Genomic DNA, 42678 nt, shown 5'->3' on the forward strand with positions numbered 1-42678 from the left:
GCCTGGATCAGGTGCAGGAACGAGCGCAGGATGCGGTCCTGGTCGAGGCTGGTCACCTGGTCGAGATCGGCGTTGATGGCCGCGACCAGCTCCTTGGACTGCACCGAGCGGGTCACCTCGGACAGCTGCAGCCGCGGGTCGAACCGGGCGGCGAAGAGGGCCACGAGCTTCGAGGCGATCGCGGGGTACGCCAGGAGCGTGGTCTCCATGTAGTCCTGGGAGAACACCGTGCCGGCCTGGCGCAGGTACTTGGCGTAGGCGCGCAGCACGACGACCTCGCGCCAGGTCAGCCCGGCCATGAGCACCAGCGTGTTGAAGTTGTCGACCTCGGCCTCGCCGCGCCAGGTGGCGGAGAACGCGTTCTCCAGGTGCGGGCGGACGTCGACCATGGCCCGCGAGCCGGGCGGCAGCTGCAGTCCGAAGTCGTACAGGTAGATCGTGCCGTCGGAGCGCACCACCTCGTAGGGGCGCTCGTCGGTCACCTGCACGCCGAGGGAGTGCAGCACCGGAAGGACCGCCGAGAGGAGCATCGGCTCGCCGTACCGGAACACCTTGAACCGCACGTCGGACTCGTCCTGCCGGCGGCGGTACACGTGCATGACCAGCTGCCCGGGCTCGTCGAGCAGCTCGAGCTTGGCGACGTCCTTGACCGCCTCGTAGGGCGTGTGCTCGTCCTTGTACGTGTCGGAGATCGCCTGGCCGTAGCGCTGGTACAGCACCTTGGCCTGCTGCTCGTCGTTGAGCTTGCGCTCCAGCACCAGGCGGAAGTCGTCGTCCCACAGGCGGGTCGCCTCGGAGAGGCGCTCGGTGAGGTCGTCGAGCTCGATCTCACCCGGCGGGTTGCCCGGCTCGGTGCGGACGATGAAGTGCACGCGGGCGAACTTCGACTCGCTCACCCGGGTGGTGTAGTCGACCCCGATGCCATTGAGCTCGGCCAGCAGGATCTGCTGGATGCGCAGCCGGTTCGCGGTGGTGAACCGGTCCCGGGGCAGGTAGACCAGGCACGAGATGAACCGGCCGTAGGCGTCGCGGCGCAGGAACACGCGCAGCTGGCGGCGGCCGGCCAGGCGCAGCACGCCCATGACCGCCTTGTACAGCTCCTCGGTGCCGATCTGGAACAGCTCGTCGCGCGGGTAGGTCTCCAGCGTCTCCATCAGGTCCTTGCCGGAGTGGGAGCGCGGGGACAGCCCGGAGCGCTCGACCACCTCGGCCACCTTGCGCTTGACCACCGGCAGGTCGCGCACGCTGGTCCGGTACGCCGCCGAGGAGAACAGCCCGAGGAAGCGCTTCTCGCCGATCACGTTGCCGTCGACATCGAACTGCTTGAAGCCGATGTAGTCGAGGTACGCCGAGCGGTGCACCGTGGCCCGTGAGTTGGCCTTGGTGATGATGAGCAGCCGCTTCTCCTTGGCCTTGGCGTACGCCTCCGCCGTCATGGAGGACAGCACCCGCGGCCGCACCTGGTCGACCCGCAGGATGCCCAGGCCGGAGCCGAGGACCGCCTGCAGCAGCTCCTCGCCGTTCTCGTCCTTGACCAGCTTGTACTGCCGGAAGCCCAGGAAGGTGAAGTGGTCGTCGACGAGCCAGCGCAGAAGCTCGACGGAGTCCGTGATGTCCTTGTCCGGCACGGGCAGCTGGGCGCTGCCGAGCTCGTCGGCGAGGGTCAGGGCCTGGGTGCGCATCTTGTGCCAGTCCTCGACCGCCTCGCGCACGTCGTTGAGCACGCGGGACAGGTCGTTGCGCAGCTCCTCGAGCTCACCCTCGTCCCGGATGCGGTCGACCTCGATGCGGATCCAGCTCTCGACCATGTCGCCGGGGCCGGCGTCCTCGGGCTCGAGCCCGACGAGCACCTCCTCCAGCGCCCCCAGCGGCGCCCGGCGCAACACCACGAGCGGGTGCACCAGCAGGTTGACGTCGATGTTGCGCGACGACAGCGCGCTGGTCACCGAGTCGACCAGGAACGGCATGTCGTCGGTCACGATCTCCAGCGCGGTGCCGCCGGTGACGCTCAGGCCGAGCCGCAGCTTCAGCTCGCCCGGCAGGCGCTGCTGCGCCAGCTCCGCGTGCGAGCGGGTGGCCTCGACCATCCTGGCCACATTGCAGGCGGCCAGCTCCTCGTCGGGGACCAGGCGCCAGTAGGCTGCGACCAGTTCAGGATCGCCATCCTGCGCGGCGGCCAGCACGACCGCCTCCGCCACCAGGTGCTCCGCGTTGGGCACTGACTGCTCCAGCTCGTCGTCTTCGACTGCGTCGGGGGTCCGCGCTGCGCGTAAGCCTCGTGCGTCGTCCTGCACCGGGGTTGCCCCAGGCCGATTCATCGGTTGTTCTCCCCTCACCCACGTCGTTGTGGGTTGTCCTCGCTCAGCCTAAGACCTGCCCGCAGGGCCTCAAGTGTTCGGGGATCGCGGTCGTCAGCCCAGGAACACCCGTCTTCGGTTCACGATCGTCGAATACCAGATCAAGCGCCATTCGACGTACTGAATTGTCCTACTTGTTCGATCTTGGGGCGTGCAGAACCGTGCTTTCATGGCGCAGAATCGCCCACATGGCCGTTTCGATCCGTCGCGTCATCGCTCTCGCCGCCGCCGTGGCGCTGCTCGGCACGCTACCCGCGTGCTCCAGCAAGCCGCCGGACGACTCGCTCACGACATTCCTCGGCGCGTGGGAGAAGGGCAACCTCTCCGGCTTGAAGTTCGTGGGTCCGGACGGTAAAGCCCTCACCGGCGACGCGGCGCAGAAGCTGTGGACCACGGTCGCGGGCGACCTCGCGGCCCAGCCGCCGAAGCTCACCCTCAAGGGCGCCCCGACGGTCAAGGACGACAACGCCAGCGCCGCCGTGCACGTGGCCTGGCCCGTCGCCGACTCGACGTGGGAGTACGACACCACGGTCGACGCCAAGCGGGTCGACAAGGAGTGGCAGGTCGTCTTCGACGCGAAGACCATCAACCCGCAGCTGGAGGCCACCGACAAGCTCGCGATCCGCAAGACCGCAGGGACCCGGGGCAGCATCGTCGACGGCGCCGGCCAGCCGATCGTGAGCGCGAAGCCGGTCGTGATCATCGGCGTGGAGCCGCGGTCGGTCACCGACATCAACATCGTGGTCAAGAATCTGACAGACGCCTTCAAGCAGGCCAACGTCACGGTCGACATCTCGGGCCTGCCCGACCAGGTGAAGAAGGCCGCCCCCGACGCCTTCGTGCAGATCATCACGCTGCGCAAAGAGATCTTCGACACAATCGCCAACAAGCTGAACTCGACGCCGGGCGTGGTCACCCGCAACTCGACCCAGGCGCTGGCCCCCTCCGCGCAGTTCGCCCGGGCCCTGCTGGGCTCCACCGGCGAGGTGACGAAGGAGATCATGGACAAGAACCCGGGCAAGTACAAGATCGGCGACGTCGTCGGCCTGTCCGGGCTCCAGCAGAAGTACGACTCGGCTCTGCAGGGCAAGCCGGGCGTCAAGGTCGTCGTGCCGATGCCGACCGGCACCCCGGACAAGCAGCTCTTCGCCACCGACCCGACGGCCGGCACGGCGGTCAAGCTGACCCTCGACGTCAACCTGCAGAACGCCGCCGAGGCCGCCCTGGCCGGCGACACCCGGCGCTCGGCCCTCGTCGCGATCCGCATCAGCGACAACTCGATCGTCGCGGTGGCCAACGGCCCGGGCGCCGCGGTGAACAACTTCGCCCTGGTCGGCCAGACCCCGCCCGGCTCGATGCTCAAGACCGTCACCGCCCTGGCCGTGCTCGACAAGGGCATGACCGGCGAGAGCGTGGTCAACTGCCCGAAGAACCTCACCGTCGACGGCCGCACCTTCAAGAACTCCCACGACGAGGAGCTCGGCGCCGTGCCGCTGCGTGTCGACTTCGCCAAGTCGTGCAACACGGCCTTCGCCTCGCTCGCCCCCAGCATCGCCCCCGACGGCCTCGGCAAGACCGCCGCCAGCCTGGGCATCGGCATCCCGTGGGACCTCGGCGCCGACGTCTTCACCGGCAAGGTCTCGGTCAACGGCTCGAAGGCCGAGCAGGCCGCGGCCGCCTTCGGCCAGGGCACCAACCTCGTCTCCCCGGTCATCATGGCCGGGGCCGCGGCGGCGGTCGCCCGGGGCCAGTGGAAGCAGCCCCAGCTGGTCCTGGAGCCGGCCCCGAAGAGCCCGGCACCGGACGGCCCGGCCCTGAACCCGGCCTCGCTGGACGCCCTTCGCACGATGATGCGCCAGGTGGTCACCGACGGCACGGCCAACCAGCTGAAGGACCTGCCGGGTGACCTGCGGGGCAAGACCGGCACCGCGGAGTACGACAACAACCCCGCCCACACCCACTCGTGGTTCATGGGCTACCGCGGCGACATCGCCTTCTGCGTGTTCGTCGAGAACGGCGGCGCCTCGACCGCCGCCGCCGTCCCGATCGCCGGCAAGTTCTTCCAGACGATCGGCTAGTTTCCGGCGTACCTCACCCGGCCGGCCTGCGGTCCTCCGCGGGCCGGCCGTGGCGTCTCAGCCGGCGGTCTCGTCCTCCTCGACGGGGGTGCGGGCCGCCGGGACCACGTCCGTCAGCGGCGACTCCGGGGCGTCCCCCGCGTCGCGGCGGACGGCCTGGGCGGGCACGAACGGCCGCAGGCCGCCGGGGCCCATGGAGTCGCGCGGCAGCGAGTCGAGCGATAGTTCCGCGACCCGGTTCACCTGCGGCCTCACCGGCACGACCTGCTCGTACAACTCGTCCTCACCCTCGTCATCCGCAATGTCGTCGTCCGCGCCCTGGTCGGCGTCGGCGTCACCCGCGACCGCATCGGCCTCGGGGTCGATCTCGTGCTCCTCAACGTGAGGCCCGTCCGCGCCGAGCACGTCCGCGCCGAGCCCATCTTCGTCGAGTCCATCTTCGTCGAGCGCATCACCCTCCGCGATATCCGACATTTCCGAAATGTCGGATATGCCCCAGCCGGGCGCCGGGTCCGGCAGGGCCGCCCCAGCCGGAGAGGGAAGCGACGACACGTCGTGCGGGATGAGGCGCGGCCCGGGACGCGACTCCGCCGGGGCCGGCGGCGCCGGGATGCGCAGCGAGGGCGGCGCCGACACCGGCGGGGCCGAGACCGGGGGCGCGAACGGCGGCGCCGAGATCACGGGGTCGGGCGAGGCCGCGACCAGGGCCGACGAGGTGATCAGCGGCTCCAGCCCGGCGACGAGGACGTCGGTCACCTCGGCCGCGTACTGCCCGTCGGGGTCGTAGTCGGGGTCGAAGACCGTCACCTGGGCGCCCACGCAGCGCGGGTCCGAGATCAGCCCGCTGAGCAGGATCTCCAGCTCCCGATAGGCGATCCCGCCCACGTCCGGCGCGTCCACGGCGGGCATCACGGCCGGGTCGAGCACGTCGACGTCCACGTGGACCCAGAAGCCGGCGCAATCGCGCAGCTGGTCGCGGGCCCACTGGGCCGAGCGGGCGGCGCCGTCCGAGCGCAGCTCCGGCACGGCCCGGGCGACGATGCCGGCGGCCTGCAGGTCCAGCCGGTACTCGTCGTGCGTGCGGATGCCCAGCAGCGCGACGTCGACGTCGCGGAAGTACGGCCGGCGCTGCTCGATGGAGGCGAGGTTGGCCTGGCCCCGGCCGGTCGCCAGCGCGAGGGCCTCGCCGGCCGCGGCGCCCACGTAGGAGGCGTTGCCCTCGTGCCGGAAGTCGGAGTGCCCGTCGACGTAGATCAGCCCGATCCGCCCGCCGGCCTCGGTCTGGTAGCGGCGCATGGCCAGGCCGGCGCCGAGCAGGATGGAGCAGTCGCCGCCGAGCACGAGCGGGAAGTCCCCGGCCGCGAGGATGCTGCCGATCCGGTCGGCCAGGCGGCGCACGAACACCGCGATCTCCGCGGCCTGGGCCACGCCGTCCCCCGGCTGCCACCCCGCCGGGTCGTACCGCGGCGGGGTGATGCAGCCGGCGTCGCGCGCCCCGAGGCGGGTCAGCAGGTTGTGGTCGCGCAGCGCGCCGGGCGCCTTGGCGCAGCCGGGCACCGAGGATGCGGTCGGTGGCCGCAGCCCCAGGTTGCTCGGCGCGTCGACGACGGCGATCCGGCGCAATGCGGGCGCCGTCAGAAGAGCGCGCTCGCCAGTGCCCGGCGGGCCTTGGCGACCGCGGGGTCGTCGGGGCCGGCGACGGCGAACAGCGAGACGAGGTGCTTGCGCACGGTCTCCCGCTCGTCGCCCGGCGTGCGGCGGATGAGGTCGACCAGCCTCGTGTACGCCTTGTCGGCCTCGCCGGTGAGCACCTCGACGTCGGCGGCGAGCAGCTGGGCCGGGACGTCGGCCGGGGCGGCCTGGGCCGCGCTCAGCGCGCCGGCGAAGTCCACGCCGTCGACCCGGCGCAGCAGGCCTACCTGGGCCAGCCCGGACTCGGCGACGGCGTCGGCCGGGGTCTCGTCGAGGATCTTGCGGTACGCCGCCTCGGCCGCGTCGAGGTCGCCGTCGGCCATGGCGTCGTCGGCGGCCAGCAGCCGCGGGTCCTCGGGCTGCTCGACCTCCACGCCGGCCGCCTTGAGCACGGCGTCGATCCACTGCCGCAGCTGCGGCTCGGGCAGCATCTGGTTGAACGCGTCGACCGGCTGGCCGCCGACGACGGCCACCACGAACGGGATGTTCTGGATGCGGAACATCTGCGCCAGCCGCGGGTTGGCCTCGATGTCGACCCGGGCGAGGGCCCACGCGCCGCCGCCCTCCGCCGCCAGCTGCGCCAGCAGCGGGGAGAACTGTTGGTGCGGCGCGCTCATCTCGACGTAGAAGTCCAGGACCACCGGCATCGTCAGCGACCGCTGGATGACGTCGTCCTGGAACGACGCCTCCGTGACGTCGAACACGTTGGCGCCGGCGGCCGCGGCGGGGGCAGGCGTGGTGGCCCGCTGCGCGGCGGCCGCGTTGCTGCGGGCCAGGGCGCCGAGGTCCACCGCCCCGCGGGTGAAGATCGACTGAGACTGGCGTGGGTCGGTCATGGCCCTAGTTTTGCACGTGCCCCAGGTGGTCTGCCGCAAGTGACCGGTCGGATCCACCCGCCACCAGCGTCACCTGCCCGTCGATGTGCTCGACGGTGAAGAGCGTGCCCGGCGGGAAGTCGCCGAGGACCTCCGGCGGCAGCTGCACGGTGCCGTCGCCGGCCACCACGGCGAAGTCCTGGCCGTCGCGTCCCTCGGCACCCACCCGGCCGTCGCGGATGGTCACGGCCCGGCCGAGCCGGGTGCCGACCTCACCGTCGTGGGTGACGACGACGATGGTCGTGTTGCGCTCGCGGTTGACCGTCTCGAGGGCCTCGAGCACCTCGTCCCGGCCGTGGGTGTCGAGCTGGCTGGTCGGCTCGTCCACCAGGAGCAGCCCGGGGCCGGCGGCGATGCCGACGGCCAGCGCGGCCCGCTGCCGGGCGCCCGGGGCGAGCTCGTCGATGCGCGCCCGGCCCAGCCCCGGCAGGCCCACCAGGTCCAGGATGCGGTCGGGGTCGTCGAGCTTGATGCCCTCGGTCCGCGCGGCCCGCCGCTGGGCCAGCCAGATGTTGCGGTGCAGCGACGCGTACGGCAGCAGGTTGCGCGCCGCGCCCTGCAGCACCACGCCGATCTCGGTCCCGCGCAGCCGGGCGATCTCCCCGTCGGAGAGCTTGCCCATGTCGTACGTCCCGATGTTCACCCGCCCCGCGGACGGCCGCATGAGGCCGGCCAGCAGCGCGATGAGCGTCGACTTGCCCGAGCCCGACGGCCCGACGAGGGCCAGCGTCTCCCCCGGCCCGATCGAAAGGTCGACGCCGGCCAGCGCCACGACGTCGCCGGCCTCCGCCCGGTAGATGTGCACGACCCGCCGGCAGGCGACCGCCAGTCCGTTCATCGCGTCCCCGTCCCCATCCCGATCATCGAACCAGTCGAATTGTCGAACATCGTCCTTATCGCCTCCGCTGCTCCGACGCGGCGCGCATCCGGGCGCCGGCGACCACGGCCGACGCGGCCAGCACGAGCGCGGCCGCGCCCCACGCGATCGCCACCGGCTCCGGCGAGGGCCAGATCGACGCCTCGAAGCCGTCCGCGTCGTCGGAGAACACCGGAAGATACTCCCGCACCAGCAGCCAGCTGGCCAGGGCCGCGAACGGGGCGATGAGCGCCGCCGTGCCGACCAGGGCCAGGTAGCCGTTCGCGCCGGCGTCGCGGCGGGTCACGCCCTGTGCCCGCAGCGACCGCAGCTCGCCGGCCCGCCGCAGCCGGTCCAGGCTCGCCACCAGCCACAGCGCGCCGGCCCCGAGCAGCACCGCGAGACCGGCGGCGAGCTGGTGGAAGCGCAGCGCGACGGCCGGACCCTGCTCGTCCATCGCGGCGCGCAGCGGGCCGAGCGAGCGGTCGCTCATGATCCGCAGGCCCTGGGCCTGCAGCTGCTCGATCACGTCGGCCGGGGCCTGCGGGCCGAGGAAGATCTGCGGGTACAGCGCGTCGCCCCCGTCGGCCGCCAGCCGCTCGGCGTACTCGAGGTCGACCAGCCCGCCGTGGTAGCCGAGCTTCGGCACCGTCTCCACCTCACCGGCGATGGCGATGGACTGCCGGTTCTCGTCCAGGCCGGTCATGTGGTCGCCGATGCCGGCCGTGCGGGCCATGATCACCGGCAGCGGCGAGGGGGCGTCGGTCGGCAGGATCTTGACCGAGGTGTCGGCGCCCTTGTAGTTGGTGAGCTCGGCCCGCAGGCCGTCCTTGGCGGCGGTGAGCGTCGGCACGAGCAGCCGCGGCCCGGGCGACTCCGGCGTGCGCCAGCCGTCGGGGTTGGCGAAGGCCGCCTCGTCGATGACCTTCTTGTCGTGCTGGCTGAGGCTGTGGAGCGTCATCGTCACGTCGAAGCCGCGGTTCTCGGGCTGCTGCAGCTCCAGCCCGGCCAGGCGGCACCCGTTGACGCACATGGGCAGGTTGCGCACGTAGGTGTGCCGGCCGGTCTGCACCAGGCCGAGGTCGACACGCCCGACGCCGGAGCCGTCGTACGGCACCACCACGGCGACCCAGTGCACCCGGTAGGCGTCGACGAGCGAGTCGATGGTCGCGTCCAGCGACACGTCCTTGTTGTCGACCTCGATGCTCCGCTGCGACGTGGGCGGCTTGAGCAGCTCGCTCGCCTTCTGCGCGGACAGCGCCTTGTCCTCCCACAGCGCGACGGCGGGCAGCGCCTCGCTGTCGACCGCCAGCATCGGCGGCACCCCGGTGTCGTCGCCGACCGGCAGCATCGCGGTCGCCATCGCGAACTTGTGGTCCTTGTCGACCGCCCGGACCTTCGACAGCAGCGAGGCCCGGCTCAGCGGCTCGACGGACAGCACCCGGGGCGCGCCGAGCTCGACCCGGTTGCGCCGGTCGCGGGCGTCGGCGGAGGCATCGGCCGCGGTGGCGGCGAAGACCATGAGCCCGAGCGCGACCACGAAGAGGGCGAGGATGCGCTGGGTGCCGGGGCGGCGGGTGAGCGCGTAGGCGGCCAGGGTCGGGCCGAGCCGACCGCGGCGCAGGGCCCGCCGGCCGACCGCCTCGGCGATGGGCAGCACCGCGCGGGCGGCGAGCAGGGCCACCGCGATCACGACCGCCGACGGGGCGACCAGCGCGAAGCCGGTGAGCCCCTCGCCGCCGCGGCGCAGCTGCACCACGGAGACGGCGGCGAGCACCACGACGAGCACCTCGAAGACCGGTGCGCCCCAGCGCGAGGCCCGGCTGGGCACGTTGCGCAGCAGGTCGGAGGTGCGCTTGACCAGCTCGGCCCGCTGCGCGAGCACCGCCGCGACCAGCGCGCCGACCAGCGCGGCCAGCGACCACAGGGTGAGCCCGGCCGACAGCGGCACGTCGCCGGCGCTGCTGAGCAGCAGCTGGGCGGCCAGCCGGACCAGGTAGTGCCCGAGCACGAAGCCGGAGGCGGCACCGGCCAGAATGGCCACGATGCTCTCCCCGGCCGCGAGCCACCAGCGCCGCGGGGTGCTCACCCCGCGCAGGGACAGCAGGCCCAGCTCCAGCCGCCGCTCCTGGGTGGCCGCGGCGACGGCGATGAACAGCACGAACCAGCAGAGGAGCACCAGTGGTACCGCTGCGACCGGAACCACCTGGGCCACGAGATCCCGGTCGGCGTTGATCCGCTTGGCCAGGGCGGGCAGCTTGGTCTCCACGACCACGTGGCCGGGCAGCCCCGTCAGCTGGGCCTCGCCGTGCTTCACCGCGGCGTTGATGCTGTCCAGCGACTCCCGGTCGATCCTCGACCAGTCGATGACGAAGTCGAAGATCTGCCGCTCGGGGCCGTGCTCCATCGCCTCCATGGTCAGCCGGTTGACGAAGGCGGGCTCGGTGGTCATCCGCGCGGTCTGGCGGGGGTTGAAGTAGTCGGCGTCGGACCAGTACAGGTCGGCGGGGTTGATCGGGTCGTAGACGCCGACCAGGGTGAACCTGACCCGCGGGCCGGCCTCGACGAAGTCGCCGCCCTCCGGGTCCACCGTGGCGTAGCTGATCTCGAAGGTATCGCCGAGGTGCAGGTCGAGCTGCTTGACCTGAGCGGTGCTCAGCACGACCTCGGACTCGCTGACGAAGCAGCGCCCGGCGCTGAAGCGCAGGTGCGCGCAGGTGTCGTCGCGGTACACGAGCCGAGGCGCGATCGGCTGGTACTTGACGACGTCGGCCGGGAAGATCATCGTGTCGTACTCGGTGCTGTACACGCTCGTGAACTGCGCGCCGTCGAACACCTCCGGGACCAGGTCCTCGAAGTCGTGGTCGCCCGACTTCGGCTGGGTGCGCCGGGCCTGCAGCACCCGCTCGGCCACCGGCGCGGCCGCCACCTCGCTGCGCACCACGGCGCGGTCGGCGGTGGCCGAGTACACCGGCGCGCTGACCGCCGCCGCCATGGCGAACATGGCCAGGAGGAACGCGGTGAGGGCCTGCCCGGCCCGAGCCCGCACCATGGACAGGACCAGGCCGATCACGCCAGCACCTCCGCAAGCTCCGCCGACCTGTGCTCCTGGTGAGCGACCCCGCCGCTGCGCTCCGGATCGCTCACGGCGCCCTCCAACCATCGGCGAAGTACGGCAGGACGTCGCCGATATAGGCGCGGATCAGGACCGCGAGTATCAGCCCGAACAGCAGCGAGACGCCGGCGAGCACGAGGTACCCCTCGATGCTCACCCGCCGCACCAGCCGCGACGGCGCGCCCTGGCTGCGCAGCGCGCCGAGCTCGCGGGAGCGGGGCCGGCGCTCGACGGCGGCGACCACGGACGCCGAGCCGACCGCCAGGGCCAGCCCGACGATGGCCGAGAGCAGCATGAACTGCAGGGTGAGCGGCGGGCCGAAGGACGCGTACCGGTCGGCCACGCCGTCGGCCGTCTCCTCGCCGAGCACGATCAGGCCCTGCGCCCGGAGCCGGTCCTTGATGTCGCGCGGGGCGCTGTCGTTGAGCCAGACCTGCAGCGACTCGCCCGCGCCGAAGTCGGCGCCGAGGCGGTCGGCGTACTCCAGGTCGACCATCACCCCGGTGTCCCCCAGCCTCGGCAGCCGCAGGGCGGTCCCCCCGATCGCCTCGGAGATCGACGTCGAGCCGTAGGTGACCCGCTGGTCGCCGACCAGGCGCGGCTGGCGCCTGGTGGCCCGCACGCTGGTCAGCGGGGCCGGGGTGTCCAGCACGTACACGCCGGGGTCGGAGGTGCCGGTGCGTACCGGGGCGACGGTGAGCTTCAGGCCGTCCGGGACCGGGCCGACGATGAGGTTGGGCGGGTTGCCGTTGACCCCGAGCCGCCATTTGGTGCGGTCGGTGAGCATCTCCTTGCTCAGCACCGCCTGGCCGCCGCTCTGCGTGATGCCGTGGACGGTGACCTCGACGCCCGGCCGGGAGGAGAAGAAGATCTTCTGCTCCTGGGTGGACTGCATGATCTGCAACGAGCTGAGCCGGCAGCCGGGCGCGGTCGCGCAGGCCGGCACCGGCATGGTGACCGTCTTGCGGCCCTCGGCGAGCGGGCCGACGTGGGCGGCGAGCCGGACCCCCTTGGGGTCGGCGAGCACCACGTCGAGGAACACCACGCGGCTGGAGTCGCTGCCGTCGACGTGGCTGGTGTAGTCGACGGTCAGCTCCGAGCCGGTGACCATGACCGGCTTCGGGGCGTCGGGGTGCAGCAGGGCGGCGGTCTGCGCGGCGCTGGAACCGTACTCCGGGCGCCAGGTCGCCACCTTGGCCAGCCGCGGGCTGTCCACCAGCAGTGCCCGGTCGTAGCCGGAGATCAGCGACTCCACCACCGCCATCGCGTGCTCGCCGCCCGGGTCGGCCGCGCGCACCGCCTCGAGCAGGGCGAGCCGGTTCTCGGCCCGCACGGTCAGCACCCGGTCGGCGCCGACCTCCAGCTCGGCCCGGGCGCGGCCCTCGGAGCGCCCGGCGCCCCAGGTCAGCGCCGAGGTGGTCAGCAGCGCGACGGTGACGATCATCAGCGCGGCGAGGCGGTGCACGCCGGGCCGGCGGGCCAGGTAGATCGCGGTCAGCGCGCGGGCGGCCCGGCCGTGGCGCAGCGCGCCCTCGACCAGCCGCCCCGCGGTGAACGTGATGAGCCGGGCCGCGACCAGCGCGAAGGCCAGGGCGGCCAGGCCCGGGGCGAGCAGCGCGAGGCCGGCCGCGTCGCCTGAGGCGCGGTGCTTGACCTGGTAGACGGCGGCCACCGCGAGCGCGACGAGGATCAGGTCGAACAGCTCGCGCCAGAGGCGGATGCGCACCGTGCCCTGCCGCAGCAGCTCGGAGACGCTGGAGGACAGCGCCCGGCGCTCGGCCAGCAGCGCGGCGAGCAGGGCGCCGAGCACGGCCACCACGACCGCGCCGGCGGACAGGGCGGCAGCCTGCTCGTTGACCGTGGCGTCGCGGATTCGCCCGGTGACGGCGGTGGCGGCGACGTACCCGATGGGCAGCCCCAGCACCGCGCCGGCCAGCATCGGCAGGGCACTCTGCCCGCTCACCAGCGCCCAGGTGCGCCCGCGGGTGGCGCCGCGCAGCTTCACCAGCCCGATGTCGGGGCGCCGCTCCTCGCCGGTGTACTTCACCGCGAGATACAGCGCGAACCAGCACAGCACGAGCAGCTGGAAGGCGCCGACCGGGACGCCGAGGGAGACGAGCCGGCGGTCCCGCTGGACCTTGGAGATGGTCGCCGGCAGCTCGGTGTTGAGCGTCAGCCGGTTGTTGCCGGCCTCGACGGTGGCCGCGCCGAGGCGCGCGCGGACGTCCTCCGGCGTGTTGTCCACCAGCAGCTGCGGCTGGGCGACCAGGTCGACGACGGTGCGCACCGGCAGCGTCGCGAGGGTCTTGTCGAACGTGGCCGGCCCGGTCAGCATCGCGTCGTCGACCGGCTCGGTCATGTCCGGCGGCGCGCCGGTCGGCAGGTTGGGCGCCAGCAGCTGGTCGTTGCTGCTCCAGAACGGGTCGTTGGGGTCGTCCGGGCGGTACACGCCGACAACCTTGAGCGGCAGCGGGTGCGGCAGGCCGGAGTTGGCGAACATGACCTGGTCGCCGGGCTTGACCTGCATGTAGCGGGCGGTGCGGTAGCTGAGCATCACCTCGCCCGCGGCGGCCGGGCAGGCCCCTTCGATCGCGGCGTGCGCGCAGGCGTCCGGGCGCAGCATCACCGGCGAGTTGGTGCTGCGGTCGCCGCCGCCGGCCGCCGCGCCGCCGGCCGGCTTCGCCCCGCCCGCCGGGACGGTGCCCGGGGACGTCTGGCCGGACACGTAGGCACCGGTGTAGGAGGTGAAGCCGGTGAGCCCCACGATCCGCCGCGTCTGGTCGGCCGACGCGGCCAGCTGGGCCTCGATCGAGCCGCCCTCGACGGGACCCTCGCCGATGGTCTCCAGCGAGCGTTCGTGGATCGGCGCGCTCTCGACGTGCCGGGTCGCGACGCGTTCCGTCGAGGACAGCACGTACCACGGTGCGGCCGCCGCAGCGGCCGCCGCCAGGGTGCTGAGCAGCAACAACGTCAGCGCTTGGGCGCGCCGGGCTCGCAGCGCCGCGAGCACGAGTGCCAGCAAGGCCCCTCCCCCGTCTCAGGTCGTCGTAGATAGACCAGCGGGGGGAGGTGCCGGTTGCGCGCCTGTATTGCGGTTAGGTAACGGGAGCGTGGCTCAGAATCGGGCGGGTTCGCGGTAGATGCCCCACTCGTCCTTGAGGGCCCCGCAGATCTCGCCCAGCGTGGCCTCGGCCCGGGCCGCGTCCAGCATCGAGGGGATCATGTTCTCGCCGGCGCGGCCCGCCGCGATCATGCGCTCCAGGCGCTCCTTGACCGCGACGTTGTCCCGCCCGGCCCGGCGGGTGGCCAGCAGCGTCTTCTGCTCGACCTCGACCTCGTGGGAGACCCGCAGGATGTCCAGGTCGCGGGTGACCGAGCCGGTGTGCGCGTTGACCCCGACGACGCGCTTCTCGCCCTTCTCCAGCGCCTGCTGGTACGCGAAGGCGCTGTCGGCGATCTCGGACATGAACCAGCCGTCCTCGATGCCGCGCAGGATGCCGCTGGTGATCGTGCCGTCGCCGCCCATCTCGCGGATCCGGGCGAAGATCGCCTCGGCCTCGGCCTCGATGCGGTCGGTGAGCGCCTCGACGAACCACGCGCCGCCCAGCGGGTCGGCGACGTTGGTCACGCCGGTCTCCTCCATGAGCACCTGCTGGGTGCGCAGCGCGATCTCGGCGGCCTGGTCGGTGGGCAGCGCGAGGGTCTCGTCCAGCGCGTTGGTGTGCAGGGAGTTGGTCCCGCCGAGCACCGCCGCGAGCGCCTCGACCGCGGTGCGGACCACGTTGTTGTACGGCTGCTGCGCGGTCAGCGACACCCCGGCCGTCTGCGTGTGGAAGCGCAGCCAGAGCGCCTTCTCGCTGGTGGCGCCGTAGACCTCGCGCAGCCAGCGGGCCCAGATGCGCCGCGCCGCGCGGAACTTGGCGATCTCCTCGAAGAAGTCGATGTGCGCGTCGAAGAAGAAGCTCAGCCCGGGCGCGAACGCGTTGACGTCCAGGCCGCGGGACTTGCCGAGCTCGACGTAGCCGAAGCCGTCGGCCAGCGTGAACGCGAGCTCCTGGGCGGCGGTCGCGCCGGCCTCCCGGATGTGGTACCCCGACACGGACAGCGGCTTGTAACGGGGGATGTGCCGGCCGGTGTACTCCATGAGGTCGCCGATCAGGCGGAGGTGCGGCTCCGGCGGGAACAGCCACTCCTTCTGCGCGATGTACTCCTTGAAGATGTCGGTCTGCAGCGTGCCGTCGAGCCGCCCGAGGTCGGCGCCCTGGCGCTCGGCGGCCACGAGGTACATGCAGAACACCGGCACCGCGGGCCCCGAGATCGTCATGCTCGTGGTCACGTCGGCCAGCGGGATGCCCTCGAAGAGCACGTCCATGTCGGCCGCGGAGTCGATGGCGACGCCGCAGTGCCCGACCTCGCCCAGCGACTGCGGGTCGTCGGAGTCGCGCCCCATCAGGGTGGGCATGTCGAAGGCGACCGAGAGCCCGCCGCCGCCCGCGCCGAGCAGCATCTTGTACCGCGCGTTGGTCTGCCGCGCGTTGCCGAACCCGGAGAACTGGCGGATGGTCCAGGCGCGGCCGCGGTACCCTGTGGGGTGCAGCCCTCGGGTGTAGGGGTACTCGCCCGGCCAGCCGATCCGCTCGAACCCGGGGACGTCGGCCCCCTCGGGCGGCCCGTACACGGGTTCGACCCGCGAGCCGGACAGCGTGGTGAAGTCGGCGTCGCGCTTGCGGGCCTCGTCGAAGCGGCGCTGCCAGCGCGCGCGCCCCTCGGCGATCTCGTGGGCGTCCATGGGTGTCGGCGCTCCTCGGGTGCGGCGGGTGGGTCCGTCACACTCGATGCTAACCGCCACCTGAACGATCGCTAAGCCCGCGTCCCTCAAGTGTGGGGACGCGGGCCGCGGATCAGGGGTTACGCGTAGTCGGCGGCGCGGGCCTCGTCGTTGCCCACCCGCTGGGTGTCCTTCTCGTCCACGTGCACGTCGTCGACCACGATGTCCACCGCGGTCACCTCCAGCCCGAGCAGGTTCTCCACCGAGCTGATCACCTTGGTCCGGACCTTCTCGGCCACCGAGTACACGACGTACCCGTACTCGATCACCAGCGTCACCCGGACCGTGGCGTTGCGTCCCTCCAGCCGCACGTGGACGCCCCGGTTGGACGACTCCCCCTCGGACTCGCCCAGCCCGATGCGGTCGCGCACGGCCGCGAACACCCGGGCCACGTCGCCGCCCAGGTCGTAGACGCCCGGCACCTCGCGCGCGGCGATGCCGGCGATCTTCTCGACCACCTCGTCGGCGATCGTGGTGGTGCCCCGCTCGGCCGCCAGCTCCGCGTTGTTGCGCAGCCGGTCGACCACCTGCGAGGCGATCCGGCCCGACGCCGCCGCGGTGTTCGAGGCGAACTCGCCCACCTTGTCGGCCGCGCCCGCCGCGAAGGTGGAGACCTTCTCGGCGGCGTCATCGAACCTTGAGTGCTGCTCCTGCTCGGGCGCGGCCGCCTGGGCCGGTACTACGGTCCCCGTGACCGGCTCGCCGGAGGCCGGCTCCACGGTGGCCAGGGCGTCGCCGGTCAGGTCCGGGTCGACGGCTTCGCTCATCGTCGTTACTCCCCACTCGTCCCCAGGTCTCGAAACGCCCGCAGCGTACTCGCGCGGCGCCAGGGCGGGGCACCCTCCGTTCAGGCGCCGTAGGTCGCCTGGGTCACCGCGAACACGTTGCGGTGCCCGACCGTCTCCTGCAGTGACCAGAGCAGGTCCGGGTTGGCGTCGTCCTCCCAGTAGCTGATGCTCTCGCCGCCGCCCACCCAGGCGTACGTGTGCGAGCCGTCGGCGGGCGTCCAGTAGTACAGCTGCTTGGCGCCGGACGAGTTGAACCACCACCGCCCGTTGTGCGAGGCCACCCCGTTGAGCTTGTACCAGGGCAGCTGCAGCGCCTGCGAGGCCGTCGTCGCGGCGGCGAAGGTCGTGGCGCCCGACGCGAACGGGAACCGCACGGCCCGCGGGGCGCGGTTGGGGTAGTCCGTGCAGCCGGAGGAGCAGGTGTACTCCGTCATGACGATCGACTTGCTGACCCGGTCGAGCGAGATGGTGGACCAGGCCAGCGCCGCGCTCGACGTGGTGGCCGCGGTGAGCGTGCCGATCTGCGGCAGCACGTATGCGTAGTTGTGCGCGTACCACGTGTTGCCGACCGCGCCGATCTGGTCCGCCGTGCCGCCCGTGTTCGTCTTCAGGATCTTGCGCATGTCGAACACCCGCATCCCGCGGCCCGTGTCGGCGACGTAGAGGTAGTCGCCGTACCAGACCACCCCGCCGGCGTGCACCTTCACGTCCTTGAAGCTCGGCGCGGCCGCGGTCCCGGTCGGCTCGACCAGCAGGATCTTGCGGTACGTGTTCGCGTACGTGGCGTCCCAGTCGACCAGCGTGATCCGGCTGCGGCTCTGCGCGCCGTCGCAGCCGTCCTTGGTGTACCAGCTCACGAGCACCAGCTGGTGCCCGTCGTAGTTGCCGCTGTTCGCCGTCCCGACCGCGTCCCGGCTGGTGGTGATCCCCTGCGGGTAGTTCGCGCAGTCCGAGTTGTCCCCGTCGTCGAACCGGAACCCGGTCTGGTACCCCGCGATCCCGAGCGAGTCGGTGATGCCCGTCCGGTTGTGGTTGGCGTTGTCCATGACGGTGTGCACGGCCGCGGTGCCGAGCTTGGCCACCAGGGCGGTGTTGAGCGCGTCGTACTGGTTGTAGTTCGCGGCCAGCGTGAACTGGCTCGCCGCCAGCGCGACGGGCGCGGCCGCGGCGAACGCCGGGGGTGCCCCCAGGGCGGCACCGAGCGCGGCGACGGCGACCCCGCCGACCAGCAGACGACTGCGTAGTTTCATGGCTTTCCCTCCGCTTTGTGCACCAATCGACAAACCACGATAGGTCTGCGGGGTGGTGTCGCGGAGGGCGGCGAGATCGCGAGCAGATAACGGCCTTTGGAACGATAAGTCGGGCGCTGGCGCGCCGCGACTTATCGGACTTATACCCCGACAGGCCTTAGGTCCGATTTGGCACCCAAGGCGAGTGTCGCAACCTGTCCGATTTATCCGCTGTCAGGGTATAAATGCGACATGTCGTGGCGCGCCAGCGCCCGACATGTCGGAAAACCGGCGATCCCCGTCCGGGCCGGCGCAGCCGCGCACCGACCCGGACCAGGGAGAACGTCAGCCGCGGACCAGCTGCGCCGCGCCGTCGGAGAGGTGCAGCTCGCGGTCGCAGGCCGCGGCCGCCTCCGGGTCGTGCGTGGCGAACACGACCGCCGCGCCCCGCCGCGCCTCCTCCTGCAGCAGCTCCATGACCTTCTGCCGGTTGGTGGCGTCCAGCTCGCTGGTCACCTCGTCGGCCAGGACCACGGCGCCGTGCAGGGCCAGCCCCCGCGCGATCGCCGTGCGCTGCTGCTGGCCGCCGGACAGCTCCTCCACCAGCTGGTCGGCCTGCCCGGCCAGCCCCAGCCGCTCCAGCGAGGAGACCGTCGCGCGGCGGGCGTCGGCGGGTGCGGCGCCGCCGGCGATCATCGCGACCTGGATGTTCTCCTGGGCGGTCAGGATCGCGGCCAGGCCGTTGTCCTGCGGAATGAGCACGACCTTCTCGGCCACCGCGTGGTCGCGGTCGCGCAGCGGCGCGCCGTCGACCGCGACGACGCCCGCGGCCGGGCGCAGCAGGCCGGCCATCGCCCACAGCAGGGTCGTCTTGCCGGCACCGGACGGGCCGGTGACGGCCAGGATCTGGCCCGGGGAGACCAGGACCGACACGTCGCGCAGGACCGGGCGGTCGCGCTCGTACGCCACCGTCACCCCATCGACCGTCAGCGTCTTCACTGCACACCCTCCACGTTCGCTCGAGCCGGCACCAGGAGCACGGTCCCGTCGGGCTGGGGCTCGACGCCCACAAGGGTGCCCGGCGGCAGCATGCGCAGGACGTCCTGCGGCAGGTGCACCGTACCGTCGCGACCCACCACCGCGTAGTCCTCCCCGCGCCGCCCCTCCGCGCCGACCCGGCCGTCGCGGATGGTCACGGTGCGGCCCATGTGCCGGCCGACATCCGGGTCGTGGGTCACGACCACGACGGTCGTGCCCGCGCCGCGCACCGCGTCGAGGGCGTGCAGCACCTCGTCGCGGGCCCGGGTGTCGAGCTGGCTGGTCGGCTCGTCCGCGAGCAGCAGGCCCGGCCGTCCGGCCAGCCCTACGGCGAGCGCCAACCGCTGGCGCTCACCAGGAGAGAGTCGCTGCGGGCGCTGCCGGTTGCGTCCGCGCCCGGACAACCCGACCATCGCGAGGACCTCGCGGGGCTCGGGCAGGTCGCGGCGCCGTTCGGCGGGGACGCCGCGCTGGGCGAAGCGCACGTTCTGCTCCGCGGTGAGGTACGGCAGGAGATTGCGCGAAGCCCCCTGCAGCACCACGCCGACGTCGGACGCGCGCAGGTTCTGCAGCTCCGCCGGGGTGGCCCGGACGAGGTCGTGCTCGCCGACGCTCAGCCGGCCGGCCGACGGCGGCAGGAGCCCGGCCAGCAGGGACAACAGCGTCGACTTGCCCGACCCGGACGGCCCGAGCAGCGCGACCGACTCGCCGGCCGAGATGTCCAGGTCGACCCCGGACAGCGCGACGACGTCGTAGCCCTCGAGCCGGTAGATGTACACCAGACCGCGGCACATCACCGCAAGACCGCTCATTGCAGACCGTCCTTGAGGCGCATCGGCGTCGCCCGGCCCAGCAGCCGCAGGACCACGATCACGGTCAGCAGCAGGCCGAGCACCGTCAGGCCCAGCGCGATGGGCAGCGCGCCGAGCGACGGCTCGTAGGAGAACGATCCGGCCGGCTCCCCCACCGTCACCAGCGGCACGCCCGGCAGCATCACCAGCGCGCCGAGCACGCCCGCGGCCAGGCCGACCACGAGCGGCAGGCCGAGCAGGGCGCGGTACTCCCGCAGCACCGCCCGGCGCAGCTGACCGGCCCGCACCCCGGCCACCCGCAGCGCGGCCAGCTCGTAGAGGCGGGCCCGGACGCCGACGTAGGCGCTGAGCAGCACCACGCCGAGCGCGAGCAGGATGGCCGCGGCGCCGGCCAGCAGGTACAGCCACAGCCCGAGCGCCGGCGCGCGGCGGCCGAGCTGGTCGGTGTACCCCTGGATCGACTCCGTCCCGAGCACCTGGACGCCGAGGCCGCCCAGCCGCGCGGCGAGGTCCGCGGGCGCGCCGCCGGTCGCCCAGACCTCGTAGCGCAGGTTCGCGTTGTCGGCCAGGCTGCCGCTGCGCTCCGCCATGCGGGTGGCGTAGTCCAGGTCGAACATGACCGCGCGCCGACCGGCCCGGGGCAGGCTGTCCGTGCGCCCCACGACGGTGAACGGCTGCGGCTGCTCGGAGAAGCCCGGCAGCTTGAACGACGCCGACTGCGCGTCGTCGGTGGGCGCGCCGCCGGCCAGCACGGCCGGGAGGGCGTCGGGGGTGTCGACGTGCTCGACGACCGCGTCGGCCGGGTCGCTGCCGGACACGTCGATGCCCAGCGCCGCGCCCGCGCGCACGGTGACCGTCGCGCCGCCCGCCGCGCTCTCGCGGGGCTGCCAGCGCCCGGCGAGGTCGAAGCCGGGGCTGAGCGGGCCGCCGTCGGTGGTCAGGCCGCGCACGGCGACGGTGACCGCGTAGGGGTCCGTGCCGCCCGCCGCCCGCCCGACCGCGAGGCCGACCAGCCGGCACTCGGCGGTGCAGCCGGTGAGCGTCGCGTGGTACGTGTGGGTGCCCTTGGTCAGCGCGCCGAGCGCGACCGTGCGCGGCGGCTGCCCCGGGTTGGCCACGATCGCGGCCAGGCGCAGCGCCGGCTTGGCCGGCAGGACGTCGACGGTCACCTCGGCGCCGAGGTCCTTGCCCAGGCGCAGCGGGTCGGCCGCCGCCGGGTGCAGCCGGCCCGCGACCGCGCCCAGCTGCTCGCCGGAGTGCCCGCGCCAGACGGCCACGCCGGCCAGCCGGCCGGACTGCACGCCGAGCAGCTCGACGGGGGCGTTGTCGAAGCGCTGGCTCGCCCGTACCACGGCCATCGAGTGGCCGCCGGGATCGGCCTTGGCCACGGCCGACTCGAGCGCGTCGGGATAGGCGGCGTTGACCGTGTAGACCCGCTGGGCACCGAGCGCGTCCTCGGCGGTGTCCTGCCGCGCCCGCGCGGCGACGTCCCAGGCGGTGGCGGCGAAGGCGAGCAGCGCCACGGCCACGGTGACCACCACGACGAGGCGCTGTCCGCCCGGGCGCCGGGACAGCTGCGCCGCCGACAGCAGCGGCACGATCCGGCCGCGGCGGCGCGCGACGCGCAGCCGGGCGCCAGACCACAGGCCGAGCAGGCGGGCCGCGCCGATGCCGAGCACCAGCGCGAGCAGCGGCGGGGCGAGCAGGGCCAGCGGCGAGGTGCGGTCGGCGACGGCGGCCACGATGCTGGCCGCGGCGAGCGCGACGACCACGCCCTCGGTGACGCCGGCCTTCCAGCCGCCGCGCTCGGGCACGCGGCGCAGCAGGCCGAGCACCGGGCGGCCGAGCGTCTGCCGGGCGGCGAGCACGGCGGCGAGGACGCCGGCGGCGAAGGCGATCCCGGCCGCGGCGAAAACCGGCCAGCGCAGCTGCGCGCCCACGCCCGGGGCGAGCAGCGCGGAGGCGGCGACCTGGACCAGCCCCAGCCCCACGGCCAGGCCGACGGGCACCGCGGCCGCGGTGAGCAGCACGACCTCGCCGAGGCCGAAGCGGGCCGCCCGCCCGGACGGGTATCCGCGTAGCTTGGCCAGCGCGATCTCGGGGGCGCGCTCCTCGGTGAGGGACGCCACGAGCAGGAAGAGCACGAACCAGCAGAGCAGCAGCAACGGTACGGCGATGATCGGCGCCGCCCGCGCGATGTCCTTCTGGTCGACCTCGATGTCGTGCAGCACCGCCGGCAGGGTGGTGCTCACCTCGAGCTCCTGCCCCCGCACCCGGTCGCCGAGGGTCTGCAGGCTCTCGCGCAGCCGGGCGACGTCGTCGAGGCGGATGCGCTCGGTGCGCAGCGGGTACTCCAGCCGGGTCGACAGCGTCGCCGCCGGCTCGGCCCGCAGGTCCTCCTCGGTGAGGCTGAACAGCGCGTCCGCGCGCTCGCCCTCGCCGTCCGCGCCCGCGCTGAAGTACGCGGTGCGACCCCAGTACGCGGCGTTGGCGTCCTTCGGGGAGTACAACCCGGTGATCTTGAAGCTCTTGTCCCGGCCGGCCCCGGCCGGTCCGAGGTGGACGGTGAGCTGGTCGCCGGCCTGGAGCTGGTGCGCGGCGGCCGTGCGCTTGCTGACCGCGACCTCGCCCGGGTTGTCCGGGCACGCGCCCTCGAGCTCGAGCTGGGCGCAGACGTCCTGGCGGAACGCGAGCCGCCCGGCCGCGCCCGCGTACGCGGCCTCGGTGTCGATGGCCGCGACCGGGCGGTCGAGGCGCTCGTCGAGAAACTTGTCCTTGTCGAGGGCCGTATTCATGGCCAGCCGGATCTCGGCGAGGTCCATGAAGGCGGCGCTGTCTTTGGTGCCCTTGGACCCGACGGTCATCCCGGTCGCGTCGGTGGACGCGGCGGACAGGCCGTCGGTGAGCACGGACTGCTGCGCGGCCCGGCTGTACGCGGGCGCGAGGACGGCCGCCGTGGTCGCCGTGACGGCGAGGAGAAAGACCACGAACGACCGGCCGGCCCGGTACCTGATGCCACGCAACATGACGGTCCAGGCCGTCACGTGAGCCCCCTGTGCTGGTCTAGCTGAAGGTTGACCCGCAGACCTTAGCCGGTAAGGGCCGCCAGGGCGTCGGCCACTTCTCACCCGCGAAATCACCCCCTGGCGGGGGGTGAGCCCGCCGGGCGCCGGGGAGCGTCAGGCCAGTTCGGCCAGGAGGGCCCCGGCGGCCGCGTACGGGTCGGTGGCGCCGGACGCGACGTCCCGGGCCAGCTTCCCCAGCCGGGTTCCGCTGCGCAGGTCCTGCATCCGGGCGCGCAGCACGCCCAGCGCGATCGCCTCGATCTCCGCCTCCGCGCGCCGCTGCCGCCGCGCCTGCAGCTCGCCGGAGTCGTGCAGGTACTCCCGGTGCGCGTCGAGCGCCTCGACCAGCTCGTCGATCCCCTCGCCGCGGGAGGCGACGCAGCGCACCACGCGCGGGCGCCACTCGCCGGGGGCGCGGTCGCCGAGGCCGATCATGCCCTGGATGTCGCGGTACGTCGCGTCGGCGCCATCGCGGTCGGCCTTGTTCACGACGAAGACGTCGGCGATCTCGAGCACGCCGGCCTTGGCCGCCTGCACGGCGTCGCCCATGCCGGGCGCGACGAGCACCAGGGTGGTGTCGGCCAGCCCGGCGATCTCCACCTCGGCCTGGCCGACCCCGACGGTCTCCACGACCACGGGGTCGCAGCCGGCCCCCTCCAGCACCCGGGCCGCCTGGGGCGTGGCGGCGGACAGCCCGCCGAGGTGGCCGCGGCTGGACATGGAGCGGATGTAGACGCCGGGGTCGGTGGCGTGGTCCTGCATCCGCACCCGGTCGCCGAGGATGGCCCCGCCGGTGAACGGGCTGGACGGGTCCACGGCGAGCACGCCGACCCGCCGGCCGGCCTTGCGAAACGCCCGGACCAGCTCGTTGGTGGTGGTGGACTTGCCCACGCCGGGCGAGCCGGTGAGGCCGATCACCGCGGCCTCACCGGTGTGCGGGGCGAGCGCCGCCGCGATCCGCGGCAGCGCCTCGTCACCGTCCTCGACCAGGCTGATCAGCCGGGCGACGGCCCGCGGGTCTCCCTCCCGGGCCGCGCCCACGAGCGCGGGCACGTCCCGGGAGCGGCGCAGCGTCACTGCTTGGGCACGCGCAGCAGGAGGGCGTCGCCCTGGCCGCCGCCGCCGCACAGGCCCGCCGCGCCCAGGCCGCCGCCGCGGCGGCGCAGCTCGAGCGCGAGGGTGAGGGCGAGGCGGGCACCACTCATGCCGATCGGGTGACCCAGGGCGATCGCGCCGCCGTTGACGTTGACGATCGCCGGGTCGATGCCCAGGTCGGCGGTGGACTGCACGCCGACCGCGGCGAAGGCCTCGTTGATCTCGACCAGGTCCAGGTCGGCCGGGGTCAGGCCGGCCTTGGCCAGCGCGTGGCGGATCGCGTTGGACGGCTGGCTGGTCAGCGAGTTGTCCGGGCCGGCCACGTTGCCGTGCGCGCCGATCTCGGCCAGCCACGACAGGCCCAGCTCCTCGGCCTTGGCCTTGCTGGCCACCACGACCGCGCAGGCGCCGTCGGAGATCGGCGAGGAGGTGGCGGCGGTGATGGTGCCGTCCGCGCTGAACGCCGGGCGCAGCTTGGCCAGGCTCTCCGCCGTGGTCTCGGGCCGGATCTGCTCGTCGTCGGCGACGACGAGCGGCTCGCCCTTGCGCTGCTGGATCTCCACGGGAACGATCTCCTCCGCGAAGCGCCCCTCCTTCTGGGCGGCGGCGGCCTTCTGGTGGCTGGCCGCGCCGAAGGCGTCCTGCGCGGCGCGGCTGATGCCGAGGCGGGCCACGTGCCGCTCCGTCGACTCGCCCATGGATACCTGGTCGTAGGCGTCGGTGAGGCCGTCGTGGGCCATGTGGTCGCGGATCACCACGTCGCCGTACTTGTACCCCTGCCGCTGCCCGGAGAGCAGGTGCGGGGCGTTGGTCATCGACTCCATCCCGCCGGCCACCACGAGGTCGAACTCCCCCGCCCGGATGAGCTGGTCGGCCAGCGCGATGGCGTCCAGGCCGGACAGGCACACCTTGTTGATCGTCAGCGCCGGCACGTGCATCGGGATCCCGGCTCCCACCGCGGCCTGGCGGGCCGGCATCTGCCCGGCGCCGGCCTGCAGGACCTGCCCCATGATGACGTACTGCACCTGCCCGGGCGCCACGCCGGAGCGCTCGAGCGCGGCCCGGATGGCGATCTCGCCCAGTTTGGTGGCCGGGAAGTCCTTGAGGGCGCCGAGCAGGCGGCCCATCGGCGTGCGGGCGCCGTTGAGGATCACCGACTGAGTCATGACTGAGGCCTCCGAGAGAAGGTTCACACCGCGTCGTCGCGACCTGAACGTTGGATCAGTTCAGACTATCGCCATGGACACCTCGGCCTCGAAGTTGGAAATATCACCCATCGGTCTCCAGCGGATCGACCACATAGGCATCGCCGTCGCGGACCTCGACGAGGCGATCGCGTTCTACGCCCGCGTCTTCGGGATGCGCTGCGTACACGTCGAGGTCAACGAGGAGCAGGGGGTGCGCGAGGCGATGCTGTCGGTCGGCCCGACGCCCGCCGGCGGATGCCTGCAGCTGCTCGCCCCGCTCTCCCCGGACTCGACGATCGCCAAGTTCCTGGACCGCAACGGGCCGGGCGTGCAGCAGGTCGCCTACACGGTGACCGACGTGGACGCCACGTGCGCCGCGCTGCGCGAGCGGGGGGTGCGGCTGCTGTACGACGAGCCCCGGCGCGGTACCGCCGGATCCCGGATCAATTTCGTGCACCCGAAGGACGCCGGGGGCGTGCTGGTCGAGCTCGTGCAGCCCGCCTGAGCGCGGCCGGGGCCGGCCAGTGCAGTTCTTCACAGGCCGGTTCCTGATTTAGCTACCGTTCAGTAACGTCCGGCTCGGGGCATCGAGATGTGTTGCCGATCCCCATGGTCGCCCGCCCGTGTCTGCGGCGACGCTGCCTCCCAGAACCGTCCCGGACGTTAGGAGCCGTAGGTGCAGCACATCCTCGACGCGATCATGCAGGCGGAAGGGGCCGCCGACCCCGCGGCCGAACTGCGCGCCGTGGCCGGCCTGCCGGTGCCCGACAGCTACCGGGGCGTGGTGGTGCGGGCCGAGGAGGCCGGCATGTTCGACGGGCTGGCCACGCGCGACAAGGACCCGCGCAAGTCCCTGCACGTACAGGAGGTGCCCACCCCCGAGGTGGGGCCCGGCGAGGCGCTCATCGCCGTGATGGGCAGCGCGGTCAACTACAACACCGTCTGGACCTCGATCTTCGAGCCGGTTTCGACGTTCGGGTTCCTGCAGCGGTACGGCAGGTTGAACTCCCTCAGCAGGCGCCACGACCTGCCGTACCACGTCGTCGGCTCGGACGCGGCGGGCGTGGTGCTGCGGGTCGGGCCCGGCGTCAGCAAGTGGAAGCCGGGCGACGAGGTCGTCGCGCACTGCCTCAGCGTCGAGCTCGAGGACGCGGCCGGGCACGACGACACGATGCTGGACCCGCAGCAGCGCATCTGGGGCTTCGAGACCAACTACGGCGGCCTGGCCGAGCTGGCCCTGGTCAAGGCCAACCAGCTGATGCCCAAGCCCGCCCACCTGTCGTGGGAGGAGGCGGCCTGCCCCGGCCTGGTCAACTCGACCGCCTACCGGCAGCTCGTCTCCCACCACGGCGCGCAGATGAAGCAGGGCGACACGGTGCTCATCTGGGGCGCCTCCGGCGGCCTGGGCTCCTACGCCGTGCAGTTCGCGCTCAACGGCGGCGCGACGCCGGTCTGCGTGGTCTCCAGCCCGCAGAAGGCGCAGCTGTGCCGGGACATGGGGGCCGAGCTCGTGATCGACCGCTCGGGCTACCGGTTCTGGAAGGACGAGCAGACCCAGGACACCGCGGAGTGGCGCCGTTTCGGGGCCGAGATCCGGGCGCTCACCGGCGGCGAGGACCCCGACATCGTGTTCGAGCACCCGGGGCGCGAGACCTTCGGCGTCAGCGTTTTCGTGGCCAAGCGCGGCGGCACGATCGTCACGTGTGCCTCGACATCGGGGTTCATGCATCAGTACGACAACCGGTATCTCTGGATGAACCTCAAGCGCATCGTCGGTAGTCACTTCGCCAACTACAGAGAGGCGTGGGAGGCGAACCGGTTGATCGCGCGGGGGCGCATCCACCCGACGCTGTCGCGGGCGTACCCGCTCGAGCAGACGGGGCAGGCGGCGTACGACGTCCATCGCAACGCCCATCAGGGCAAGGTCGGCGTCCTGTGCCTGGCCCAGGACGAGGGCCTCGGGGTCCGCGACCACGAGCTGCGCGCCCGCCACGAGACCGCGATCAACCGCTTCCGCAACCGATAAGCCCAGATGATCTGGCCCGGCGGGGGTGGTTGGGATGAGGTGACCACCCCCGTCGCGGCAATTTCACCTCGTACGTACGGCTAGGCGACACGCCCATAAAGCGGTACAAAAACATGGCGTGTCCTGCCAGGCAAAAGTTGACCTTGCCAGCCCTGCGGAAGATACCCCTCGCACCCTTGCGAAAGCCCCCGGGTGGTCTGCGAGTATGTGCCAATGCCCCAGCAGCAGTCCTCGGTTGACTTCTTCCAGAACGGCTCGGATCACGAAGAGCTGAGCGTGGTCCTGCGCGGTTACGACCGTCAGCAGGTCGACAGCAAGCTGCAGCGCCTCAACGCGCAGCTGCAGCAGGCCAGCCAGGCCCGCGAAGAGGCCGAGGGCCGACTCGCCGAGGCCCAGCGTCGCGTCCGTCAGGCTGAGCAGCGCCTCGGCACGATGGAGCAGAAGCTCAGCGACACCAACAAGCAGCTGGAAGAGAACAACCGGCCGACGCTGTCGGGCCTGGGCACGCGGGTCGAGCAGATCCTGCGCCTGGCCGAGGAGCAGGCGAACGACCACCGGGGCGAGGCGAAGCGCGAGTCCGAGGGCATCATCTCCGCGGCGCGGCTGGAGGCCCGCGAGATCACCGACAAGGCGCGGGCCGAGTCCGCGGCCATGAAGGCGACCGCGGAGCGCGAGGCCGGCAACCTGCGCACCGCCGCCGAGCGCGAGGCCGCCGAGGTCCGGGTGCAGGCCCGGCGCGAGGCCGACACGCTGCGGGCCGACGCCGAGCGCGAGACCAAGCAGCTGCGCACCGCCACCGCCCACGAGGTCGCCGAGCTCAAGGCGACCGTCGAGCGCGAGGTGGCCACGCTGCGGGCCACCGCCGAGCGCGAGATCACCCAGCTGCGCGCCAAGGCCGCCCGCGAGGCCGAGGAGAAGCGCGCCGAGGCGACCAAGCTGCTCACCGACGCCCGCGACAAGCGCGACAAGGACCTGCAGTCCCTCGCCCTGGAGATCGCCGAGCGGCAGGAGAAGGCCGAGCGCGACGAGTCCGCCCGCCACGCCTCCGCCGTCGCCGCCACCCAGAAGCTCGTCACCGAGGCCGAGGGGCGTGCCCGGGCGGCCGAGGACCGGGCCAAGGAGATCGAACAGCGCGCCGAGACCCGCCGGGTCGAGTCGGAGCGGTCCGCCGCCGAGACCATCGACAAGGCCAAGAACCTGTCCGACAAGACCGTCAACGAGGCCCGCGCCGAGGCCCACCGCCTCCTCAGCGAGGCCCGGGCGGAGGCCGAGGAGACCACGCAGCGTGCCCGCCGCGAGGTCGAGGACCTCACGCGCCAGAAGGACGCGGTCACCTCGCAGCTCGGTCAGATGCTCTCCGGCCTCGCCGGCATCATGCCGGTCGCGCCGCAGCAGTCCAGCGGCGACGCTGACAAGGGCAAGTCCGGCGACTCCAAGAAGGTCACAGCTTAGATCGCCTGGTCCGGGTCGGCCCGGCGAAGCTCTGCCGAGCCGGACCAGGTGGTAGGGATCGCGGCGTGCGAGTGCCGCTTCTCGAATCATTCACGGGGAGTTCTATCGCACGTCCCGTCACGCGCAGTGTGTAATTGCGCGTGGCGGGACGTTGCGTGTGAGGATGGGTGTTATGTCAGACGGCGGCGACCTCTTCAACGCGGGCACCGGGGTGTCCTCCGAGCCAGACTTCGAGACCGCCATCCGGGGCTACCGGCGGGATCAGGTCGACAAGTACTGGACCCAGTCCGAGAACGAGATCGCCGCGCTGAAGCTCGAGAACGAAGAGGTCTGGGGCCAGGTCCAGGCCCTCGCCTCGCAGGTCCAGGACCTGCAGATGGAGCTCGCCGACCTGCGCCGGCTCGCGCCCGGCCGGGGCGAGGGCCTCTCGTTCCGCCATCTCGGCCCGCGGGTCGAGCAGATCCTCGGACTCGCCGAGGACCAGGCCGCTGACATCCGCGCCTCCGCCGTACAGGAGATCGCCGGCCTGCGGGGCGAGGCCGAGCGCCTGCTCGCCGAGGCCCGCGCCCGCGCCGCCAAGGCCAACGAGGACTTCGAGCTGGCCCTGGGCGCCCGCCGGGCCGAGGAGGAGCGCTCGGTCGCCGACCGCCGAGCCGCCCTCGACGCCGAGGCCCGCGCCATCGAGGAGCGCGCCGCCGCGGCCCGCGCCCAGGGCGAGCACGTCGTCGCCACCGCCCACTCCGAGGCCCAGCGCCTCACCCAGGCCACCACCGCCCAGCTGGAGCAGGCCCGGGCCGACGCCGAGGGGCACGCCCACCAGGTGCGCACGGCGGCCGAGCAGCACGCCACCACGGTGCGGACCGAGGCCGAACAGCACGCCCACTCCCTGCGCACCGCCGCCGAGCAGCAGACCGCCGGCGCCGAGTCGCACGCCGCCGCGATCGTCGCGCAGGCCAAGGAGCAGGCGGCCCAGCTCGCCGCCCAGGCCAAGCACGAGGCCGACACCGTCACCTCGCAGGCCCAGCAGGCGGCCGCCGCGGTCGCCGCCAAGGCCCAGGAGGCCGCCGAGTCGGTCGCCGCCCAGGCCCAGCAGCACGCCGCCACGGTGGCCACCCAGGCCAAGGAGGCCGCCGACGCCGTGGCCGCCCAGGCCGAGCAGGCCGCCGCCGCGGCCGCCGAGCAGGCCCGCCAGAAGCTGGAGGCCGAGACCGGCGCGGCCAAGCGGGAGGCCGAGACCCAGGTCGCCGCCCACCGCGCCACCCTCGAGCAGGAGCTGCGCGACCTGCGTACCGCCCACGACACCGAGCTGGCCGGCCTGCGCACCACCCACGACGCCGAGCTGGCCGAGCAGCGCGCCACCGCCACCTCGGAGGCCGAGCAGCTGCGCACGGCGGCCCGGACGGAGGCCGACGAGCTGCGCGCGACCGCCGCGACGGAGGCTGACAAGCTGCGCGCCACCGCCACCACCGAGGCCGAGGCTGTGAAGGCCCGCATCGAGGCGCTGGAGTCCGAGAACGCCGAGCTGCGCACCACGGCGTCGGCGGGCGCCGAGAAGGCCGAGGCCCAGCGGGCGCGCATCGAGGCCCTGGAGGCCAAGGCCGCCGAGGCCGAGAGGCTCAAGACCCGCGTGCAGACCCTGGAGACCGAGGCCGCCGAGGTCGAGACGCTCAAGGCCCGCGTGCAGACCCTCGAGGCCGAGGCCGAGGAGGCCGCGACCGAGCGGACGATGGCCCTCGACGCGGCGAAGAAGGAAGCTGCGGGGAAGGCCGAGCGGCGCGTGGAGGATCTGCGCAAGCAGGAGGCCGACCTGAGCGCCCAGCTGACCCGGCTGCGCGAGCAGGAGACGGAGCTGACGACCCAGGTCGCCGCCGCCGAGGCCCTCCTGGCCGAGGTCGGCCAGGAGGTGGCGACGGTTCCCGCGCCCGCCAACGGCAACGCCGCCGACGCGGAGAGCAACGGCAAGGCCGCCGCCGCCGAGGCGAACGGCAAGGTCCCGGTCGAGGCCAACGGCAGCCGCTGACGGCTGGGGCCTGCGCCCCACCGACCGCTCGCCCCACCGCCGGGGCGACCTGTATCCGTTCACCGGGCGTGGGCGATCGGCATCGGCTGGCCCGTCACTCCTCACCCACCACGGATGGGACGGCAGAACCACCACGACGGGTCGAGGGAGTCAGCGGCGTCCGATGGCCAGCCGGGCGAGCTTGCGCGACTTGTGCGAGACCGTCCGCTGCTGCCGCCGCAGGTACATCCGGTACACCGCCGCCTTCGCCTGCCGCCGCTGGTCCGACGTCAGCCCCGGCGCCTCCCCCGCCCACTGCAGCAGCTCCCGGCACTGCAGCGTGTTGGAGAAGTGCGACTGCCACGACGGCACGCCCAGGCGGCCGGCGATCGTGCCGATGCGCTCGTGCTTCCAGTGCCGGTGGGCCAGGACCTCCGGGATGTGCCGCCACGGGCCGGCGAGGGCCAGCTTGGCCGCGAAGACCTCGTCCTCGCGCAGCATGTTGCGCCGCGGGATGGCGGCCACCGGGGCGCGGCGCATCATCGCGTAGAGCGGGTCGATCAGGAGGTGGCTCGCGTTGAGCAGGCGCAGCATCTCGCGCAGGCGGGCGATCGGGTCGCCGGAGGCCAGCTCCGTGCCGTCGTACTCCGCCGTGGAGACGCCGCCGTCCGGGGCCTCGTAGGAGATCTGGGTGGTGACGAGCAGCAGGCGCGGGTCGGCGCGGAAGAGGGCCACGGTCTTGGCCGAGTAGGACGGGTCCAGGGTGTCGTCGTCGCCGATCCAGCGGAAGTACTCGCCGTCGGCGTTGGCCTGCACGTACTGGAAGTTGCGCAGAATCCCGATGTTCTCCGCCTGCCGGTGGTAGGCGATGCGCCCGTCGGCGCGGGCCAGCTCGCGGCAGACCTCCTCGGTGTCGTCGGTCGAGGCGTTGTCGGAGATGACCAGCTGCAGGCTCGGGTAGTCCTGCGAGAGCACCGACTTGACGACCTTCTCGATGTCGCGTCCGGCGTTGCGCACCGGGAGGCCGATCGAGACCAGCGGCGACTCAGCGTTCGTCATGACACCTTCCGGCGTTGGGTGGCTTCGGCCGATTCGGTCCGGGCGAGCAGAACGAGCAAGGCCAACGCTACCAACGCCGTGCCGCCCAGTGCGATGGCACAACCGGCCAGAAGCGGACCGGCGAGCAGCACCACGATCGCGCAGCAGATCGCCGAGAACCCGTACCCGGCGGCGAGCCGGTAGACGTACCGCCGCCTCGGAACCCGGCGGAGCCGCCCGCCGCGGTCGAGCACGAGCGTCACCGCGCTCACCACGAAGAGCGCGATGCAGTCGCTGCCGAGGGTGTCGCCGGGGCGATGCCAGCCGGCCAGGATCACGGCGACCGCGACGGCGGCGGCGAAGGCGGAGGAGAGCACCAGGGTGGCCAGGCGCCAGCGGTACGGCACCACCAGGACCAGCGCGCACATGATGGCCACCGCGATCGCCGTGTGCCCGCTCGGGAAGCTCTGGTCGTCGCGGCGGTACCCGTGCGGCAGCAGGCGCGGCCGGCTCACCGACAGCTGCACGATCTCGGCGCCGATGACGGTGGCGGCCAGGACGACGACGCCGGCCGCGCCGACCCGCGGCGCGCGGCGGGCCCAGCCGATGGCGAGCAGGGCGGCGACGGCCAGGACCAGCGAGGCCACGTCGGCGGAGAGCACCAGGGTCGCGTGGCGGGAGCCGCCCCGGCCCTCGGCGGCGACGAGGACCGCGTCCTCGAAGCGCTGGCCGGGCACGGTGCGCACGGCGAGCGCGTAGACGGCCCCGAGCAGCAGCGCGGACCCGCAGCCGAGCACGAGGGCGCGGAGCCACGCTCCGCGCCCCCGGGAAGGCTCATTTACAAGGGAGCGGGCCCACGACCGAAGTGATGTTGTAGTTGTCGTCAATCGTCACCAGCTGGTTGCCTGACCACTCCATCGGCGATGAACAGTCCGCCTCGATCGGGCCGTAGATCCACGACTTGTTCACGAGGGAGTTGTTCTTCACCACGACGCTACCGCGGGCGTTCTTGACCTGGATGCTGTAGGTGCCACCCATCACCAGGTTGTTGGTGACCGTCACGTCGACCGTCTGGTTGTCGACGATGAAGATGGGCGCGGTCACGTCCTTGGCATCGCGCTGGTCGATGGTCGTGTTGTTCAGGGTCAGGCCCCGGCCCGTCATGTACGTCTGGATGCCGTCCGAGTGATCCCCCGGGTTCGAGCACAGGTACACGTACGAGCTCTGGATGTTGATGTTGTCGCCCGAGGCGCGGAAGCCGTCGCCGTGCCCGCGGATGTGGACCCGGGTGGCGGTGTAGTTCGACTCACCGATGCCCGGCATCGTGAGGCAGCCGGTGGCCGGGCCGACCGTGGAATCGCTGATCGAGAACGAATACTTCTTGCCGCCGTATTCGTCAAGAACGCCGCCGTCGATCTGGCTGTTCGTGATCTTGACGTTGAAGGCGGTGATCAGCAGATCACCCTTGATGTGCACTTTGTCGAGGACCGTGCCGTCCTTTTGCACCCGATATGAATTACCGCCGTCGTTGCCCGCCAGTTCGGCGAGCTTCGTGCCCTTGGGCACGCCGACGTTGGCCGGAGTCGGCCGGGTGCCGGCCGCAGTGCTGCCGGAATTGGGGGGATTCGCTGTTTTCGTGCTAGCTGGCTTCGAGCTCGGAGCGCCGGATGGCGATGCGGAGGCCTGGGCGGAGGCCGGCGCCGAACCGGATGGTTCGACGGATGGATCGGGCTGGCCGCTGGCACTGCCGCGGCCGGACTGATGGCCGGGAGTGCCCTCTACCTTGCAACTCGCGAGCATCAACGCTGCTGCGGCTACCGCGATGAGTGCCGTGGCAGCGCCGAGCCGATGGGCCCTGCGCTTCCGGTCGATCACGGTCGAAACACTCCATTCCTGGCGATGTCGTAGGTCCTGAGCGCAAGCCATTCTCGCGCCTCGGCCATGCTACCGTCCCGCCGCTTGCGATTGCCCAGCCATCGCAAGAATGCGGCACAAATGCATTCCGACCTGCACTTTCATTTCTTTGGTAATTCTTAAGTCATCAAAGATCCTCGAAATCTTGTCATTTTCCAGGCGAGCCATATAGCACGGGGCCCGCCCCGCCGCAGCGGAACGGGCCCCGGCAGGATGCCGCTAGGCGGGCGGGTGGAACAGCACGCCGTTGCCGTTTCGCAGCACCGGCTGGTTGAGCGAGTACTGCAGCGCCACCGTGCCGGCCTGGTTCTCGATGCCGACCGTGGCGGCCCCGCCCTGCTCGTAGGTGGTGCCGTCGACGTCGGCCCAGGCGACCGCGATGTCGCCGTTCTCGGAGAAGATCACCTCGAACGACGCGCGGACACCGGCGGCCTCGAAGAACTGCGCGTTTCGCCACTCGATGACGAACTGCCGGTTCGGCGCGCTGCCGGTGACCGCGGTGCGGACGCTGGCCGACGCGTCGATGTTCAGGTCCTCCCAGAACGGGTAGATCGCGCCGTTGGCCTTGCCGGAGGCGGCCGCCGACGGGATCGCCGAGTGGTTCCAGGCCGAGCCGCTGGGCTGCACGAAGCTCACCACGCCGTTGGTGTCGACCCACGCCGAGGTGTACGTCGTGCCGTAGAACTTCACCGGGAACGGCAGCGTGACCTGCTGGTAGTTGTCGTCGCCGGTGAGCGTGAGCACGGTCTGGTCGGCCCGCACGAAGGTCCGCGGGCCCGGCGTGGCCGTGTAGCCGAACGAGTCGCTCAGCGCGATCGACAGGTTCAGCGTGGTCGTGCCGGAGGCGGCGACCGTGGCCGTGCCGCTGGTGCTCTGCCCGCCGGGGGCCGTCGCGGTGACCGTGTAGGTGCCCGCCGAGAGGCCGCTGACGGTGTACGTCCCGTCAGCCCCGGCCGTCGCGGTGGCACCACCCGGGCTCAGCGCGATCCGCGTGCCGGCGAGCTTGGCGCTCGTGCCGGTCACCCCGATTGTGCCGGTCACCGTGGCGCCGGTGGGCGGCGGCGGGGCGGCCGGCGGGTGGAACAGCACGCCGTTGCCCGTGCGCAGGTTCGGCTGGTTCAGCGAGTACTGCAGCGCCACCGTGCCGTTCGCGTTCTCGATGCCGACGGTGGAGGTGCTGCCCTGCTCGATGGCGACCGCGTCGATGTCGTTCCAGGCGACCGCGATGTCGTTGTTCTCGTTCAGCACGGTCTCGAACGACACCCGGGCCGACGCGTTGCCGAAGAACTGCACGTTGCGCCACTCGACGACGAACTGCCGGTTGGGCGCGGTGCCGGTGACCGCGGTGCGCACGCTGGCCGAGGCGTCGACGTTGAGGTCGGACCACATCGGGTACACGGCGCCGTTGGCCTTGCCGGTCGCCGCGGCCGACGGGATCGCCCCATGGTCGTAGGCCGAGCCGGTCGGCTGCACGAAGCTCAGCACGCCGTTGGTGTCGACCCAGGCCGAGGTGTACTGCGTGCCGTAGAACGTGACCGGGAACGGCAGCGACACCTGCTGGTAGTTGTCGTCACCACTGAGCGTCAGCACCGTCTGGTCGGCCGGGATCCAGGCGCGGGCGCCGGCGGTGCAGGTGTAGCCGTACGAGTCGCCGCAGGCCGGCGCGCTGCCGGTGTAGGTCGCCGTGTACGTCGTCGCGGTCGCCGGCGCGGTGACGACGTGCGTCTGCGCGCCGCTGTCCGACCAGGTCGAGAAGGCGTACGAGGTGCCGCCCTGCGACTGCGGCGTCGGGGCCGAGATCGAGTTCGTCGAGCCCTGGATCACCGTCATCGAGAACGGCGTCGTCTTCGTCGTCGAGCCGACGGTCAGCTGCAGCCCGGAGGGGCTGGAGTTGAACGCCAGGTTCACCGTCCGGGGCTGGACCGACACGCTCGAGGTGCTGGTCAGCCCGCCCGCGTCGGTGGCGGTGAGCCGGAACTCGACGTACGACGGGTACTCGTGGTCCGGTGCGATCACCGAGCCGCTCGCCACCCCGTCGAAGGTGTTCATCGGGTGCTCGTGGCAGTTGTCCGGCGTGATGCAGTGGTGCAGGATCACCTGCCAGCTCAGCGCCGAGGCGGGCAGGGTGCCCTGCTGCGGGTCGGTCGCGTGGCCGGAGAAGCTGATCGTGTTGCCCACCGCCCAGGTGGCCGCGGCCGCCGGGGTGTCGATGAACGCGGTCGGGGCGTCGTTGCCCGAGGTGATCGTCTGCGTCTTCGTGCCCGTCGCGCCGGCCGTGTCCGTGACGGTGAGCTTCGCGGTGTAGGTGCCGGCGTTGGTGTACGTGTAGGTGCCCGTCGCCGCCGTCGAGTCGATCGTGCCGTCGTTGTTGAAGTCCCAGGCGTACGTCAGCAGCCCCTGGTCGGCCGGGTCGGCGTCCGACGACGTGGTGCCGTTGAACGTCACCGTCAGCGGCGCGCTGCCCGACGTGGGCGTGGCAGTGAACGCGGCCACCGGCGGCTGGTTGTTCGGGTAGTAGCGGATGCGCCGGATCGTGCCGTTCAGGCTGGCGTAGTACAGCTCGCCGCCGGGGCCGATGGCCAGGTCGGTCGGTCCGCTCGCGCCGCCGTCGAAGGTGACGATGTTGGCCGGGTTGGGCAGGCCGTCGCCGCCGGGCATCATCGCCCAGATGCAGTTGCGGCTGTAGTCGGAGAAGAACAGCGCGCCGCCGTAGGACGCCGGGTAGGACCCGCCCGTGGTCGGCGCGAACGCGAGGCCGGAGACCGACGAGCCGCCGGACGGACAGCTCTCGCCGGAGACGACCTTGGCGCCGTGGTTGTAGGTGTAGTACGGCGCGGTCTGCCCGGCGCCCGCGTAGAGGCTCTCGCACAGGGTGAGGTCGGCGCTGTCGTAGCCGGACTGCCTCGCGTTGCCCTCGTAGCACGGCCACCCGAAGTTGGTCGGCCCGGTGGTCGGGTTGACCACCCGGTCGATCTCCTCCCAGGTGTTCCAGCCGACGTCGCCGGCCCAGACCTCGTTCGTGCCCGGGCGGATCGTCATGCGGAACGGGTTGCGCAGGCCGTGCGCGACGATGCGCCGGGCGTTGGCGTCGGGCGAGCCGGAGAGCGGGTTGTTCGGCATCGCCGCGCCGGTGGCCGGGTCGAGCCGCAGGATCGAGCCGTTGAGGCCGGTCGGGTCGCCGGTCGAGCGCACGTCCTGGGCGCGCAGGGCGCCACCCTCGGCGGTGGGCGGGGTCATCGCGTCGTTCGGCGGGTCGCCGCACGGGTTCTTCGGCGAGCCGAGCTGGCCGTAGTCCACCACGTTGAAGCTGGCCCCGTCGCCGCCGGAGACGTAGAGCGCGCCGTCGGCGCCGAACTTCAGGTCGCCGATGGAGTGGCTGGGGTACTGCTGGCACCAGTCCGAGATGAGCAGCTGTTCGCTGCCGGTCATGTGGTTGCCCGACGCGGTCAGCTTGGACAGCCGGGCCGACACGACGCACGCACCGCCGTTGGCGTCGGCGCAGACGTCGTTGTACACCGGCGCGGCCTGCCCGAGCGGTGCGTCGTAGGTGTAGAGCACGTAGACCGACGGGTCGGTCGGGAAGCCGGGCGCCAGCGCGAGGCCGAGCAGGCCACGGTCCCACTGGTTGTGCACCGCCACGGACAGGTCGGCGAACACGTCAGGCGTCTGGTCGGCCAGGTTGTCGAAGACCTTGATCTTGCCGCCCTTCTCGGCGACGAAGATGCGGCCGTCGGGCGAGAACTCGATGTTCGTCGGCTGCGTGAGCCCGCTGAAGACGATCTGTTCCTGGAACCCGGTCGGCAGCGCCGCGGTGGCGGCATCACTTCCGGCGATCGGGGTGATGACCGCGGCGACCAGGCACGCGACCATGGCCGACCGTAACGCGCGTCGCGTCCGCGACATGCGGTCCTCCACTGTGGAGTAAGGGATGGCGGCCGGGTCCCGGGCAGGGCAGGGATGTGCAGCGAAAGGGGAACGACGGGCGGGCCGCGAGGGGTGGCTCCGGACAGACTATCCAGTCACCGTGCTCGATTTCGTGTCGCATTGCCGACGTGAAGAAGCCCCGCACGCTCGCGCCGATGCGAGAATGCGGGGCTCTTGTTGAACGCTTGACTTCAGGCGACGAGGATTTCGGCGGTCACGCCCAGATCGGCCAGGGATTTGGCGATTTCTTCCTTGTACGCCGGGTTGGTGATGACGACCGCCTTGGGCTGCAGCGTGGTGAGCGTCGACGGCGGGTCGACCCGGTGCCCGGTGACCGGCAGGAATCGGCCCCACTTGCGCGGGTTGAGGTCGACGACGCCGGCCAGCTGCAGCTCTCGGTCGGCCAGGGTGAGGAACTGCACGCCCCGCGAGCCCGCGCCCCACAGCACCGGGCGGGCGCCCTCGGCGTCGAGCCGGGCGATGGTGTCCCGCCACTTCTGCCGCTCGGCGTGGTGGCGGTCGCTGAAGCCCGCGATCGCGGCCAGCTGCTTGTCCCGCGCGCGCAGGGAGGGCAGCTCGCCGGTGTGCGCGGCGTGCCCGCCGGCCCGCGGCCGGTTGGCCGAGACCTCGATGTAGCGGAACATGCCGGAGAACAGCGTGCCGGTCGACTCCACCGTCCAGCCCGCCCGGGCGAAGATCGCGGCCAGCGAGTAGGCGTCGAAGTACGACACGTGCGGGTAGATGACCTCCCACCCGGCGGTGGCCAGGTCGTAGACCGCGTCCGGCACCTCGACGTAGCCGAACACCTCGCGCCCCTGGGCCTGCTCGCGCAGGTCGACCAGGAACTCGTAGGGGTCGTCGATGTGCTCGAACCAGTGGCGGGAGGTGAAGAAGTCGTACGGCGGCAGGCCTCCCCCGCGCGGCGCGAACCCGCAGTGGAAGGCGGCGTCGCCCTGCTCGCCCTCCTCGCCGGCGTACATGGCGTCGTAGCCGACCCCGCGCGCGCCGCTGGTGTGGGTGAGCTCGCGCAGGAACTCACCCTGCCCGCATCCGATGTCCAGCACGAGCTTGCCGCTGAGGTCGTACCGCTCGTTGAGGCTCTCCACCAGCTCGGCCGAGAACTTCTGGAAGGCGGGCGAGAAGTGCAGGTTCGTGTCCATCGTCGTGTCGTAGACGAGCTTGTCCGGCTCGAACTCGACGTTGCGCACGTAGGCGCAGCGCGGGCAGGCCGCGAGCACCATCCGCCCGACCGGGGACGCGACGGCGTCGCCGTGCGCCTCCCAGTGCACCCCGCACAGCACCGGGATGTCGCCGAGGTCGGCGAACGGGACGAGCTTGTCCTCGCCGCAGGCGTCGCAGACGCGCGGCTCGGACCCGGTCACGCCGCGGTCCAGCGCAGGTCGTTGTCGAGCTTGCCGGCCGCCATCAGCGCCTGGATGCGCTTGATGCGCTGGTGCCGCTCGCTCTTGAAGTCCTCGATGGTCAGCCCGTAGCGCTGGTAGTTCTCCACGAGCTGCTCCACGCCGAGCTTGACGTTCCACTGCGGCTGGAACTCGGGGATCTCGCGCTCGATGAGGTCGCAGGTCACCCGGTAGTTGCGCAGGTCGGCCCCGGCGCCCTCGGCGAACGTCGGCTCGCTGCCCGGCACCGCCTCGGCGACCATGTTGGCCACGTCGCGGATGAGGTAGTTCTCGCTGGTGCGCCCGATGTTGTACGCCTTGGCGTGCACGCGGCCGCGGTCGACCTCCATGAGCGCCAGGAACGCCGCGGAGATGTCGTTGATGTGGATGAGCGGGCGCCACGCCATGCCGTCGGAGAGCAGCACGACCTTACCGGTCAGCAGCGCGTGCGCGGCAAAGTCGTTGACCGCCAGGTCGCCGCGCAGCCGCGGGGAGAAGCCGTAGGCGGTGGAGTTGCGCAGGAACACCGGCGAGAAGTCGTCGTCGGCCAGCTCCAGCAGGCTCTGCTCCGAGAGGATCTTCGACTCGCCGTAGGGGGTCACCGGCTGGAAGCCGGCCGTCTCGTCCAGCGGGGTGTTGTCCTCGCCCTTGCCGTACAGCGAGCACGACGACGAGAACAGGAACCGCTCGACGCCGGCCGCCTTGGCCGCCTTGGCCAGGCGCACAGTCGAGCGGTGGTTGACGTCGTAGGTCAGGTCCGGGTTGAGGTTGCCGAGCGGGTCGTTGCACAGCGCGGCGAGGTGGATCACCGCGTCGAAGCCGGTCACGTGCTCCGGCTCCACGTCGCGCAGGTCGACGCGCAGCGTCTTGACCTCCTCCGGCGCCGGGCCGATCACGCAGTCGGCGAAGAGGCCGGTGTCGAGGCCGACGACCTCGTGGCCCGCTTCGCGGAGTATCGGCACCAGCACGCTGCCGATATATCCGTCGTGGCCGGTGACGAGTACGCGCATGAGCCTGCTCCCGAAAGCTCGAGGGTGTTGCCGGGCTGGTGTGTCGGTTTCTTTACTCTGTCGTTTACCGCCGTGCGGAAGTTGCCGCTAGTTTTCTGGTGGCCGGTCGGCAGTCCTGAGATCTGTTCTAAGCTTGCGCGACTTCCACGGCGAGTAGGTTCACCGGCCAGCAGCCTAGCGCCAATCAACTTAGAGGGGGAACGCATGTCCGCTGTCTCGTGCCGGCTGTGCGGTGCCGAGCTCACTGAGACCTTCGTCGACCTGGGGATGTCCCCGCTCTGCGAGAGCTACGTCCCGGCCGGCAAGATCGACGCCGCGGAGACGTTCTACCCGCTGCACGTGCGCATCTGCGCCGAGTGTCTGCTGGTGCAGCTTCCGGCATATGTCGCGGGAGAGGACATCTTCTCCGACTACCTCTACTTCTCCTCCTACTCCACCTCGTGGGTCGAGCACGCCCGCCGGTACGCCGTCGCCATGACTGATAAGCTCGGCCTAACGGCGGACAGCCTGGTCGCCGAAGTGGCCAGTAATGATGGGTACCTTCTGCAGCATTTTGTGGCCGCCGGTATTCCAGTCATCGGCGTTGAGCCCGCCGGAAATGTCGCTGCGGTTGCCCGGGAAAAGGGCGTTCGGACGGAAGTCTGCTTTCTCGGGCCGGAAACCGGGGCGGCCGTCGCGGAACAATACGGGCGGGCCGATCTCGTCGCCGCGAACAACGTTTATGCCCATATTCCGGACATCATCGGCTTCTCGCAGGGCCTGGCCAACCTCGTCAAGCCCGAGGGCCTCGTCACGCTCGAGTTCCCGCACCTGCTGCGCCTGATCGAGCGTCGGCAATACGACACCATCTACCACGAGCACTACCAGTACCTGTCGCTGCTGACCGCCTCGCGCGCGCTGGCCAAGGGCGGCCTCACCGTCGTGGACGTGGAGGAACTGTCCACGCACGGCGGGTCGCTGCGGGTGCACGCCAAGCACACCGAGTTCGCGGGCGAGCCGTCGCTGGCGGTCAAGACGCTGCTGGAGGCCGAGGCCGCGGCCGGGCTGCACACGCTGGAGGGCCACAAGGGCTTCGCCCACGAGGTCTTCACCATCAAGCGCGACCTGCTGACGTTCCTCATGCAGGCCCGGTCCGAGGGCAAGCGGGTCGTCGGCTACGGGGCGCCCGGCAAGGGCAACACGCTGCTCAACCACTGCGGCATCCGCGAGGACCTGCTCGAGTACACGGTCGACCGCTCGCCGCACAAGCAGGGCATGTTCCTGCCCGGCACGCACATCCCGATCCACGCGCCGGAGCGCATCGCCGCCGACCGGCCCGACTACGTCCTGGTCCTGCCGTGGAACCTGCGCACCGAGATCAGCGCGCAGCTGTCCTACGTCAAGGAATGGGGCGGCAAGCTGGTGTACCCGATCCCGGTCCTCGAGGTAGAGGGGTAATCCCGCTCATGAAGGTCGTACTGTTCTGCGGTGGCCTCGGCATGCGCATGCGCGAGGGGGCGAGCAACGTGCCGAAGCCGATGGCACTCATCGGCGACCGGCCACTGCTGTGGCACGTCATGCGGTACTACGCACACTTCGGACACACCGACTTCATCCTGGCCCTCGGCTACGGCGCCGCGGTCGTCAAGGACTACTTCCTGCACTACGACGAGACGCTGTCCAACGACTTCACGCTCAACGGCAGCGACCGGGACGTGCAGCTGTTCTCGACCGACATCACCGGCTGGAACATCACGTTCATCGACACCGGCCTGAAGGCCAGCATCGGCGAGCGGCTCATGCGCGTGCGCAAGTACGTCGAGGACGAGCCGATGTTCCTGGCCAACTACGCCGACACGCTCACCGACGCGCCGCTGCCCGAGATGGTGGAGCGGTTCCGCGACTCCGAGGCCACCGTGAGCATGCTCGCGGTACCGCCCGTCTCCACCCACCACGTGGTGGAGATGGACGCCGACGGCTCGGTCTCCCGCGTTCGCGACTTCCGCGAGCTCATGACGTGGGAGAACGGCGGCTACTTCATCCTGCGCCCGGGCATCTTCGACGTCCTGCGCGAGGGCGAGGACATGGTGCCGCACGCCTTCGACCGGCTCATCCCGGAGCGGCGGCTCATGGCGCAGCAGTACGACGGCTTCTGGCGCGCGGTGGACACCTTCAAGGACCGGGCGGAGATGGAAGAGGCGTACAACAGCGGCACCTGCCCGTGGATGCTGTGGGACACCATGCGGGGCCCGGCCTCGTGATCGGTTTCTCCCTGGCCGGCGTGCGGTCCGTGGTCGCCCTGGGCGCCCACCCGGACGACATCGAGATCGCCGCCGGCGGCCTGCTGCTCTCCCTCCCGGAGGGCGTCACCGTCGACTACGTGCTGGCCACCGGCGTCCCGGCCCGCCAGGCCGAGGCCCGCGCGGCGGCCTCAGCGTTCCTGGCCCACGCCGGCTCGCTGACCTTCCACCTGCACGACCTGCCCGACGGGCGCCTCCCGGCCAACTGGAACGCCACCAAGGAGATCATCGAGTCCGCCGCCCGCCTGGGCACCCCGGACCTGGTCCTGGCCCCGTCCACGGACGACGCCCACCAGGACCACCGCCTGCTGGGCGGCCTGGCCTCCACGGCGTTTCGCAACTCGCTGGTCCTGCACTACGAAATCCCGAAGTGGGACGGCGACATTTCCCGCCGCAACGTGTACGTCCCGTTGACCCCGGACCAGGGCCGGCGCAAGGTCGCCCTGCTCCACGAGCACTTCCCGTCCCAGAAGGCCCGCGACTGGTGGGACGACGAGGTCTTCCTCGGCCTGGCCCGCCTGCGCGGCATGGAGTGCCGGGCCCACTACGCCGAGGCCTACACGGTCACGAAGTCCGTGCTGACCTTCTGAGCCCCGGCTTTCTTGCGCGACGGGCCCAGCC

Annotated in this window: 26 protein-coding genes and 2 pseudogenes; 8 read left to right on the plus strand and 20 right to left on the minus strand. The window is 71.9% G+C overall.

The features are described from left to right. A pseudogene (locus tag ABD352_RS31390) lies at positions 1-2318 on the minus strand (NAD-glutamate dehydrogenase); the annotation flags it as partial. A 227-nt stretch (positions 2319-2545) separates the two neighbouring features. Here ABD352_RS31390 and ABD352_RS31395 point away from each other — a divergent pair. After that, a complete protein-coding gene (locus tag ABD352_RS31395) occupies positions 2546-4435 on the plus strand; it encodes a penicillin-binding transpeptidase domain-containing protein (protein ID WP_344616126.1) in 1890 nt (629 codons plus the stop codon). Between the two features lie 722 nt (positions 4436-5157). Here the strand turns inward: ABD352_RS31395 and ABD352_RS31400 are convergent. The 13 genes and pseudogenes from ABD352_RS31400 to ABD352_RS31460 form a co-directional block, all read right to left on the minus strand. Beyond that, positions 5158-6058: pseudogene (locus ABD352_RS31400) on the minus strand (arginase family protein); the annotation flags it as partial. Positions 6059-6069: 11 nt separating this feature from the next. Next, positions 6070-6963, minus strand: coding sequence for a tetratricopeptide repeat protein (locus tag ABD352_RS31405; protein WP_344616127.1), 894 nt, complete (start codon positions 6961-6963; stop codon positions 6070-6072). Between the two features lie 4 nt (positions 6964-6967). Continuing rightward, complete coding sequence (locus tag ABD352_RS31410) at positions 6968-7840, minus strand: ABC transporter ATP-binding protein (RefSeq protein WP_344616128.1); 873 nt, start codon at positions 7838-7840, stop codon at positions 6968-6970. A gap of 55 nt (positions 7841-7895) precedes the next feature. Then, positions 7896-10931 (minus strand): ABC transporter permease, encoded by a 3036-nt coding sequence (locus ABD352_RS31415; RefSeq protein WP_344616129.1) that lies wholly within the window; start codon positions 10929-10931, stop codon positions 7896-7898. Between the two features lie 70 nt (positions 10932-11001). Continuing rightward, complete coding sequence (locus ABD352_RS31420) at positions 11002-13995, minus strand: FtsX-like permease family protein (RefSeq protein ID WP_344616130.1); 2994 nt, start codon at positions 13993-13995, stop codon at positions 11002-11004. Positions 13996-14088: 93 nt separating this feature from the next. After that, positions 14089-15762 (minus strand): coenzyme B12-dependent isobutyryl-CoA mutase large subunit, encoded by a 1674-nt coding sequence (gene icmA / locus ABD352_RS31425; protein WP_344616131.1) that lies wholly within the window; start codon positions 15760-15762, stop codon positions 14089-14091. Positions 15763-15881: 119 nt separating this feature from the next. Then, the gene (locus ABD352_RS31430; RefSeq protein WP_344616132.1) at positions 15882-16568 is read right to left on the minus strand and encodes an Asp23/Gls24 family envelope stress response protein; all 687 of its coding nucleotides are present in this window, start codon (positions 16566-16568) and stop codon (positions 15882-15884) included. Positions 16569-16648: 80 nt separating this feature from the next. Then, complete coding sequence (locus ABD352_RS31435; protein WP_344616133.1) at positions 16649-17839, minus strand: hypothetical protein; 1191 nt, start codon at positions 17837-17839, stop codon at positions 16649-16651. Between the two features lie 324 nt (positions 17840-18163). Further along, a complete protein-coding gene (locus ABD352_RS31440; RefSeq protein WP_344616134.1) occupies positions 18164-18817 on the minus strand; it encodes an ATP-binding cassette domain-containing protein in 654 nt (217 codons plus the stop codon). Further along, on the minus strand, positions 18814-19668 hold the full coding sequence (locus ABD352_RS31445) for an ABC transporter ATP-binding protein (RefSeq protein WP_344616135.1): 855 nt from the start codon (positions 19666-19668) through the stop codon (positions 18814-18816). The genes ABD352_RS31440 and ABD352_RS31445 overlap by 4 nt, the downstream gene beginning before the upstream one ends. Further along, positions 19665-22712, minus strand: a complete 3048-nt coding sequence (locus tag ABD352_RS31450; protein WP_344616136.1) for an FtsX-like permease family protein — start codon at positions 22710-22712, stop codon at positions 19665-19667. Before ABD352_RS31450 ends, ABD352_RS31445 begins: the two co-directional genes overlap by 4 nt. 135 nt (positions 22713-22847) lie before the next feature. After that, positions 22848-23810, minus strand: a complete 963-nt coding sequence (gene meaB / locus ABD352_RS31455; RefSeq protein WP_344616137.1) for a methylmalonyl Co-A mutase-associated GTPase MeaB — start codon at positions 23808-23810, stop codon at positions 22848-22850. Further along, on the minus strand, positions 23807-24994 hold the full coding sequence (locus tag ABD352_RS31460) for an acetyl-CoA C-acetyltransferase (protein WP_344616138.1): 1188 nt from the start codon (positions 24992-24994) through the stop codon (positions 23807-23809). Before ABD352_RS31460 ends, meaB begins: the two co-directional genes overlap by 4 nt. A gap of 73 nt (positions 24995-25067) precedes the next feature. Between ABD352_RS31460 and mce the strand changes: the two genes are divergently transcribed. The 4 genes from mce (at position 25068) to ABD352_RS31480 (ending at position 30513) form a co-directional block, all read left to right on the plus strand. After that, positions 25068-25520: a methylmalonyl-CoA epimerase gene (gene mce, locus ABD352_RS31465; protein WP_344616139.1), complete on the plus strand. Its 453-nt coding sequence runs from the start codon at positions 25068-25070 to the stop codon at positions 25518-25520. A gap of 171 nt (positions 25521-25691) precedes the next feature. Further along, positions 25692-27041, plus strand: a complete 1350-nt coding sequence (gene ccrA / locus ABD352_RS31470; RefSeq protein WP_344616140.1) for a crotonyl-CoA carboxylase/reductase — start codon at positions 25692-25694, stop codon at positions 27039-27041. Positions 27042-27254: 213 nt separating this feature from the next. Continuing rightward, positions 27255-28493 carry a coiled-coil domain-containing protein gene (locus tag ABD352_RS31475; protein ID WP_344616141.1) on the plus strand — a complete coding sequence of 413 codons (1239 nt, stop codon included), beginning with the start codon at positions 27255-27257 and terminating at the stop codon, positions 28491-28493. Between the two features lie 172 nt (positions 28494-28665). After that, positions 28666-30513 carry a coiled-coil domain-containing protein gene (locus ABD352_RS31480; RefSeq protein ID WP_344616142.1) on the plus strand — a complete coding sequence of 616 codons (1848 nt, stop codon included), beginning with the start codon at positions 28666-28668 and terminating at the stop codon, positions 30511-30513. Between the two features lie 150 nt (positions 30514-30663). Here ABD352_RS31480 and ABD352_RS31485 read toward each other — a convergent pair whose 3' ends face one another. The 6 genes from ABD352_RS31485 to ABD352_RS31510 all read right to left on the minus strand — a co-directional run bounded on the left by ABD352_RS31485 (position 30664) and on the right by ABD352_RS31510 (position 39778). Continuing rightward, entirely contained in the window at positions 30664-31551 is an 888-nt protein-coding gene (locus ABD352_RS31485) for a glycosyltransferase family 2 protein (protein ID WP_344616143.1), read from the minus strand. Further along, the gene (locus ABD352_RS31490) at positions 31548-32327 is read right to left on the minus strand and encodes a phosphatase PAP2 family protein (RefSeq protein ID WP_344616144.1); all 780 of its coding nucleotides are present in this window, start codon (positions 32325-32327) and stop codon (positions 31548-31550) included. The genes ABD352_RS31485 and ABD352_RS31490 overlap by 4 nt, the downstream gene beginning before the upstream one ends. 37 nt (positions 32328-32364) lie before the next feature. Then, positions 32365-33405 (minus strand): hypothetical protein, encoded by a 1041-nt coding sequence (locus tag ABD352_RS31495; RefSeq protein ID WP_344616145.1) that lies wholly within the window; start codon positions 33403-33405, stop codon positions 32365-32367. A gap of 258 nt (positions 33406-33663) precedes the next feature. Further along, positions 33664-37347, minus strand: a complete 3684-nt coding sequence (locus tag ABD352_RS31500; RefSeq protein WP_344616146.1) for a PQQ-dependent sugar dehydrogenase — start codon at positions 37345-37347, stop codon at positions 33664-33666. Positions 37348-37559: 212 nt separating this feature from the next. After that, the gene (locus ABD352_RS31505; RefSeq protein WP_344616147.1) at positions 37560-38750 is read right to left on the minus strand and encodes a class I SAM-dependent methyltransferase; all 1191 of its coding nucleotides are present in this window, start codon (positions 38748-38750) and stop codon (positions 37560-37562) included. Further along, positions 38747-39778 (minus strand): NAD-dependent epimerase/dehydratase family protein, encoded by a 1032-nt coding sequence (locus ABD352_RS31510; RefSeq protein WP_344616148.1) that lies wholly within the window; start codon positions 39776-39778, stop codon positions 38747-38749. Before ABD352_RS31510 ends, ABD352_RS31505 begins: the two co-directional genes overlap by 4 nt. Positions 39779-39982: 204 nt before the next feature. Between ABD352_RS31510 and ABD352_RS31515 the strand changes: the two genes are divergently transcribed. The 3 genes from ABD352_RS31515 to ABD352_RS31525 are packed head-to-tail and all read left to right on the plus strand — an operon-like array spanning position 39983 to position 42647. Next, positions 39983-41215, plus strand: coding sequence for a methyltransferase domain-containing protein (locus ABD352_RS31515; RefSeq protein WP_344616149.1), 1233 nt, complete (start codon positions 39983-39985; stop codon positions 41213-41215). A gap of 8 nt (positions 41216-41223) precedes the next feature. Next, the gene (locus ABD352_RS31520) at positions 41224-42018 is read left to right on the plus strand and encodes a sugar phosphate nucleotidyltransferase (RefSeq protein WP_344616150.1); all 795 of its coding nucleotides are present in this window, start codon (positions 41224-41226) and stop codon (positions 42016-42018) included. Beyond that, the gene (locus ABD352_RS31525) at positions 42015-42647 is read left to right on the plus strand and encodes a PIG-L deacetylase family protein (RefSeq protein WP_344616151.1); all 633 of its coding nucleotides are present in this window, start codon (positions 42015-42017) and stop codon (positions 42645-42647) included. The genes ABD352_RS31520 and ABD352_RS31525 overlap by 4 nt, the downstream gene beginning before the upstream one ends. Positions 42648-42678 lie beyond the last annotated feature (31 nt).

The organism is Dactylosporangium salmoneum, assembly GCF_039532525.1.
Classification (GTDB): domain Bacteria; phylum Actinomycetota; class Actinomycetes; order Mycobacteriales; family Micromonosporaceae; genus Dactylosporangium; species Dactylosporangium salmoneum.

Bases quoted from the DNA above. Each gene is read 5' to 3' on its own strand.
- ABD352_RS31395 (WP_344616126.1), top strand. From the start codon at position 2,546: ATGGCCGTTTCGATCCGTCGCGTCATCGCTCTCGCCGCCGCCGTGGCG.
- ABD352_RS31405 (WP_344616127.1), bottom strand. From the start codon at position 6,963: ATGACCGACCCACGCCAGTCTCAGTCGATCTTCACCCGCGGGGCGGTG.
- ABD352_RS31410 (WP_344616128.1), bottom strand. From the start codon at position 7,840: ATGAACGGACTGGCGGTCGCCTGCCGGCGGGTCGTGCACATCTACCGG.
- icmA (WP_344616131.1), bottom strand. From the start codon at position 15,762: ATGGACGCCCACGAGATCGCCGAGGGGCGCGCGCGCTGGCAGCGCCGC.
- ABD352_RS31430 (WP_344616132.1), bottom strand. From the start codon at position 16,568: ATGAGCGAAGCCGTCGACCCGGACCTGACCGGCGACGCCCTGGCCACC.
- ABD352_RS31435 (WP_344616133.1), bottom strand. From the start codon at position 17,839: ATGAAACTACGCAGTCGTCTGCTGGTCGGCGGGGTCGCCGTCGCCGCG.
- ABD352_RS31445 (WP_344616135.1), bottom strand. From the start codon at position 19,668: ATGAGCGGTCTTGCGGTGATGTGCCGCGGTCTGGTGTACATCTACCGG.
- ABD352_RS31460 (WP_344616138.1), bottom strand. From the start codon at position 24,994: ATGACTCAGTCGGTGATCCTCAACGGCGCCCGCACGCCGATGGGCCGC.
- mce (WP_344616139.1), top strand. From the start codon at position 25,068: ATGGACACCTCGGCCTCGAAGTTGGAAATATCACCCATCGGTCTCCAG.
- ABD352_RS31475 (WP_344616141.1), top strand. From the start codon at position 27,255: ATGCCCCAGCAGCAGTCCTCGGTTGACTTCTTCCAGAACGGCTCGGAT.
- ABD352_RS31480 (WP_344616142.1), top strand. From the start codon at position 28,666: ATGTCAGACGGCGGCGACCTCTTCAACGCGGGCACCGGGGTGTCCTCC.
- ABD352_RS31485 (WP_344616143.1), bottom strand. From the start codon at position 31,551: ATGACGAACGCTGAGTCGCCGCTGGTCTCGATCGGCCTCCCGGTGCGC.
- ABD352_RS31500 (WP_344616146.1), bottom strand. From the start codon at position 37,347: ATGTCGCGGACGCGACGCGCGTTACGGTCGGCCATGGTCGCGTGCCTG.
- ABD352_RS31510 (WP_344616148.1), bottom strand. From the start codon at position 39,778: ATGCGCGTACTCGTCACCGGCCACGACGGATATATCGGCAGCGTGCTG.
- ABD352_RS31515 (WP_344616149.1), top strand. From the start codon at position 39,983: ATGTCCGCTGTCTCGTGCCGGCTGTGCGGTGCCGAGCTCACTGAGACC.
- ABD352_RS31520 (WP_344616150.1), top strand. From the start codon at position 41,224: ATGAAGGTCGTACTGTTCTGCGGTGGCCTCGGCATGCGCATGCGCGAG.